The organism is Bradyrhizobium sp. 613_E4_N2_2 (genome assembly GCF_052075995.1).
Lineage (GTDB): Bacteria > Pseudomonadota > Alphaproteobacteria > Rhizobiales > Xanthobacteraceae > Bradyrhizobium > Bradyrhizobium barranii.
The window spans coordinates 5,305,119-5,362,084 of sequence record NZ_CP197234.1 but is presented as its reverse complement, the minus strand read 5'-3'; the positions used below and the strand labels follow the sequence as shown (position 1 = coordinate 5,362,084).

Sequence of the window (56,966 nt, the reverse complement as noted above, 5' to 3'; positions counted from 1 at the left end):
GACAACTGGCGGCCGCCTTCAATCGGATGGTTGTGCAATTGCGCAACAACCAACGCATCAAGGAAACATTCGGCAAGTATATCGACCCGCGCGTCGTTGAAGGACTGATCGATCGCCCTAATTTGACGGCCGCCGAAGGCCAGCGCCGAGTGATGACTGTGTTGTTCTGCGACTTGAAGGGCTTCACCAGCCTGAGCGAAGGCATGACCCCGCAAGGTCTCGTCAAGGTTATGAACCACTATCTTTCGGTTATGTCCGAACCAATTCGGAACAACCGAGGGATCATCGACAAGTATATCGGCGACGGCATCATGGCGTATTGGGGCCCTCCTTTCGTCGATGAGGCCGATCATGCCCGGCTTGCATGCCTCGCCGCGCTGGAAATGATCGAACGTATCGACAAATTGCGCGAGGAGATTCCTGAACTGCTTGGCGTTCGCGCAACCCCAATGGAGAAATGCGATCTAAGGATCGGGATCGCGACCGGCGAGGCGCTGGTCGGCAGCATCGGCTCCGACGTGATGATGAGCTACACCGTCATGGGCGACGTGGTGAACCTGGCCTCGCGGCTGGAAGGCGCAAACAAGGTGTATGGCACCCGCAATCTCGTTTCCGAAAGAACAATTGCTGCTGTGGGCACCTCACTTGAGGTGCGGGAGATCGATCACATCGTGGTAGCGGGCCAGACTCGTTTCGAGGCCGTGTTCGAAATCGTAGGAAACAAAGGTAATCTTACGCCGCAGCAGCTTGCATCACGTGACAAGTACCTCAAGGGGCTCGAGGCCTACCGGGACCGGCGATGGGATGAAGCGCTTGCCGCGTTCAATGTGTCGCTCGAAGCGATGCCCGGCGACGGGCCTGCAAGGGCTCTAATCCAGCGCATCGAAAGCTTCAAAGCAAAACCACCTCCATGCGACTGGGACGGGTCGTGGCACATCGAAAAATAAGCGCCGGGCTGACACGGCGGACGTCTCCTATGGGTCATTCGCGACTGGGCCGGGCCAGCAGGAAGCCCGGCGATATCCGTTATGCCGCCGGAAGCGGAAAGAAATTCAGAGCTTAGCAGGACCGCGACCGGCCATCGCGGGTTGATGGCGCTGTCCTAGCTGTGATCCTTCACGGCTTTTTTTGTGGCTGATCGATGCCGAGCGACTTCCGGAGCGGCGCCGGCATGGGCCTCTGAACCGGCGGCGCTTGGCGCGGATCCATGGGTTCAACGATGCGGAAATCCGCGGCATCGGGTTTCTTAGTCATGAAATGATCCTCCCTAGTTACGCGGCGAGCGCCGTTTCGCGCTCGACGTCGGCCTGAATGTGCCGCTGATCCGGCACAGACTGATTCAGAAAGTCGTCGAGCGCGTGCGCATTCGGCAGCTCGGCGAAATCGCGCATAGCTTCGGCTGTCGCGGCCGTTGCGTTGTTCAAGAGAAGCACGGCGGCGCGTTCACGCTCCAACTCTTCCAGAGCGCCCGGATGGACAATGTCGATCGCCCTGGTGCGCGCAGCCTCCACGGTCTCGCGATCAGCGCCGACGAGTTCGGGCGCTTCGAGAAGCGTCTGCAAGTAGAGCAATGACATCGTCGAAACGGACGCTTTGAGTTCCTTGGGCGACTTCGGCATGCGGTCGCGAACCTGGCTGCGAAGCACCGCGCCGGCTGCATCGGTCTTGTCGATGGGCGGCAATTCGATCTTGGCGCGCTTCTCCTCGATCCGCTCATTGAGCCGCGACGCGAACGCTTTGGCGCGGATCATTTTCCAGGCGTTCTTTTTCATCTCGTCGCGAGCCTTCTTGGTCCGGCCCTGCGCGCTCAGATCGGTGTCGCCGCGAACGCTGACGGTGATCGAATCGATGTCCCGATGCAGTTCGATGAGGCGGTCGAACGTGGTGCGCACCGTTGCGTTGGGGATGACTGCTGCCTGATCTTTCAGAAGGGAGTAATAGCGCTCGTTCATTTTGGATGTCCTGATGTTGGCAATTAGCGCCCGATGTTGATTGTCAACATCAAGCCGCGACAGTTGCGCGCGGCGCTATGGCGGGTTGGAAGCTGGCGAGGAAGGTGGGTACGTGCATGCCCCATCGACCGGCGACCTTCTTGGCGCCGGGCACGCGATCCTGTTCGAGCATGAACCAGGTCGCTTCTTTTGATCGTCCGAGGTACTTGCCGATATCGGCAGCGCCCCAAACAAACTCGTCGGGATTCGCGATCAGTGATGTTTTGGTTTTCACAGCGAGACTCCGCGGAGGCTCGCATGCGGGCACATAGCCGAAAGCGAGCCACAGTGTGGCATCAAGCTCCCGGCAGCATCCCGCTGTCGTAAAGGACCGCTACGGCGTCTCGCCGCTGGTCCCGTAGAGAGTACGTGTGTCCAGTAATGCGCGCTAAAGCTTAATCAAACGTTACCTAGCCAAACTTGCCCTCAGCCGCGGCCAATTCTTCGGAGTCGTCAGCGCGAGGAAATAGATGGCCGTACAGGTCGGCCGTGATTGCGATGTTCGAATGTCCGAGCCGCTCGCTCACGATCTTAAGCGGAAGTTCCAGACCGCCATCGACCTTGCGATTGATGCACCAGCTCGCGAAGAAATGCCGGAGCGCGTGCAAGCCGGTATACTTCGCAGTGAGCGTAGGTTTGCCATCCTCACCGCGAACGGCCTTTCCTTCATTGTCCAAGACCGGCGCCGTCACGCCCGCATCAATCATCGTTGGGATCAGCCCGCGGGTGATGATGTTGGCGTGCGATTCAACCTTGCCGGAGCCGTTCGGGAATACGTAGTGCTGCGCACCGTCAGCACGTCGCGGGCACTTCAATTTCCATTCCTTGAGCACTTTTAGCGTGGTCGGAGGAATCGGAACTGTGCGTTCGCCGGCTTCCGATTTGGGCCGGCCTATTTCGTTGTAAGCATCGGCGCGCTGATGCACGTGCAGTTCGCTCTTTTTCAAATCGACGTCTTGCCAGCGTAAGCCCCGCAGTTCAGAAGCACGCAGACCGCACCGGATCGCGACGAGCAGGAAGGGCCGCCACCGACCGTCAGCAACGCCAAGCAAAGTTTCGACTTCCACTGGGGTAGGGATGTCGACGCCAATTTTCAGCTTTCCCTTTGCCCGGCGCTCGGCCTTTCGCTCCTTGCCCCGCTTTCGGCTCGCCTTGAGGCTACGGACGATATTTTGGCCGACGTGGCCGCGTTCTTGAGCATCGGCGAGCAGGGAGCCGAGCGAACCCGTTACCCTTTTGACCATGTCTGCCGACCGCGGCGAAGCTTCGGCCTGGCCCGGGCCAGGCGTTCCCTTCCGGAGCTTGTCCTGCCAGTCGCGCACCACACCGATGGTCAATGCAGAGAGCTTCAAGCCGCCGAGGTAAGGATTAATGTGATCGCGGAGGTGCTGCTCGTAGCCGTCACGGGTCGTGCGTTCCAGATCCGCACAGGCGTCGATCCAGTTACGGCCGGCCTCGACGAGGGTGGGACTTTTCGACGCCGGAACATGGGTGCCTTTCCCAAGGTCGACCCGAACTTGGGCGTGGAAGGCGTCGGCGTCCTTCTTGCGGTCGAACGTCTTGATGACCCGCTTGCGCTTGCCGCGCGCGTCCAGCTCGGGAATGGAATATTGCACCACGTAGGCTTCGCGCGCCTCGCCGGACGACGTTGTCCATGTGCGCTTCCTGACTGACATCGGCCCCCGCTCCATCGCTCGATTGGGCTCGACTATACATGAGGCGCGACAAGGGCGCAACACAACGCGAATTTAATGAATAAAAACAACGCTTGGCATAAGACTCTGACTCTGTTTGTCTTGGTTCGAATCCAGGTTCCCCAGCCAGTTCCGGGCGATTTACCCAGATCATAACCTGCTCTGAATCGGGCCCGCGTCGCGAGCCTGACATGCCGTCGGCAGTCCGCGCCTTTCGTCGGTCCGGCCTAGGCGCCTTGGCCCGACTCATCGCGCCCGCGATGCGCCGGGCGGCGATGCAAGGCGAAACGACTAGCGGCGCTTCTTCCGACCTGTCTTGGCGGCACGCTTTTTCGGCGTCCGCCGCTGGCCGCGACCTGCATCTGCCGCGCCCCATGGAATTTTCGCGCTGACGCGGGTCTTGGCGCCGACGAGATTGGGCGTCTGGTTGTATTTGAGGCGACGGAGTTTGGCCGTGACGAGCTCGCTCAGCTCCTGGAACGACGGATTGGCGCTGCGGTCTCGTTGTTCGCGCAGCACCTTCGCCATGCAGAACGTGTAGGCGCCATACGACGTGACGCCGTCACGATATTCATAGGACAGCTCCTGCTCCTGGCAGGCCTCGAGGAGAATCGGCAGATAAGGACCGTGATGCCCGAGCTCGGCCCGCGTCTTGTTGTATTCCTTGTCGGGCTGGGTGCGGAGCGCCATGCTGCGCCCGAGCCGCTGCGTGGCGCCGTTGTCGCCGAGATAGTCGGCGCCGTTCTTGCTCTTGCTCAGACTCTCGTTGAGGGGAGGGAACTCGCGCGGCACCCACATGCCTTCGCTTGCCTCCCACCGCAGCGCCCGGTGGCGGATATCGTCGGGCGGCGTCAGGCCGCGGATGCGTGGACCGCCGTCACGTGTCATGCCGCCGGAATGGCAGCAGTCGAGCATGGCGACGAAATAGCAGTCGTACGGAAGCTGTGAGTAGAGCTGGCTGAACTGGCGGTCGAGAATCGCGTGCTCGGGCGTCCAGTCGAAATCATAGGGAACGAGGCACTCGTCGACGCTGTCCGGTGCGCCGCTCGGGCTGTATCTGGGAATCTGGGCGCCATGGCCCGAGTAGAACAGCATACGCTCGTCGCCGTCGCGGACGCCCTCGAGCAGCCAGTGAAGCCTTTCCATGATGCCCTGCGCCGTCGCCCGCTCATTGAGCACGACGCGTATTTCGTCCGGCTTGAAGCCGCTTTCCTGCAGCACCGAGCTCATGAGGAATACGTCGTTGACGCATCCTTCGAGCCTGTCCGCGGGTTTGGGATAGTCGTTGATGCCGACCAGCAGGGCGCGGCGGGTCGGCCGGGTGTCAATGCGGGCAATCCCCCGCGCGGCGCTGACGATGGAGCGTGACGCCGGCACCGGGACCACGTCGTGCCAGACGGTGGCGACGGTCTCGGGGCGGGACAGGTACCAGGTCGCGTTGTGATTCAGGAGATCGTTGGGGACATCGAACGGTGTCAGCACCTGCTGAAAATTGTCTGCGGCGATCTCGAGCGGATAGGTGAGAACGTGATCTTCCCGGTTGAACAGATGGTACCATTTCCGGCAGGGAAGGTCCTGAATGCGGCCTGCGAAGACGTCGCGTACCGCGGGATTGCCGATCTGCGAGCCGAACGTGACGAAGACTTTGTCCTTGATCGCAGCGGGGTTGCGCACGAACGTGTCGTAGCAGATCAGCGAGCCGAGGCTGTGAGCCAGGACAACGTCGTAATTGCCGCTCTTCAGCTTGTCGAGGACTGCGCTGCGTAGCGCGGTCTGTAATTGCTCATCCACCGACCACTGGGCGACCATGCCCGCGGTCCATCTGATCAGGGTTGGTACATCTTCGAGGCTGCGTGTGCCCGCGAGCAGATCACCGACCCCGTGGACGGTCGCGCTCGCCAGCAGTTTCGCCAGCGCGATGCCGTAGGTGACGAGGTTGGGCGGGCTCTTGTCGAACAGGTCGTCATACGAGAGGAAGTCGATGGCCGGATTGAGGCTCTGATCGACGGACTGGACGGCGCGTATGATCGCCTCGGACCATGACTTTCGAAACTCGGCGTCGATCTCCGCGTGACCGACGCCGTGGACACAAAGCAATGACAGGCGGGTGCTCATGAAAGCTGCCTTCTCAACTGCAATCTGAAGTAGCCGATGTGCGAGCGCAAACGTCCGGGATGATGTCACGGCGCGGCGAGCTTCAAATGTGAAGTAGCGCACGAAATCCTCGCGACAGTTTGCCTCACCTTGCGGGTGTGATGACGTGTCGGATCGCCGTGCGCCGCTACGTCCTTGGGGCAGGCAACCCAAAGGAGATCCCGTGATGCCCTATGTCGATGGTTTCGTGCTGGCCGTGCCGAAGGACAAGATCGAGGCCTACAAGGCGCTGGCGCGAAACGCCTGCACCATATGGATGGAGCACGGCGCGCTCGACTAGGTCGAGTGCATCGGCGACGACGTGCCCTATGGCGAATTGACCTCGTTTCCGCGCGCGGTGATCGCGACGGAGGACGAGGTCGTGGTGTTCTCCTGGATCGTCTACCGTGACCGGGAGACCCGCGATGCCGTCAACAAGAAGGTGATGGCCGATGAGCGGCTCAAGGGCGCCGACATGCCCTTCGACGGCAAGCGCATGATCTATGGCGGCTTCACGACGCTGCTGCGGGCGAGCAACATCGTCGGCTGACGGCGTCTCGCAGGGTGGGTTGGCGACAGCGTCACCCACCGCCTCTGCGTTCGCGGAAACACACGGGGGCCGGGTTACGCCAGCGGACCGCGCTTGGCACAGTCGCAGTGTTAACCCACCCCTGCAGATGGCAATGACGTCCACCGTTCGGGTTACCGCGTTCGCGCCGGGCGACGCCGGATTTGAACGCCGCCCGCGCCGGCGCGTTCGCTGCCTCCCATGCAGCATTGCGCAAGTCCGTTTCGTCTTGCCGGTGTCCGGCTGGCATGCCATCCTAGATCCACCAGGCATAAACAAACGGAAGCGGGCGCTTAGCCTGAAGCTTCCAAAATAGCTTGGTTGGGGAAACCCTTTGGGAGGTCTGATTTGATGAATTTCAAGCACGTCACCGGGCTGTTTTGCGCAGCCGCGATGTTCCTTGCGCTCGGCTCCGGCGCGCAGGCCCAGGACAAGGTCATCAAGATCGGCGTCATCATGCCGATGTCCGGCGGCACCGCCTCGATCGGTGCGCACGCCAAAGCGGCGCTCGAAGTCGCCATGGACATCATCAACAACGCCCATCCTGAGCTTGGCAATCTGCCGCTGGCGAAGAACGCCGGCCTTGCCGGCCTCGGCGGCGCCAAGATCGAGGCTGTGTTCGCCGACAACCAGGGCAACCCGGCGACGGGCCAGAATCAGGCGCTACGCCTGATCACGGAAGAGAAGGTGGCGGCCGTGTTCGGCTCCTACCAGTCCGGCGTCACGCTGACTTCGAGCGCGATCGCCGAGAAATACGGCGTTCCTTTCCTGAACTCGGAATCGGTCGCCGCCAATCTCACCGAGCGCGGCTTCAAATGGTTCTTCCGCACCACGCCGATTGCGACCGATTTCGCCAAGATCTATGTCGACTTCCTCGCCGACATCAAGGCGCAGGGTGCCAAGACCGACAGCGTCGCGGTGGTCCATGACAACACCGAATACGGCACCTCGGTCGCCAACACGATCGCCGGCGCCTTCAAGGAAAAGGGCCAACCGATCGCGCTCGACATCGCCTATCCCGTCAATGCGACCGACTTGCAGGGCCAGGTGCTCCAGCTCAAGGACAAGAAGCCCGACGTCGTCATCATGATCAGCTACACGTCGGATGCGATCCTGTTCGCCAAGACCATGCAGTCGCTCGACTACAAGCCGGCCGTGCTGCTGGCCGACGATGCCGGCTACTCCGATCCGTCCTTCACCAAGGCGGTCGGCAAGATCTCGCAAGGCGTCTTCAACCGCTCGTCCTGGGTCGTGGGACCGCCGGGCTCGGCGTCCGCCATCATCGCCGAGATGTACAAGAAGAAGAGCGGCGAGGAGATGGACGACACGGTCGCCCGGCAGATGCAGGGCTTCTTCGTGCTGGCCGATGCCATCGACCGCGCCGGCTCGACCGAGCCTGCAAAGATCCAGGCCGCGCTGAAGGCGACGGACCTAAAGCCCGAGCAGCTCATGATCGGCTACAAGGGCGTGAAGTTCGACGACAAGGGCCAGAACATCCTGGCTTCCGGCGCCATCATCCAGCTCCAGGATGGCGAGAACTACGTCGCGGTATGGCCGAAGGCCAATGCCGAGAAGGCGCCGGTACTGCCCTACAAGGGCTGGTAAGATTGCCTGAAGGCGGGACCGCGCGTCCCGCCTTTCCCAGAATGTTTTGATCAGAGCAACGCAGCTCATGTCCTTCGTACTCGTGCAGGTGATTGTCGGCGGGCTTCTGCTTGGCGCCGTCTACGCCCTGTTTTCCTCGGGCCTCACGCTGGTGTGGGGCATGATGAACATCGTCAATTTCGCGCATGGCGACTTCGTCATGCTTGGCATGTACGTCGCCTATGTCGTCTATACGCTGATGGGGGGAGGGCCCATCCTCGGCGCCCCACTGGCGACACTGGTGCTCGCGACCGTCGGGGTCGTGGTCTATTTCGCCCTGATCCGCGACATCATGAAGGGGCCGATGCTGGCGCAGATCCTCGGCACGTTCGGGCTCGCGCTGCTGCTGCGCTATTCCGTGTTCTGGTGGTTCGGCGCCAACTTCCTGTCGATGCCGTCGAATATCGTCGGCGGCACCTATGCGTTTGCGGGCCTGCGGATCGAAGCCTCGCGGCTGCTTGCCGGTGTCGTCGCGCTGCTGGTGACATTCGGCCTCCACCTGCTTCTGACGCGCACATCGCTTGGTTCAAAAATGCTGGCGGTGGCGGAGGATCAGACCGCGGCTCAGCTTATGGGCATCAGGCCCGATACCATGCAGGCGATTGCCTGGGCCATCGCGGCCGGCGCCACCGGCCTTGCCGGCGCGCTGATCGCGAACTTCTTCTACATCGTGCCGACGGTCGGCGAGACGCTCGGCATCGTCGCCTTCGTCACGGTATCTCTTGGCGGCTTCGGCAGCGTGCCCGGCGCGCTCGTCGCGGGCCTGTTGATCGGCGTGATCGAGTCGCTCTCCGGCTATCTGATCGGTGCGGTCTACAAGGACATCGTCGTCTATGTCCTGTTCCTGTTCTTCCTCTGGTTCCGGCCGCAAGGCCTGATGGGCAAGCTCTGATGAGAAAGCTGCAATGCGGCGCTTGATCTGGCTCTCAATCGTCGCAGCACTGGCGATTGCCTATCCGTTGCTGCTGTCCTCGCCGTTCCAGCAGCGCTTGGGCGCACTGGTGCTGCTCTATGCCATCGCCGCGTCGGCCTGGAACATCGTCGGCGGCTATGCCGGCCAGGTCTCGGTCGGCCATGTCGTGTTCTTCGGCTGCGGCGCCTATGCCGCGATGGGGTCTTACGCCAAGTTCGGGCTGTCGCCACTGTTCGGCATCCCCGGCGGCATCGTGCTGGCGGTGGGGCTTGCCGCGATCATCGGCGTGCCGACGCTGCGGCTGTCGGGTCACTATTTCAGCATGGCGACGATCGCGGTCGCCGAGACCATGCGGCTGATCGTCACCAACACCGACTGGCTCGGCGCGGCCGTGGGTCTTTCCGGTCCAACGGTCCCCCGCAACATCTTCGATCTCTCGTTCCTGTCGTCGCTGCCGTACTACTACCTCTTCCTGGTCGTCCTCGTGATCACGCTGCTCGTCACCTGGTGGATGACCAACAGCCGCATGGGATTCTACCTGCGCGCGATTAAGGATTCCGAGCGCGCTGCGCGCTCGCTCGGCGCGCCTGCGAGCCGGACCAAGCTCTACGCCTACATGCTGAGCGCGGCGCTGACGAGCGTTGCCGGCGCGCTCTATGCGATGATGTTCGGCTTCGTCGATCCCGAGTCCGGGCTCGGCATCCTGATCTCGGTCAAGATCCTGATCATGGCGGCGCTGGGCGGGGCGGGGTTGCTGTTCGGTCCGCTGGTGGGAGCCGCGATCCTCGTGCCGCTGGAGGAGATCTCCAACAGCTGGCTTGGCGGCAAGGGGGCCGGCCTCACCTTCGTCCTGTATGGCGCGATCATCGTGCTGATCGCGCGCTTCCAGCCCGGCGGCCTGCTCAGCCTGTTCATGGGACGACGCAAGCCCGGCGCAGATAAGGGAGCCGGCCATGCTCCTTGAGGCGCGCGGGATCACAAAGGCGTTCGGCAGCTTCAAGGCGGTGGACGATGCGTCCGTCACGCTGGAGCAGGGCGATATTCTCGGCCTGATCGGCCCGAACGGCGCCGGCAAATCCACCTTCTTCAATTGCCTCACCGGCGACCTCAAGACCACCTCGGGCCGCGTGCTGTTCGAGGGGACCGACATCACCGACTTCGCGCCGGAGCAGCGCGCCGGGCTCGGGCTTGCCCGCACCTTCCAGGTGCCGCAGACCTTTGAAGGCATGACGGTGCTCGAGAACGTCATGATCGGCGCCTTCCTGCGCACCTCGCATCGCCACGAGGCCGAGACCAGGGCGCGCGCGGTGCTGGAGCGCGTCGGCATGAGCAGGCTTGCGGATGCGCCGGCGCGCTCGCTGGGCACGCCCGGCCGCAAGCGGCTGGAGATCGCCCGTGCACTGGCGACCGAGCCGAAGGTGCTGCTGCTCGACGAGGCCATGGCCGGGCTCAACGCCCACGAGGTGAGGCTCGCCATCGATCTCGTGCGCGACATCCACCGCTCCGGCATCACGCTCGTCATCGTCGAGCACATCATGGAAGTGATCATGTCGCTCGCGAGCCGAGTGATGGTGTTTCACCAGGGCAAGGAGATCGCCCGCGGCTCGCCGCGCGAGGTCACCTCGAACCCGGCGGTGATCGAAGCCTATCTCGGCAAACGCGCGGCGAAGGCCGCGGCCGGCCATACGCCGGTCGAGCTGATGGGCGGGCGGGACCTATGAGTGGCGCGCTTCTTCGGATCGAGCACCTCGAGGTGCGCTATGGCGACCTCATAGGTGTCTCCGACGTCTCGCTTGAGGTGCCGGAGGGCAGCGTCGTCGCGCTGCTCGGCTCCAATGGCGGCGGCAAGACCACGACGCTGAACGCGATCGCGGGTCTCATTCCCGTGCATTCCGGATCGATCAGCTTTCGCGGCGAGGACATCGCCGGCCAGAAGGCCTTTGCGATCGTGCGCAAGGGGCTGGCGCTGTCGCCGGAAGGCTGGCGCCTGTTCGTGCAGCAGAGCGTCGAGAACAACCTCATGCTCGGCGCGACGCCACTGCACGACAAGTCACGCCAGGCCAATTTGCTTGAGCGCGTCTACGAGATCTTCCCGCGCCTGAAGGAGCGCCGCAACCAGCGCGCCGGCACGATGTCCGGCGGCGAGCGGCAGATGCTCGCGGTCGGCCGCGCGCTGATGAGCGATCCGAAGCTACTGATGCTGGACGAACCGTCGCTCGGCCTCGCGCCGGCGGTGGTCGAATCCATGTACGAGACCTTCGGCCGCCTGCATCGCGAGGGCCTGACCATCCTGCTCGCCGAGCAGTCGATCGAGCTCGCGCTGGAAGTCTCGGACTTCGCGACCGTGCTCCAGGTCGGCAAGAGCGTGCTGTCCGGCACGGCCGCGGCGCTCGCACAGGACCCGCAGGTGCAGAAGGCCTATCTCGGCGTCGACTGATTGATCTCCGCCTGGAGCAACAGCAACAGGCAACCGGCCAGCCGCGTCTCCATCTCTTTTGATCCAAGCGACAGCGGCCCGGGATCGTTGAGGATCGCGTTCACCAGCGTGCCCAGCACGACCTGGAAGCCGAAGGCGATCGTGCGGGTCTTGGCGGCGTTGCGTCCCTTACCCATGGCCGGGAGCAGGAGAGGGGTGGCGCTCATCGTGGTGGCCTTCGCGAGGGCCTTAAACGGCGTCCATTTGTCCGGACGGGTGTCGTCATGCTGAAGCGCGGCGCGCAGCACGCCCTCGTGGTTGCGCATCCAGGCGATGATCCCGCTGACGATGATGTGGCAGAGCTTGTCGAGGTCCGTATCCGGTGACGGTCGCCTCATGTCGCCGAGCCGTTGCTCGCCGTCGCGCGCGGCCAGCGCCATCAGTGCGTTGAAATAGGCCTCCTTGCTCTCGAAGCGGCTGTAGAAGGCGCCGACGGTGGCGCCGACCTCGGTGCAGAGCGCCTCGATCGACAGCTCGGCCAGGCTGCGCGTGCGCAGCATGTCCGCGCCGGCGCGCAGCAGTGCCAGTGTCGTCTTGCGGCTGCGCTTCTGCCGCGACGGGGCAACGCCGGGCAGGTCGAAATCGGGTTCGTCCGAGCTTGGCCGCATCCGCGCTTGCATCCGGCAAAAATCATAATCATAATTCGGATTATAATTTAGACGTGGCCGAGCCGCGGGTCAACCGCAGCCGCCGGGCAACCAGCAGGGAGAAGCAGATGAGCGCAAACAGCGGCACGCCGTTCCGCGGCACCGTCGGCAAGACGGTCGCGGAGTCGAAACCCTGGTGGCCGGAGGCGCCAAGGCCGCCCGAGGGCGCGCCGAACATCCTGGTCGTGCTGTTCGACGACGTCGGCTTCTCCGATTTCGGCTGCTATGGCTCGACAATCAAGACGCCGACCATCGACCGGCTCGCCGCGGAGGGGCTGCGCTACTCCGGATTCCACACCACGGCAATGTGCTCGACGACGCGCGCCGCGCTGCTGACAGGACGCAATCATCACTCGGTCGGCGTCGGCTGCCTTGCCAATTTCGATTCCGGCTATCCCGGGTACCGCGGTAAGATCGCGCGCGAGGCGGGGACGCTGGCCGAGATGCTGCGCCTACATGGCTATCGCAACTACATGGTCGGCAAATGGCACGTCACGCCGCTGACCGAAAGCGGAGCCACCGGCCCGTTCGACGGCTGGCCGCTCGGCCGCGGCTTCGACCGCTTCTACGGCTTCCTCGATGCCGAGACCGACCAGTACGCGCCGGAGCTCGTCTCCGACAACACGCATATCGATCCACCGGGCACGTATGCGGACGGCTATCATCTGACCGAGGACCTGATCGACCAGTCGATCCGCTTCATCGGCGACCATGTCGCCGACCGTCCTGACGTTCCCTGGCTCACCTGGGTCGCACTTGGCGCCTGCCACGCGCCGCATCAGGCGCCGGCCGATATCATCATGAGCTATGACGCCGAATTCGCGCACGGCTGGGACGTCGAGCGCGAACGGCGTCTGGCACGCCAGAAGGCGATGGGGCTGGTGCCGCCGGACACGCGGATGCCGGCGCGCAACGACGGCGTCAAGGCCTGGGAGGAGCACTCGGCCGATGAGCGCCGCGTCTTCACCCGCCTGCAGGCGGCTTTCGCCGGCATGCTCGATCATTCCGATCGGCATCTTGCACGGCTTGTCTCGTTCCTGGAAACGGCCGGCATTCGCGACAACACCGTGATCATCGTGATGTCCGACAACGGCGCGAGCCAGGAGGGCGGGCCGCTCGGCTTCGTCAACGCGATGGGGCCGTTCAACTTCAAGCCGGAGCCGATCGCCGAGAAGCTCAGCCGTATCGACGACATCGGCGGGCCCGACACCCACAGCAATTTCCCGCATGGCTGGGCGATGGCGTCGAACACGCCGCTGCGGCGCTACAAGCAGAACACCCATGGCGGCGGCATCCGCGATCCCTTCGTCATCAACTGGCCGAAGAAGATCGCAGGCAAAGGCGAGCTGCGGCACCAGTTCGTCCACGCCTGCGACCTCACGCCGACGCTGCTCGAGCTGATCGGGATCGAGGCGCCGAACAAGATCGCGGGCTGCCCGCAGATGCCGCTGGAAGGCGAGAGCTTTGCGCGCTCGATCATGGATGCGTCCGTGTCCTCAAAAAGCTCGCCGCAATATTTCGAGATGTTCGGCCATCGCGGCCTCTGGCAGGGCGGCTGGAAGGCGGTCGCCTTCCATCCCTCGGGCACGCCGTTCGAGAACGACAAATGGGAGCTGTTTCATCTCGACAGGGATTTCTCCGAGACCGACGATCTCGCCGCAAAGGAGCCGGAGCGTCTGGCCGCAATGATCGCGACCTGGTGGGCGGAGGCCGAGAGGCACAAGGTGCTGCCGCTCGACGACCGCTTCGGTCCGCGCTTCGCGGAGAACGCCGCACGCTTCCACGGTGCGCGCCACCATTTCGTCTTCCACGCCGGCATGGGCCACGTGCCGACCGACGTCGCGCCGGATGTGCGCAGCCGCAGCTACACGATCGAGGCGCATGTCGAGATCGACGGGCAGGGCGCCGATGGCGTGCTGATCTCGCATGGCGACGCGACGTCGGGCTACAGCCTCTACGTCAGGGACGGTCATCTCGTGCACGACCTCAACATCGGCGGCAGCCACCAGATCGTGCGGTCGGACCGCAAGGTGCCGTCAGGCGCGCGGCGGCTCAGCGTGTATGTCGAGCGGCTCGTGCGCAAGGAGCCGCCGGCCAAGGGGGCGCGCACCGGCGTCACCAAATATACGCTGCTGATCGACGGCGAGCCGGCGGGGTCGCTCCAGACCCAGCTCGGCTTCCACACGCTGATCTCGTGGTCCGGTCTCGACATCGGCCGTGACCGCGGCAGCCCCGTGTCGCATTACGAGGCGCCGTTCGAGTTCGAGGGGCGATTGCTGCGCGTCACCGTCACCATGCACAACGACCAGAAGCTCGACGGCGATGCCGTCGGCAATGCCCAGATGGCGCGACAGTGATAGGGAAGAGACGGCGCAGCATCCGCGCCGTCATTGCGAGCGCAGCGAAGCAATCCAGACTGCCTCCGCGGATTGCTTCGCTACGCTCGCAATGACGAGGTGAGAGAGCGTCCACTCCAACAGGAAACGGGAGCGGTCCTTACTTGATCTTGTCGTAGGCCGCCGCGAAATCGCCCAGCGGCATCGGGATCGCGATCGCCTCCTTGGCCATGTTCTGGAAGGAGACCTTCAGCTGCTTGCCCGACCGCAAGGCGGCGAGCAGGTCCGCCGCGATCGGCGTCGAGGCGTAGCAGCCGCGGTTCTCGCAGGTCTGGATCTGGAGGTCGAATGTCTTGCCCTCGTCGACCTGGAGCTTGGCCCCGACGGGCAGGTTGAGGCCGAGCGGCAATTGCAGCAGCGCCACCGGCGTGCGGGTGTCGGGCGCGATGCGGATGTTGATCAGGACGATGGTCTGGCCGGTCTTGGTCAGCACCGCGTTCTGCTCCATCGCGCATTCGAGCGGCGCATCGCGGCTGACGCTGGTGCAGCGCACGACCCATCCGGCTTGCTGCGCACCGTCAGCCTGCGGCTGGGTCGGAGCTGGCGCGGGCTGTGCGGCCGGTGCAGGGGAAGCGGCGTTCTTTTTGGCGCTCTGCTGGGCATACGCGCCGCCTGTCGACAGCAGAAGGGCGGCGGCGAGGGCGACAAGTCTGGATTGCATGGACATGGCGAAACCGCGTTGGCGTGAACCGAGGGCCTCGCTGTAGCGTCGCGGAAGCCGCGGTGCAAGCTTACTCGGCGGCCTGCTTGACGGTGCTGTGCTCGGGCGCCTCGTGACCTTTGCCGTCACCCGAACGGCCCCAGCCCGAGAACCAGTTGTTGAGCTCGTCGAGATAGAGATAGACCACCGGGGTGGTGAACAGCGTCAGCGCCTGGCTGACGATCAGGCCGCCGACCATGGCGTAGCCGAGCGGCTGGCGGATCTCGGCGCCGGTACCGTGGCCGAGCATCAGCGGCACGCCGCCGAGCAGGGCGGCCATCGTCGTCATCATGATCGGCCGGAAGCGCAGCAGCGCAGCCTGACGGATCGATTCCTCCGGCGTCTTGTGCTCGTCGCGCTCGGCCGCGATGGCAAAGTCGACCATCATGATGCCGTTCTTCTTCACGATGCCGATCAGGAGAATGATTCCGATCAATGCAATGAGGCTGAAGTCGAAGCCGGCCGCCATCAGGATCAGGAGCGCGCCGACGCCGGCCGAGGGCAGGGTCGACAGAATCGTAATCGGGTGGATGTAGCTCTCGTACAGGATGCCGAGGATCAGATAGACCACGACGAGGGCTGCGAGGATCAGCAGCGGCACGGTGCCGAGCGACTGCTGGAACGCCTGCGCGGTGCCCTGGAAGCTCGAATTCAGGGTCGGTGGTGCGCCGAGATCGGCCATCGCCTTCTGAACGGCCTCCGTGGCCTGGCCGAGCGCGACGCCCTGGGCGAGGTTGAAGCTGATCGTGATCGCCGGGAACTGGCCCTGGTGGCTGATCGAGAGCGGGCGGACCGGATCGGTGGTCCAGGTCGCAAAGGTCGACAACGGCACCTGGTCGCCGGTCAGCGGCGATTTCAGATAGAGCTTGTTCAGGCTGTCGAGACTGCCCTGCATCTCCGGCAGGATCTCGAGGATCACCTTGTAGGTGTTGAGCTGGGTGAAATACTGCGTGACCTGCCGCTGTCCGAAGGCGTCATACAGCGTGTCGTCGATCAGCTGCGGCTGGATGCCGTAGCGCGATGCGGTGTCGCGGTTGATCTTGAGCTGGACCGTGGTGCCCTGCGTCTGCTGGTCGGTCGCGACGTCGCGCAGTTGCGGCAGCGTCTGCATCTTGGCGAGGATTTTCGGCGCCCAGTCGTTGAGCTCGGTGAGATCGGCATCCTGTAGCGTGAACTCGAACTGCGTGCGCGTCGGCCGGCCGCCGAGCCGGACGTCCTGGGCCGCCTGCATGTAGAGGCGGGCGCCCGACACCTTCTCGAGCTTGGGACGCAGCCGGGCAATGATCTCCTGCGCCGACGCATTGCGCTCGTTACGCGGCTTCAGCGTGATGAACAAATTGCCGTTGTTGCCGGCGCGGCCGCTGCCGCCGATGTTCATCGCGATCGTGGCGACGTCGGGATCTTCCATCACGATCTTGCCGAGCTCGACCTGGCGGCGCTGCATCTCGGCGAAGGAGATGTCCTGGGACGCTTCCGAGGTCGCGGTGATCAGGCCGACGTCCTGCTGCGGGAAGAAGCCCTTCGGGATCAGGATGAACAAATAGATCGACAGGCCGAGCGTGGCGAAGAAGATCAGGAGCGTGGTGCGGCGCCAGGCCAGAGCATGATCGAGAACGTACTCGTAGCCGCGCAGCATGCCGTCGAAGGCGCGTTCGCTCCACTGGTAGAACTTGCCGTGGGTCACCTCGCCATGGGCGCGCAGGAAGCGCGAGGCCATCATCGGCGTCAGCGTCAGCGACACGAACATCGAGACGAAGATGGTCATTGCCAGCACGACGGCGAACTCGCGGAACAGGCGTCCGATGATGCCGCCCATCAGCAGCAGCGGAATCAGCACCGCGACCAGCGAGATGCTGATCGAGACGATGGTGAAGCCGATTTCCTTGGAGCCCTTGAAGGCGGCCGCCATGGGCGATTCGCCTTCCTCGATGTAGCGGGTGATGTTCTCGAGCATCACGATGGCGTCGTCGACGACGAATCCGACCGCGATGGTGAGCGCCATCAGCGACAGATTGTCGAGCGAATAGCCAACCACCCACATCAGGGCGCACGCGCCCAGTAGCGCCAGCGGAACCGTGATGGTGGGAATGACCGTCGCCCAGAAGCTGCGCAGGAAGACGAAGATGACCATGACCACGAGGGCAATGGTTAGCAGCAGCGTGAACTGGACGTCCTCGACCGCGGCGCGGATGGTCGTGGTGCGGTCGCTGATCAACTCGATCTTGATCGCGGGCGGAATCGCCGCGACGAGGCGGGGCAGGGTGGCCTTGATCCGGTCGACGGTCTCGATGACGTTGGCGCCCGGCTGCTTGAACACCACCAGGAACACGCCACGCTTGCCGTTGGCCCAGGCTGCCTGCTTGGCGTCCTCGGCGCCGCTCACCGCCTGTCCGATGTCGCGGATTCGAAGCGGACCGCCATTGCGATAGGCGATGACGACGTCGTTCCAGTCCTTGGACTGGGTGAGCTGGTCGTTGGCGTAGATCGTGTAGGCGCGCTTCGGCCCGTCGATATTGCCCTTGGGGCTGTCGACCGTGGTGATCGCGATCTGGCTGCGCACGTCCTCCAGCGACAGGCCCTTGGCGACGAGTTTCGCCGGGTCGATCTGAATGCGGATGGAGGGCTTCTGCTGGCCGCCGATGAAGACCTGCGCCACGCCCGAGAGCTGGCTGATCTGCTGGGCAAGCTGGGCGTCGACGGCATCGCTGACGGTGGTCAGCGGCAGTGTATCGGATGTCGCCGAGAGCAGCAGGATCGGCGCGTCGGCCGGGTTGACCTTGCGGTAGGTCGGCGGCGAGGGCAGGTTCTTCGGCAGCTGGCCGCTTGCGGCGTTGATGGCGCCCTGCACGTCGTTGGCGGCGCCGTCGATGCTGCGGTTGAGGTCGAACTGGATGGTGATCGAGGCGGTGCCGAGATAACTCGTCGAGGTCATCTGGGCGATGCCGGGGATCTGGGCGAATTGCCGCTCGAGCGGCTGGGCCACCGACGAGGCCATCGTCTCGGGGCTGCCGCCCGGCAAATTGGCCGTGATCTGGATGGTCGGGAAGTCCACCTGCGGCAGCGGTGCGACCGGCAGCAGGGGATAGGCGACGAGACCGACGAACAGAATGCCGGCCATCAGCAGCGAGGTGCCGATGGGATAACGGATGAAAGGTGCCGAAATCCCGCCCTCGGTCATTCCTGTCGTACCTTGTTCTGGCTCGGATCCGAGCTTGCTACGGCCGTCGAGACCAGGCTCCCAGGCTGGACCTTGAACTGGCCGCCGGTGATCACCTGTTGACCCGGGCTCAAGCCTTCGTCGACGACCGAACGGCCGTCGATGGCGTAGCTGACCTTGATCTTGTGCACTTCCGCCTTGTTGTCCTGATTGACGGTATAGGCGTAGAGGCCGTTGGTCGAATGCTGAACCGCGTCATCCGGAACCACGGTCGCGTCCTTTAGGGTGCGTACCAGAAGGCGCGTCGAAACCGACTGGCCCGGCCACAGCGTGTGTTCCTTGTTGTCGAACACCGCCTTGAGCCGAATAGTCCCGCTGGTCGTGTCGACCTGGTTGTTGATGACCGCAAGCTTGCCTTCGGCAAGCGTCTTTTTCCCGTCGGTGGTGAACGCGATCACCTTGAGCGCACCTGCCTTCTGGCCTTCGCTGATATAGGGCAGCTGGTCTTCCGGCGCGGTGAAGATCACCGAGATCGGCTCGACCTGCGAGATCGTCACGATTCCCGTCTGCGTGGAGGCGTTGACGATGTTGCCAACGTCGACCAGGCGCAGCCCGGCCACGCCGGTGAACGGCGCCTTGATCTGGGTGTAGTCGAGCTGGGTCTGGGCGTTGGAGATGGCGGCTTCGTCGGCGGCGATCTGGGCGGTCAGCTGCGCGACGGTGGAACGCTGGGTGTCGACCCGCTGCGCAGTCGCGAACTCGCCAAGCTTCATGGCGCGCTGGAGCTCGAGGTTGGCGTTGGCGAGATTCGCCTCGTCCTGCGCCTTCTTGGCCTTGGCCTGGTCGAGCGTGGCTTGATAGGGCCGGGGATCGATCGAGACCAGAAGCTCGTCCTGCTTGACCATCTGGCCTTCGCTGAAGGCGATCTTGTCGATCTGGCCGTCAACCCGGCTCCGGACCTGTACCGTATTGAAGCCCTGAACCGTGCCGAGACCGGTCAGGTAAACCGGGAAGTCGGCCTTCTGGACCGGCGAAACGCTGACGGGGATGGCGGGCGGGCGCGGCGGACCCTTCTGAGCCGTCTGGGTTTTTCCGGCCTCGGGCGAGCCGAATTTCTGCCAGCCATAGTAACCCGCGGAGGCCACGGCCGCGATGATCAGTATCCAGAGGATCGGCCGTGTTTTTTTCATGTCGGCTCGTTGGTCTTACGCCCAAAACTACGAATTGTGGAGCAATCATAGGGTTCCAGCGCGCTTGTATAATACACGCCAAGTTCCAGTGTAAACAGCACTATCGGTTCGGAATCCTAAACAATTGGAAAGCTTTGCACTGTCTAGGCAGCTCCGTGACACTACGGTGTGCAGTGCTGCATTTTCCCGGCGCGAACGATCCGCGCGCAAATCTTGGGCAATGCCCGGAGCCGGTGTGGGCGGCTTGCAGAGCTGTCCGCAAGGGCGCCCCGGCTGCGCCGCGAAGTGCGCCGGAATCAACCCACGTGAGAACGGTTCTAATTCGCCTGCACGGCGTTTCGGTTGTCAGGAAATCCGGCATCGGTCATATCGGCCCCGCCACAACGGGAGCGCAGGATGGACGAACTGAACGGCAAGCTGATCGCGTGCCAGATTCTGATCACGGGACTGATCGCGCGCGTCGCCAACGAGCAGCGCGATCCCTTGCGATTTCTGACCGACTTCCGCGACGAGATCAAAGCCGTCGTTAGCGGCGTCAACATCGCCGGCATGGACAACTCCGATCGTGTGCGCGCCGTCGCGCAGAAAACCGTCGACGAATTGTTCTCGCTGATGAAGCCGCCGGGCAGCGATTGAGAGCGGCGGCGCTGCTCGCGCCGGCACTGCCTGCGCAGCTTTCGCATGCATCCATGTTTCCAGATTGAAATCTGCACCGAGTCCGATCTGGATGAATTCAAATGTGCAGGCAGATCAATCGCATTGACCTGCTTTTCTCCGACCGATAGCACCGCCCCATCGTTCGCGTTTCTGCATCGACGAAGCGCATCAGCTCGAAGGTTGATGCGGTACGACGAGATCGCAGCGATCAATGTCCAGATTAGAACGGTTCAAGTTTAGAACCATTTAAAACTGCGGCGCACTCAACCGAGTTTAGAATTGCTTTGAAATGGTCGGATTCAAACGGAGTGTGGCCGAGATCGCGTTGACCCCCATGAACACGCCCGATAGCACCAATGCGTCGCGTTGTCGCAACGCGACCAATGGAAGCATAAGCACTGTGGGGCGTGTGATGGGCATGATGAAGACACCGCGATCGTTGCGTTCGGTTGCGGATCGGAAATCCTTCGGCAACAATTTCGACACTGCGACCGGCAAGACTGTGTCCACGGTCGCAAGTCTGATCGCGGTCGCGACGGTCTCGACCGGCGCACAGGCGCAGCAGACCAATCTGCCCCCCGTGAACGTCGATGCGCCTCAGCAGCGTCCGCGTCCGACCGCTTCGAAGCCCACCGCCGATCAGATTCGTGCGCGCAACGCCCTGCGGCGCGCGGCGCAGCGGCAGCAGGCCGCACAAGCGCCTGTCGCCAATCCGAGCCCTGGTCCTGCCGATCGTGATCCGTACGCAAATCCCGCCGCGCCTTATATGGCCACCCGAGTGCAAGCGTCGGGTAAATTCCCTGAGCCAATCCTCAACACGCCAAAATCGATCACCGTGCTTACAAAGGATGTGCTCGCGGACAAGAACGCCACGACGCTGAAGCAGGCGATCCTGAGCACGGCAGGCGTGACGCTCGGAACGGGTGAGGGCGGCAATGCCTTCGGTGACCGCTTCTTCATTCGCGGCTTCGATGCCCGCAACGACATCTTCATCGACGGCGTGCGCGACGCGGGCGTCAGCGTCCGTGAAAACTTCTTCACCGAGCAGGTCGAAATTCTGCGTGGTCCGGGCTCAACTTTCGCGGGCCGCGGTGTCGCCGGTGGTGCGATCAACATAGTCACCAAGCAGGCGACGACGCAGAACAGTTTCTACAACATGGACACGACGTTTGGCACCGATCAGACCAAGCGTGTGGTGCTCGACGTCAACCAGGTGATCAACCCGACGCTGGCCGTTCGTGCCGGCGGTCTGTTCCAGGACGCCGATGTCGCCGGTCGCGATTTCGTCAAGGATAATCGCAACGGCGCGTTCGTCGCCACGACCTGGAAGCCGACCGACACGATCAGGGTGACCGGGGGTTACATCCACACCGAGTTGACCGGCGTGCCGGACTTCGGCGTGCCCTACTACCGGCCGAGCACGGCAACGACCGCCGGTGGGCCGTTCCCGGACTTCGGCTCCAACCGCAACAACTGGTATGGCCAGATCAACCGCGACTTCTACCGGACCGGCCAGGACATCGGCTCGTTAAACGCGGAAGTGCAGATCACGCCCGACTTGATGGTCAGCAACAAGTTCCGCGTATCTCGTTCGACCCAGAACTATGTCGGAACGCTGCCTGAGCAGCCGGTGATCGCCAACCCGCTTTCGAATTCGACGCTCACGATGAATCCGCAGAGCCGTCTCCAGATCACTGACGTGCTCGCCAACCAGACGGAAGCGACCTACAAGTTCCAGGACTGGGCCGGCTTCAAGCACACCGCGCTGGCCGGGATCGAAGTCGATCGCGAGCGGTCGTCGATCGACAAGTATCTCGGGCTCACCTCGGAAGGGAACGGAGTTCCGATCACTCCAGGCGGCTCGCCGACAGGTGTCAGCGTCTTCTTCCCTCAGGACACGTTCTTGCCCGGGAAGGCGCTCGCACTGGCCGGTCTGCCGGCCAAGATCGGCATCGACACTGTCAGCGGCTACGTCATGGACAGTGCGAACTATCGTGACCTCCTGATCCTCAATGGCGGCTTCCGCTACGACAACTACAACCTCGATACGTCTGCATACGGGGCGGGCAACGCTCTCAAGCAGCAATCGGCAAACTTCCTGATTCCCAACTTCAATCTCGGTTTGACCTTGAAGCCGGCGCCAAACGGCAGCGTGTACGTGGCCTACGCGACCTCAGCGAACCCGGTGGGCGCCGAGTTCGACGGCACCAGCACCGCGTATGGCGGCGTCAATCCCGCTCTGGCCGGCGGCAACAATCAGATCTTCGGGCCGGAGAAGAACACGGCCATCGAACTCGGCACCAAGTGGGAGCTGTTCGACCGCCACCTGCTCCTGACGGCTGCGCTGTTTCAGACCACCAAGGACAATGCGCGCGAGGCACAGAACGTCAATAGTGTGGCCACGGCGTCCGCGTTGGGATGCGTCTATCCCGCCGGCACGACCGGCAACATATCGTGTATCACCGCAGGTTCCGCTTATCGTATTCGCGGCATCGATCTCGGCGTGAGCGGCAAGATCACCGACAAATGGAGTGTGTTCGGCGGTCTCGTCCTGATGCAGTCGGAGGTTACGGCTTCAAATGTGAGGCCCGCGAACATGCCCGCGCCGCTTCTCTACACCACCAATGTCGGGCTTCCTCTGGCCAACGTTGCCCATCAGTCGTTCAGCATGCTGTCGAAGTACCAGTTCAACGATATCTGGGAACTGGGCGGGCAGGCCGTCTACCGCTCGAAGATCTACGGTGGCTCGTTGCTTGCGGCCAACGCAGGCACGTCGCTTCCGAGCTACTGGCGCTTCGATGTGTTCGCGGAAGCCAAGATCAACAAGAACTGGCAGTTGAAGCTGTTCGTGAACAACATTTTCGACAAACGCTACTATGACGCGCTGTACCAGAGCGCCGCGCCCTTCGTGCTGGAAGCACCGGGACGCGCCGCCTATCTGGTGATCTCGGCGCGCTACTGATGGAGTAACGACGAGGTGCCATGCTGACATGCATAGACGGCGTCCTGAGCAAGGATGATGTGGCGGAATTCCGCCGCATCATGGACGCCAGCGAATGGGAAGACGGCCGTTCCACCGCGGGCGCGCAGTCAGCAATGGTCAAGCGCAATGAGCAGTTGCCGCCTGACAGCGAGGTCGCGCGCAAGCTCGGCAACCGCATCATCTCGGCGTTGACGTCGAACCCGCGTTTCCTGGCAGCGGCGATCCCACTGCAGATCTTCCCGCCGCTGTTCAACCGCTATGCGGCGAACAGCGGCCATCATTTCGGGCTGCATGTCGACAATGCGATCCGCGGCGACCGCCTGACCGGCCTTCGCATCCGCACAGACCTGTCTGTCACGCTGTTCCTGGCCGAGCCGGAAGAGTATGACGGTGGCGAACTTGTGATCGAGGACACCTACGGTTCGCACGAAGTGAAGTTGCAAGCCGGGGACTGCGTGCTCTATCCCTCGACCAGCCTCCATCTCGTCACGCCGGTGACGAGGGGGACGCGGGTTGCGTCTTTCTTCTGGCTTCAGAGCATGATACGGGACGATCAAGCCCGGAGCATGATCTTTGACCTCGACACCGCGATACAGGCGCTGGTGGAACGGCTCGGGCGTGACGATCCCGAAACGGTCAAATTGACGGGTATCTATCACAACCTCATTCGCTACTGGGCCGAAGTATGAAGATCATGTCCTTCCAAGCAAGCCTTGCCGCCGCCTTGATGCTGGCGGCCGCCTGGCTCGTATCCCCTGTTTCTGCCCAGACACAGACCCCGCCGGCGGCACCTGCACCGGCACAGGCGACGGCTCAGCCGGCCACCGCCAGCCCGGCTCCGGCTGCCGCTCCGGCGGTGGTGGCGCCTGCGGCGAAGCCCGACGCGGCCGCCATCGCGCCGGCCATGAAGGAGCTGTCCCCCTGGGTGATGTTCATGTCGGCGGACGTCATCGTGAAGGCGGTGATGATCGGGCTTGCCTTTGCATCGCTGATGACCTGGACCGTCCTGATCGCCAAGTCGATCGAGCTGTCGGTCGCGTCCGGCAAGCTTCGTTCGGCACTGAAGAAGATCTCGGAGGCGCGCTCGCTCGCGGAAGCGCAGATGGCGCTCGGCGCCAAGCAGGGCATTCTGCCGTCCTTCCTGGCGGCAGCGCTGCGTGAGGCGCGGATGTCGGCCGGCCTGTCCAGCGATGCCGGCATCAAGGAGCGCGCGGCCTCGAGCTTTTCCGAAATCGTGCGCGCGGAGGCACGGCGCATCCGCGTCGGCATGGGTGTGCTCGCGACCATCGGCTCCACGTCGCCCTTCGTCGGCCTGTTCGGCACGGTCTGGGGCATCATGAACAGCTTCATCGGCATCTCGAAGTCGCAGACCACGAACCTCGCCGTCGTCGCGCCCGGCATCGCCGAGGCGCTGCTTGCGACCGCGATCGGCCTCGTCGCCGCCATTCCCGCCGTCATCATCTACAACCACTTCTCGCGCATGACGAAAAGCTATCTCGAGCTCGTCAGCCGTGCCTCGGGCGCGGCGGCGCGGCTGCTCTCGCGCGATCTCGACCGCAGCCACGGCAGCGCGCATTCGCGCGCGGCGGAGTGAACCATGGGCGTTTCGCTCGCAGACAATGATGACGACGACGATTTCGGCGAGACGCATGACATCAACGTCACGCCGTTCATCGACGTCATCCTGGTGCTGCTGATCATCTTCATGGTCGCAGCTCCGCTCTCCACGGTCGACCTGCCGATCGATCTGCCGACCTCGAGCGCGACTCCGCAGAAGAAGCCGGACAAGCCGACCTATCTCAGCATCAAGCCCGACCTGACGCTTGCGATCGGCGAGAACCCGGTCCACCGCGCCGAGTTGATCGGGACCCTCGACGGCCTGTCCGACATGAGCAAGGACAAGTATGTCTTCCTGCGCGCCGATCGCTCGGTGCCTTATGGCGAATTGATGAGTGTCATGGAGCTCTTGCGCTCAGGCGGCTATTCCCGGGTGAAGCTGGTTGCGCTGGAGGGCGCTCCCGGAGCGCCCGCGGCAGGCGCCGGTCAGCCTTAGAGGCGCACGATGTCGGACGAAGCCAGACCATCCCGGAAGCTCTGGATTTTGGCAGCGGTGGCGGCGCTCGCGCTCCATCTGGGCGGGGCCGCGCTCGCCCTGGCCCATCTGCGGACCGATGACGACGACGATGGCCTGGGCGCGTCCGGCGCGGAGTTCGCCGTCGAAATGGCCTCGCCCAAGGCGCCTGAGACCGACCTTCCGCCGGGACCGGACAGCGAAGCGATGCAGGAGCAGCAGGCGCTTCCCGAGCAAAAGGCCGAGACCAAGGAAACCGAGCTTCCAAAGGACCAGTCGCAACAGGTCGACGATCCCGATCGGGTCGTCACCGAAAACATCTCGAAGAAGCCGCAGGACGAGGATCCCAAGATCGCGGCGGTCGAGACACCCGCTGCCGAGGCTTCGCCGCAGTCGGTTGCAACGGCGCGGCAGACCCTCGACGAGGACGCGCGCGAGGCCGAGAAGGCCCTGGCGCCGGTGCTTGGCCTCGGCAAGGACATCCTCAGGATTACGACCGACTGGAATCGCAAGATCAGCGCGCACCTCACGGCCCACAAGGTCAACCCGGAGGGCAAGCAGCCCAATAATCAGAAGGTGAAGGTCAGCTTCGCGATCAACCGCAGGGGCAATGTGCTGTCCGTCGACGTCGTGGAGTCATCGGGGGATGTGGCCTACGATGCGGCCGCGCTCTCGATTGTCCGCAAGTCCGATCCCATCCCGCAGCCCCCGGCCGGACTGACCGAAGACCGGTTCGAGCGGACCGTCGACATCATCTTCACGCCGCCGGACGAGAAGAAAAAGAAGAAATCGGCTCAGCGCCAGTAGAGCCGGATCCCGACATAGACCACGACCAGGCAGACGAAGATCAGCGCCACCGGGAGCGGCCGTTTCTGGGCTCCGCTAAACGCCGCCGTAAAGGAGGCCGTCTTCGCCGGTTTCGGAGGCGGGCGGCGGAAAGCGGTAACATTGTCCGCCGCCGGCTCGGGCGGACGGGTCCGGACGTCGGGCGGAGTTCCCGCGCCACCCATCTCGGCATAGTAGGCCTTGTAGATCGCGCCGATCGTGGCCTCGGTGGCCTCGCCCTCGCTCATCTGCGCGAGCAGGTTCTTGTAGCTGGCGAGGAACTCCTGCGCCTCGGCAGGCAGCGCGGAGGCCCCGTTGAGCTTGGCCATCATCTTCCAGGTGGCAAAATCGGCGCGGGCACGGGTGTCCGCGCGTCGCGCGATCAGCATATCGGCAGCTTTGACCAAGTCGGCCTCGAGCCCTTCGGCTTATGTTCGGGTGTTCTGTTGAACTACGCGTTGCCGGTCAGGAAGAGAACAGCCTGAATCACATAACCGGTCAACGTTCGCAGTATTCCTGAAATAACATCAAGATTTAGACCGAACTGCGAGCCCGCGAGCGGCAGCAGGATCAGAAGACCAATCAGGATCAGCATCCCGAATGGCTCGAGCCGGGCCAGCGGCAAAGCGAGCGGCCGGGGCAGCAGCCCGACCGCGACGCGCCCGCCGTCGAGCGGCGGGATCGGCATCATGTTGAACACCGCCAGCACCGCGTTGATGACCAGCGCGTTCTTGAGGTTGTCGAAGATCCACTGGGCCGAGCCGGCCGGTGCAAAGGGCACGGCATGGAGGGCAAGAGCCGCCGCGAGCGCCAGCAGGATGTTGGTGGCGGGCCCGGCAAGGGCCACCCAGACCATGTCGAGCCTGGGATGGTTGAGCTTGCGGAAATTGACGGGAACCGGCTTGGCATAGCCGAATAGGAACGGCGAGTGCGCGAACAGCAGCATCGCCGGCAGGATCAGGGTGCCGAACGGATCGATATGCTTGATAGGGTTGAAGCTGACGCGGCCGAGCTGCCAGGCCGTGTTGTCACCGAGACGGTACGCGACGAAAGCGTGCGCGGCCTCGTGGAAGGTGATGGCGAGCAGCAGCGGTAGCACCCATACAGAAAGCTCATAGAGGGAAATGTTCACGGCTCGTCCGTCCCGGTTTGTGCCTCGTGGCCTTGCAGCCAACCCGGCCGATCCGGTGATGGGGCAACGCGTCAGGTCAGGATATGGGACGCGGGTTCCGAAATCCCAAGCCGTAAATGATCCGCCAGCAGCGCCGCCGGCTGCGACAGGTTGCGCGCGCGGTGCAGGCGGATGTCGGCAGCCGGCAGCGGCGGCAGGCCGTTCGACAGGGCGCGCAGGCGAGGCGGCAGGGTGCCGGCCTTCACAACCGTGATCGCAAGGCCCTCCGCCGCGATCGCTTCCACCGCCGCAAGGGTGCGACTGACGAAGGCAAGGCGCCAGGGCCGGCCTGCGGCATCGAGGGCCTCCGCGGCCCATTGCCGGAACAGGCAGCCCGGCGGGTAGAGCGCGACGGGCAGCGTGTCCTGTGCTTCGGCCCGATACGTCCTGGCCGCAGCCCAGACCGCCTGCTCGCGCCGCAGCAGTTCGCCATCGCCGCGTCCTTCCGGATGCATGGCGATGACGAGGTCATAGGCCTCGCCGAGCCGGGCCGGCATCGTCGCGGTCAGGCCGGTCTCGATCTCGACCCGGATCTCCGGATGGCCTTTTGCAAAATGCGCTAGCAAGGGCGGAATGACGATCGTGCCGTAATCGTCCATCACGCCGAGGCGGACCACGGCGTCGCGCTTGCGTGCGCGGAGCACATCGATCGCCTCTGCATTGAGGTCGAGAAGCCGTCTCGCATAAACGAGGAGTTCATCGCCCGCCGGGGTCAACGCGACACCGGCCCTGGTGCGCTGAAACAACTTGGTGCCGATCCGCTCCTCCAGTCGCCTGATCTGGACGCTGACCGCCGACTGGGTCCGGTTGAGCAATTGGGCTGCGCGCGTGAACGAGCGATGCTCGGCGACGGCGAGAAAGGCCTTCAGCAGATCGGGATCGAGAACAGGCGTGGTCATGACGAAAACTTATCCCAGCATGACGGAAACTCCATTCCCTGTTTCGGCGCGCCTCGTATGCTGCGTTCAGGGCTCGTCAAGGGAGGGAGTGTGGGCGAAATCTCCGGCGTTCTGGCCGCGGTGCTGTCGAGCGGCCTCGGCGGCACCTCGATCGGCGCCACGCGCTATCTGGTGGGCAGCCTCGATCCGCTGGCGATCGGCTCGTTCCGGTTCGGCATCGGCTTCTTGCTGCTGTTACCCCTCACGCTGCTCCGCGGTGACCGCTGGCCGGGGCGAGGGGACTGGGCCGCCGCGACCGGGCTCGGCATCCTGTTCTTTGCGCTGTTTCCGATCCTGTTCAACGCATCGCTGATCTTCACGACCGCCGCGCGCGGCGCGCTCGCCTTGTCGACGCTTCCGCTGCTGTCGCTCGTGATCGGCGCCGCGCTCGGCGCCGAAGCCCTGAGCTGGCGCAAATCGATCGGTGTCGTGATCGCGACATTTGGCGTTGCCGTCGCGCTGCTCTCCGACCTGACCTCGGCACCATCCGGCGCCTGGCGCGGCGATCTCCTGATGATGGCGGCCGCGCTGTGCATGGCGCTGTACGGCATCTGGTCGAAGCCGCTGATCCGGCGCTCCGGCCCGATCGCCTTCACGACCATGAGCATGGCGGCCGGGGCGGCCTGCCTCATCCTGCTCTCGTATGTCCGCGGCAGTTTTGCGCCCGTCGCCGGCTTCGGCGCGCCGCAATGGCTAGCGGCTTTCTATCTCGGCGCCTTTGGCGCAGCGCTGACCTTCTATCTCTGGGCCTTCGCGCTGGAGCGGACCACGCCGACGCGCGTCGCGATCTCGGTGACGGTCAACCCGATCACGGCCTCGCTGGTCGGCGCCTGGCTGCTGAACGAGCCGCTGCACTGGAATCTGGCGGCCGGCATCGTCGCGGTGTTTGCCGGGATCTGGATCGCGACGACGACGGGACGGCGCGCCCAGGCGGCGAGAGTGCCTGCGTCAGGGCAAGCCTGACGTCACGCCGGGATGGTGCCCTGATATTGCGTCAGGCCGTCGTCGAGCTTCAGCCATGCGACCTTCTCCGAGACCCAGATGTGCTCGGTCGGCGCGAAGGCGTTGCGATCGTCGAAGGTCGTGAGCGAAACGCCCGCCAGCGTGCCGTTGCGCCGCCAGGAGAACAGGCGCGTGCCGCAGCGCTTGCAGAACACGCGATCGATGTTCTCGGACGAGGCATAGCGGCCGGTGTCGCCCTCGACGGTCAGCGCGCGTTGATCGAATTGCGCGCGGGCAAAATAGGGCGAGCCCATCGCCTTCTGGCACAGGCGGCAATGGCAGATGCGGACGTTGAGCGGCTCACCCTCCGCCTTGAACCGTACCGCGCCGCACAGGCATCCACCTTCCCGGATCATGGCTCAGGCCACCCGCCATTCGCCGACCTGGCGCGCCATGCTCCAGTTGAGATTGTCGAGATCGCCATCCATGTTGGAATTCCCGCGTCTGGTGTTGGTGAAGGCGGCCCAGCAGAAGCCGCCATGGGTGCGCACGGCAATCGTGCTCGTGCCCGGCAGGCTGCCATTGTGCCACCAATTGTCGAATTTGTTGACACAGAAGCCCTTGGCGTAGTTCGGGCTGTAGCTGGGCGCGGTGGTCATGACCTCGATGGTGCGCGGCCGCAGGATGTTCGCCGGTCTCGTGTAGCCGTCGACATGCATCAGGAACTGGACGAGATCCGCCGGCGTCGCGATCCAGCCGCCATGGGAATCCATCCGCCTCACCTTCATCTCATACGGACTTTCGCCCTGACCGTAGTAGGCGACTTCGCCGGCCTGGCGCTGCTCGCGCGTGTTGCCGGCGACGCTCATGTCGGTGACGCCGCAGCGCGCCAGCACCTCGGTGCGGACGTGCTCGGCATAGGCATGGCCGGTGAGCTTCTCGATCACGCGGCCCAGCACGCAATAGCCGAAATTGGAATAAGCGTAGTGCTGGCCCGGCGGCCGGTCCAGCGGTCGGTTGGCGAGCGTCCAGGCGATCAGCTCGGCATGATCCATCCGCGGATGCGTGAACATGGGATCGCGGTTGTCGTTGCTCCAGCCGCCGGCAGCGTGCGTCAGCAGATGCTCGAGCGTGATCTGGTCGATGCCGGCGGAGTAGGGCGGTGACCCGTAATCGGTGCCGAGCAGTGCACCGGGGCCGAACACGCGATCCGTGAGCTTGAGGCGGTTCTCCTCGATCAGGCGGAAGATCGTGACCGAGGTGATCATCTTGCTGACGCTAGCGATCCGGAACAGATGCCGCGGCGTCACGGCCTCGTTCCGCTCGCGATCGGCAAGACCGAAGGCGTCCTCGTGGACAACAGTGCCGGCATAGCCGATCGCAAAGGACAGCGCCGGCACGTCGTATTTGTCCATGAAGCTGCGCGCGAGCCGCGCCATGGCGCCGCGCTCGGCCGTCGAGGGCGGGCGGATGCTCGGCGGGTTGGGCGCCAGTTGCGCGGGTGCAACGCGCGACAGCAGCGGCAGCGCGCCTGCGCCCGCTGCGAGCTTCACGAAATCCCGACGCCCAAAATCCCGACGTCCAAGCCGCATGGTCCGCCCCTTCCAGGGGCGGCCAAAGCTTCAGTAGGTCGCCCGTCCGCCGGAAATATCAAACACCGCGCCGGTGGAGAAGGCACAATCTTGGGATGCGAGCCAGCTCACCATCGCGGCGAGCTCTTCCACCAGCACGAAGCGTGCCTTGGGGATTTTCGACAGCATGAAGTCGATATGCTGCTGCGTCATCTGGTCGAAGATCGCGGTCTTCGCCGCGGCCGGCGTCACCGCATTCACGAGGATGTCATGTGCCGCCAATTCCTTGCCGAGCGATTTCGTCAGCGCGATCAGTCCGGCCTTGGAGGCCGAATAATGCGAGGCGTTGGGATTGCCTTCCTTGCCGGCGATCGAGGCGATGTTCACGATCCGCCCGTACTTCTGCTTGAGCATCGTCGGCACGATCGCCTTGCAGACGATGAAAGGGCCGTCGAGATTGATGCGCAGGACCTTGCGCCACTCCTCGAGATCGGTCTCCCAGACCGGCTTGTTGACGCCGGCGATGCCGGCATTGTTGACGAGGATGTCGATCTTGCCGAAGGCGGCAAGCGTCGCATCGCGCGCCTGCTCGACGGCGGCGGGGTCGGTGACGTCGACCTTGAAGACTTTTGTCTCGCCGCCGACTTCATTCGCGGTCTTCTCGGCGAGAGCCGAGTCGAAATCCCAGATCGCGACCTTGGCGCCGGAGTCGATGAAACGCCGGGTGATGGCACGGCCAAAGCCCTGCGCGCCGCCGGTGACGACGGCAATGCGGCCGTTGAGATCGATCTTGTTCATCGAAAACTCCCTTGTCTATCCCTCATGGTGAGGAGCGCGCACTTGCGCGCGTCTCGAACCATAAGCCCGTGGCCCATCCTCGAGACGGCGCTGTCGCGCCTCCTCGGGATGAGGAGCGATCAGAGCATGTAGCCGCCGTCGACGACAAGGTCGACGCCGGTGGTGAATGCGCTTTCGTCGCTGCCGAGATAGACCGCCATGGATGCGATTTCGTCGGCGGTGCCGAGCCGGCCCATCTTCTGGCGGGAGACGAACATCTCCTTGCCCTGCGGACCCTGCGCGGCGGCGCGGTCGAGCATCGAGGGCGTCTCGACGGTGCCGGGGCAGATGCTGTTGCAGCGGATGCCCTTGGTGATGAAGTCGAGCGCGACCGCGCGCGTCAGCAGCGACACCGCGGCCTTCGACGCGCTGTAGACGTAGCGGTTGGCCGGCGGCCGCAGCGCCGCGCAGGACGAGATGTTGACGATGCTGCCGCCGCCGCCCGCCAGCATCTCGGGCAGGAACGCCCGGATGGTCCGGTGCATCGACTTGACGTTGAGGTCGAACGAGAAGTCAAAATCCTCTTCCGAGCACTCCAGGATGGTGCCGTGATGCACGAAGCCCGCCGCGTTGAGCAGGATGTCGATCTTGCCGACGCGCTTGGCGAAGGCGTTGACGTCGGCGGTGTTGCGGACGTCGAGCTTGGCGACCTCGGCGATGCCTTCCTTGGTCAGGCCCGCGATGCCGGCCTCGTTGATGTCGGTGGCGATGACGGTTGCGCCTTCACGCGCGAATGCGATGGCGCATGCGCGCCCGATGCCTGCCGCTGCAGCCGTGACGACGGCGCGCTTTCCCTTGAGGCGGTCTGCCATGTTGTTTTTCTCCTTGGCTTGAATTTGTCTATCGGCTCGTCATTGCGAGGAACTCGTGACAAAATTGCGCAGCAATTTTGCACTGTTGCGACGAAGCAATCCAGACTGTCTCCTTGGAGATATCTCTGGATTGCTTCGCTTCGCTCGCAATGACGACGTGGCTGTTAGTGATTGTCTCTGGCGACACCAAACGTGCCGGCGACGTTCTGATACCTTGTGGCGAGCTCCATGCAGGCGCCGGTCGATTGCTGGCCGACCGTGTTGCGGTAGATCTCCTGCCACGGCGTCTGGTTCGCCGGATGCTTGAAGCCGCCATTGGCCATCAGCTCGGCGTGGCGCTTCTTCACCTCGTCGTCCGAAATGAGAATATTGGCGCTGCCCTTGTTGAGGTCGATGCGTACCTTGTCGCCGGTCTTGAGGATCGCGAGCCCGCCATTGGCGGCAGCTTCCGGCGAGGCGTTCAGGATCGACGGCGAGCCCGAGGTGCCGGACTGGCGGCCGTCGCCGATGCAGGGCAGGGCGAGAATGCCGCGTTTGATCAGCGCAGCCGGCGGCTGCATGTTCACGACCTCGGCGCCACCGGGGTAGCCGATCGGGCCGGTGCCGCGGACGAACAGCATGCAATTCTCGTCGATGTCGAGTGAAGGATCGTCGATCCGCTCGTGATAATCCTCCGGGCCCTCGAACACGATGGCGCGGCCCTCGAAGGCGTTGAGGTCCTTCGGGTTGCTGAGATAGCGGTCGCGGAATTCCTTGGAGATCACGCTGGTCTTCATGATCGCGGAATCGAACAGATTGCCCTTCAGCACCAGGAAGCCGGCGTCCTTCACCAGCGGCTTGTCGTAGGCCCGGATCACGTCATTGTCGGGCGCGGGCGCATTGGCGCAGTTCTCGCCGATGCCGCGGCCGTTCACGGTGACTGCGTCCTCGTGGATGCGCTTGTGCTTCATCAGCTCGCGCACCACGGCCGGCACGCCGCCGGCGCGGTGGAATTCCTCGCCGAGATAGAAGCCGGCCGGCTGCATGTTGACCAGCAGCGGCACGTCGTGGCCGAATTTCTGCCAGTCGTCGATCGACAGCTCGACGCCGATGTGGCGCGCCAGCGCGTTGATGTGGATCGGCGCGTTGGTCGAGCCGCCGATCGCCGAGTTGATCACGATGCAGTTCTCGAACGCCTTGCGGGTCAGGATGTCCGACGGCTTGAGGTCTTCCCAGACCATCTCGACGGCGCGCTTGCCGGTCTCGTAGGCGATCTGGCCGCGCTCGCGATAGGGGGCGGGGATCGCCGCGCAGCCCGGCAGCGAGAAGCCGAGCGCTTCGGCAAGCCCGTTCATGGTCGAGGCGGTGCCCATGGTGTTGCAATGGCCGACCGACGGCGCCGAGGACGCCACGATCTCCATGAATTCCTCATAGTCGATCTCGCCGGCGGCGAGCCGCTCGCGCGACTTCCAGACGATGGTGCCGGAGCCGGTGCGCTCGCCGGCATGCCAGCCGTTCAGCATCGGCCCGCCCGACAGCACGATCGCGGGCAGGTTCACGGTTGCCGCAGCCATCATGCAGGCGGGCGTGGTCTTGTCGCAGCCGGTGGTCAGCACCACGCCGTCGAGCGGATAGCCGTAGAGGATCTCGACGAGGCCGAGATAGGCGAGGTTGCGGTCGAGCGCCGCGGTCGGGCGCTTGCCGGTCTCCTGGATCGGATGGGTCGGGAATTCCATCGCAATGCCGCCGGCCTCGCGGATGCCTTCGCGGACGCGGTGCGCCAGCTCGATATGGTGGCGGTTGCAGGGGGAAAGGTCGTTGCCGGTCTGGGCGATGCCGATGATCGGCTTGCCGGACTGAAGCTCGGCCCGGGTGAGGCCGTAATTCAGGTAGCGCTCCATATAGAGCGCGGTCATGCCCGGATTATGCGGATTGTTGAACCATTCCTGCGAGCGGAGGTGGCGGCGAGCGCCGTTGCTGGCGGGCGCATGCCCATTGGTTGGTTTTTTTGTCATTGGTTTCTCCTGCAATGCAAACGCACTGGCGTCGGGAGCTCAGCTTCGGCTGGTGCGATGCCCAACGGCGCGATCCATGGTTCAAAGGCCCGTTGGCGGGTCATTCCCTCACAAGTGCGATACTAGTCTTGGCCACTTGGTAACGCTATCATTTTGTTCGCGGCGCCCGCGCCTGATGCGGCAGGCCTGTCGTCCGAACGCCGCGCCGACGAGCTTTGCCGCTCGATCACCTTGAAGCCGAGATCGAGCACCGGCTGCTCGGGGCGGCGTCCGTCGATCGCTTCGATCAGCATGGTGGCGGCCGTGTTGCCCATCTCGTAGCGGTTGGTGCGCACGCTGGTGAGGGTGGGCACCGCGGAGGCCATGAATTCGAGGTCGTTGAATCCGACGATCGCGATCTGCTCGGGGACCGCGATCTCCCGGCGCCGGCATTCGAACAGCACGCCGAGCGCGAGGTCGTCATTGGCGCAGAACACCGAGTCGATATCGGGCTCGCGCGCCAGCAGATCGGTGAACAGGGTGCCGCCGAGCGTCACCGAGGTCGGTGTCGCCGTCGTGACGACGAGGCGCTGCTCGAACAGCGCGGCGTCCTTCATGGCCGAGACATATCCGTCCAGCCGCCGCTGCACCCGCGGATCCATGCGCGCGCCGACGAAGCCGATCTTGCGATGGCCTTGCGCAAACAGGTGGGCAATCGCCGCGCGGGCCGCATCATAGTGCGAAAAGCCGATCATCATGTCGACCGGATTGGGCCCGATCTCCATGATCTGCACGATCGGGCAGTCGGCGGCCTCCAGCATCGCGCGCGATTCCGCGGTCTGGTCGATGCCGGTGACGATCAGTCCGGCCGGCTTCTGCGCGAGAAACAGGCGCAGCAGCTTCTCCTCCTGGAGAATACTGTAGCGTGTGTTGGACAGCTGGATCGAGTACCGGCTGCCTTCGGAGGCGTCATAGATGCCGCGCAGCACGTCGGAAAACACGTTGTTGGTCAGTGACGGGATCAAGACGCCGATCACTTCGGTGCGCTGCGAGGCCAGCGCTCGCGCCGCCAGGTTCGGCACATAGCCGAGCTCGTTGGCCGCGCTCTCGACCCGCGTCCGCTTGGCGACCGACAGGGCCTCCGGATTGCGGAAGAACCGGGACGCCGTGATCGGGCTGACGCCGGCAAGCTCGGCAACTTCCGCCAGCCGGATTTTACCTGACTTGGTGCGTTTTCGACCCATTTGCTGCTCTTATCACAGTCGGTCCGGCAAACAAAGGAACGTTGACAGCGCTACCAGCAACGACTAACCAAAGACAAATTGCCAAAACCGCACAAACTGCCGACAATGTCGCTCGCTAAGATCGGGCTTCGTTCGGTGAAGTCTGAAAAACAAGACGGTCGCGGCGCGTGAGGCGTCGTGGACTTTCGAGGAGGGAGCTAGATGTCGTCTGTGCAAATCCGCGACGTGCGGAAATCGTTCGGCAATTTTGAAGTCCTGCACGGCGTTTCGATTCCGATCGAGGACGGCCAGTTCGTCGTCCTGGTTGGCCCCTCCGGCTGCGGCAAGTCGACGCTTCTGCGCATGCTTGCAGGCCTCGAGAACATCACCTCCGGCACGATTTCGATCGGCGACCGCGTCGTCAACAATATCCAGCCCAAGGAGCGGGATATTGCGATGGTGTTCCAGAACTATGCGCTCTATCCGCACATGACCGTCGGCGAGAACATGGGCTTCTCGCTGAAGCTGCGGAACGCGAGCTCCGACGAGATCAACAAGCGCGTCAAGCGCGCCGCCGAAATTCTCGCGCTGTCGCCGCTGCTCGAGCGCTATCCGCGCCAGCTCTCCGGCGGTCAGCGCCAGCGCGTCGCGATGGGTCGCGCCATCGTGCGCGATCCGCAGGTGTTCCTGTTCGACGAGCCCTTGTCGAACCTCGACGCCAAGCTGCGCGTCGCCATGCGCACCGAGATCAAGGAGCTGCACCAGCGGCTGAAGACGACGACCGTCTACGTCACCCACGACCAGATCGAGGCCATGACCATGGCCGACAAGATCGTCGTCATGCATGACGGCATCGTCGAGCAGATGGGCACCCCGTTGGAGCTCTACGATAAGCCCGACAACCAGTTCGTCGCCGGCTTCATCGGCTCGCCGGCCATGAACTTCCTGAAAGGCCATGTGCGCGTCAACGGCGTTGCGACCTTCGAGGGGCCGAACGGCGTCAAGCTGCCGCTCAAGAACGCGCCGGCGGCGTCCGACGGTCGTCCTGTCGTCTACGGTGTGCGACCCGAGCATTTCACCATCGCGGACGACGGCGCCGATGCCGAGATCATCGTGGTCGAGCCGACCGGCTCGGAGACGCAGGTGTTCGCGAAGGTGGGTGGCGAGCAGGTCGTCGCGGTCTTCCGCGAGCGTCACCAGTTCAATCCGGGCGACAAGGTCAAGCTGAAGCCTGACCCGTCACTGGTTCATCTGTTCGACGAGGCGACGGGCAAACGCATGTAGCCGCGCCGAAGGATTGCCCAACGACTGTTCAAGAACGACCCAATACAAATATAAAATTCAGGGAGAGAACGATGAGCAATTTCGACAGGCGAAGTGTGCTTAAGGCCGGCCTGGGCGGCGCAGCGTTGCTGGCCGGCCCGGGCATCGTGCCGGTGCGCGCCGCGGAGTGGACCAACACGCCCGAACCGAACGCGTCCATCCGCGTCTTGCGCTGGAAGCAGTTCATCCAGGCCGAGTTCGACAAGTTCGCCGAGCAGACCAAGAAGTTCTCCGAGAAGACCGGCGTCAAGATCAAGCTCGAGGCCGAGAGCTGGGAAGACATCCGCCCCAAGGCCGCGGTGGCCGCCAATGTCGGCGCCGGCCCCGACCTCATCATCGGCACGCTCGACGATCCCCACAAATTCCCGGAAAAGCTGATCGACATGACCGATGTCGCCGACTATCTCGGCGCGCAGTATGGCGGCTGGTATCCGGTTGCCGAACGTTACGGCAAGAAGGGCAACAGCTGGATCGCCATTCCACAGGGCGCGACCGGCGGCTGCCTGAACTACCGCATCAGCCACGTGAAGGCTGCGGGCTTCGAGGAATTCCCCAAGGACACCGCCGGCTTCCTCAAGCTCTGCCAGGCGTTGAAGAAGAACAGCACGCCGGCCGGCTTCGCGCTCGGCCATGCCACGGGCGATGCCAATGGCTGGTGCCAGTGGGCGCTCTGGGCGTTCGGCGGCAAGGTCGTCAACGACAAGAACGAGGTCGTGATCGACTCCCCGGAGACGGTCGCCGCGCTCGAATACGTCAAGCAGCTCTACGAGACCTTCATCCCGGGCGTGCTGTCGTGGAATGACTCGAACAACAACAAGGCGTTCCTGAACGGCGAACTCAGCCTGACGCTGAACGGCATCTCGATCTGGACCGTCGGCAAGAACTCCACCGATGCGAAGCAGCAGGAGATCGCCAAGGACATGAACCACGCGCCGATGCCGATCGGCCCCGTGGGCGTGTCGACCGAGCAGCAGAACGTGCTGGTCTACTACGGCTACAAGCACTCGAAGTATCCCAAGGCGGTCAAGGAATTCATCAAGTTCATGATGGACAAGGAGAACTACGACGCCTGGGAGGTCGCTTCCAACGGCTACGTGTCGCCGCCGCTGCCGGCCTACAACGACAACCCGGTGTGGACGTCGGATCCGAAGATCACCCCGTATCGCGACTGCCTGAAGCGCTGCCGCGACAACGGCTTTGCCGGCGATCTCGGCTATGCCTCCGCCGCGGTGATGGGCGACTTCGTCGTCGTCGACATGTTCGCGGAAGCAGCCTCCGGCTCGGCGACGCCGAAGCAGGCGGCGGCGCGCGCCGCCGAGCGCGCCAAGCGCTACTATCAGGTCTGATCAACGCCAATCTGCGCGGCGTCCGGTTCGCCGGACGCCGTGACTCTTCTTCCGAGGGGAATCCGACATGGCAGTCATGGCCGAGTCCGCTGTCGCGCAGGTCAAGCGCAGCAGCCTATGGAGCAGAGCATTCGAGAGCCGGAATTGGCTCGGCGCGATGTTCATGGTGCCGGCGATCGCGATCCTCATCCTGTTTCTGGCTTATCCGCTGGCGCTGGGCTTCTGGCTCGGCATGACCGACACCAAGATCGGCGGGGCCGGGCGCTATATCGGCTTTGCGAACTTCGTCTCGCTCTCCAAGGATTCGGTGTTCTGGCTCTCGGTCTTCAACACCATCTTCTATACGTTCACCGCGAGCATCGTGAAATTCGCCATCGGCCTTTACCTCGCGCTGCTGCTCAACGAGCGGCTGCCGTTCAAGTCGATGATTCGCGCCATCGTGCTGCTGCCCTTCGTGGTGCCGACAGTGCTGTCCGCGATCGCGTTCTGGTGGATCTATGACAGCCAGTTCTCGATCATCTCCTGGGTGCTGATCAAGGCCGGCCTGATCACGCGCTACATCGACTTCCTCGGCGATCCCTGGAATGCGCGCTTGTCGGTCGTCGCCGCCAACATCTGGCGCGGCGTGCCTTTCGTGGCGATCACGCTGCTGGCGGGATTGCAGACGATTTCGCCCTCGCTCTACGAGGCGGCCAATCTCGATGGCGCCACCAACATGCAGCGCTTCCGCCACATCACGCTGCCGATGCTGTCGCCGATCATCGCGGTCGTAATGACATTCTCGGTGCTGATGACGTTCACCGACTTCCAGCTGATCTACACCATCACGCGGGGCGGGCCGATCAATGCCACGCATCTGATGGCGACGCTGTCGTTCCAGCGCGCCATCACCGGCGGCAATCTCGGGGAGGGCGCAGCGATCTCGAACGCAATGATCCCGTTCCTGGTCGCAGCGATCCTGCTCAGCTTCTTCGGGCTTCAGCGCTCCCGCTGGCAGCAGGGCGGGAGGGACTGACCATGAGCACCGCAGACGACCAAAGCGTCGGAATGGACTATCTCGAGAGCTTCCCGCGGAAGTTCTTGCGGGTCTACTTTCCGCTCGGCCTGATCATCTTCTTCCTGCTGTTCCCGTTCTATTGGATGGCGGTCGCGACGTTCAAGCCGGACGCGGAGATGTACGATTACGAGAAGTACAATCCGTTCTGGATCGTGAATCCGACCATCGAGCACATCAAGAAGCTGTTGGTCGAAACCGACTATCCGCTCTGGATGTGGAACACCGTGATCGTCTCGGTGTCCTCCACCTTCATCTCGCTGTTCGCTAGCGTCTGCGCCGCCTACGCGATCGAACGTCTGCGCTACAAGGGCTCGCGCTATGTGGGGCTAGCGATCTTCCTCGGCTATCTCGTGCCGCCCTCGATCCTGTTCATTCCGTTGGCGGCGATCGTGTTCCAGCTCGGCCTGTTCGATGGCAATCTGGCGCTGATCCTGACCTATCCGACCTTCCTGATCCCGTTCTGCACCTGGCTCCTGATGGGCTATTTCCGCACCATTCCCTACGAGCTCGAGGAATGCGCGCTGATCGACGGGGCGACGCGGCTCCAGATCCTGGTCAAGATCACGCTGCCGCTGTCGCTCCCGGGGGTGATCTCGGCCGGCATCTTCGCCTTCACGTTGTCCTGGAACGAGTTCATCTACGCGCTGACCTTCATCTCCTCGTCGGAGAACAAGACGATTCCCGTCGGCGCCATCACCGAGCTCGTCAGCGGCGACGTCTACCATTGGGGCGCGCTGATGGCGGCGGCCCTGATCGGCTCGGTCCCCGTAGTTATCCTTTATTCCTTCTTCGTGGAGTACTATGTGTCGGCGATGACCGGCGCCGTGAAGGAATGATCGCGGGGCCTGCCTTGAGAGCGTGCCAGGAGAACGTGTCAGGAGCGGCGCGCTCCGGCCAATAAGAAGGAGTAGGCTCTTGCACATTCTGGTTCTGGGCGCTGCCGGCATGGTCGGCCGTAAATTGTGTGAACGGCTGTTGCGCGACGGCCGGCTCGGCAAGAGCGACATCACCAAACTGACCATGCACGACGTGGTCGAGCCCAAGAAGCCGGAAAAGGCCGGTTTCGCCGTCGAGACCGTGTCAGGCGATTTCGCCGTGCCGGGCGCAGCCGAAAAGCTGATCGCCGGCCGCCCCGACGTGATCTTCCATCTCGCCGCGATCGTCTCCGGCGAAGCCGAACTTGATTTCGACAAGGGCTACCGCATCAATCTCGACGGCACGCGGATGCTGCTTGATGCCGTCAGGCTCGTCGGCGGCGGCTACAAGCCGCGCGTGGTCTTCACCTCGTCAATCGCGGTGTTCGGCGCCCCGTTCCCGGACGCGATCGGCGACGAGTTCTTCCACACCCCGTTGCTCAGCTACGGCACCCAGAAGGCGATCGGTGAATTGCTGCTCGCCGACTATTCGCGCCGCGGCTTCCTCGACGGCATCGGCATCCGTCTGCCGACCATCTGCATCCGGCCCGGCCTGCCCAACAAGGCGGCATCGGGCTTCTTCTCCAACATCCTGCGCGAGCCGCTGGCCGGCAAGGAAGCGGTGCTCCCGGTCTCCGAGGATGTCCGCCACTGGCACGCCACGCCGCGCTCGGCTGTCGGCTTCCTGCTCCATGCCGGCACCATGGATCTCGCCAAGGTCGGCCCACGCCGCAACCTGACGATGCCCGGCTTCTCGGCCACGGTCGGCGAACAGATCGCTGCGCTCAAGCGGGTGGCCGGCGACAAGGTCGCCGCGCGCATCAAGCACGAGCTGGATTCGTTCATCGTCGGCATCGTCGGCGGCTGGCCGCGCAATTTCGAGGCGAAGCGGGCGCGCGAGCTCGGCTTCACCACCGAAGAAAAGACTTTTGACGACATCATCCGCATTCACATCGAAGACGAGCTCGGCGGCAACTTCGTCGCCTGATCGAACTGATGAACAGCGTGGATATGACGATGGCGAGCGTTGCTTGCATCGGTGAATGCATGGTCGAGCTCCGGCAGGCCCAGGGTGGACAGTCCGCTGGACAGTCCAGCGGGCATGGCCAGGGCGGCGGCCTGTATTCGCGCGGCTTCGGTGGCGACACCCTCAACACGGCGGTGTATCTGGCGCGGCTCGAGGTCAAGGTCGACTATCTCACCGCGCTCGGCGATGATGCCCTGAGCGACGAGATGATCGCGGCCTGGAATGCGGAGGGCGTCGGGACCCGCCGTGTCTCCCGGCTGCCGGGCAAGCTGCCCGGCCTCTACATGATCCAGACGGATGCGAAGGGCGAGCGCCAGTTCTTCCACTGGCGCGACAGTGCGGCGGCGCGCCAATTGATGAGCCTGCCGGAGACGGATGAGCTGCTCAACTCGCTGATGAGCTACGACATCGTCTATCTCTCCGCGATCACGCTCTCGATCTACGATGCGGCCGGGCGCGAGCGCCTGTTCGCGGCGATCAAGCGGGCGCGCCTGCTCGGCACCCGCTTCGTGTTCGACACCAATTTCCGCGCGCGGGGATGGCCGGACCGCGACGTCGCCCGCGAGGTCTTTGCCACGGCGTTTGCGACCGCCGACATCGTGCTGACCTCGACCGAGGATCTGCTCGCGCTCTATCCCGGCGAAAGCCACGAGCAGTTGATGGCGCGCATTCCCACGCCCGAGCTGGTGTTCCGTCTCGCCGAGCCCGTCAGCCTGTTGCGCTTTCCCGGCGGCACCAGCGAAGTCCGCGCCGAGCCCATGACAAACCCGGTCGTCGACACCACCGCGGCGGGCGACAGCTTTGCCGCGGCCTATATCGCGGCCCGGCTCGGCGGCTCCGATCCGGTCGAGGCGGCCCAGGCCGGGCACCGCCTCGCCAGTCTCGTGATCTGCTATGCCGGCGCCATCATTCCGGGCTATGCCATGCCGCCGAAGAAGCGGCACCGGCCGGCGACCACGCGTCAAGCGACCAAGTGAAACGAAAGCCAAGATGACCACGACTGCCCAACAGAACCACCTCGTCGCGCTGTTCAAGGCCGCGACCGTCATTCCTGTCCTCACCATCGAGCGGATCCAGGATGCCGTGCCGCTGGCGAAAGCGCTGGTTGCCGGCGGCGTCCGCACGCTGGAGGTGACCATGCGCACCCCCGTTGCGATCGAGGCGGCGAGGGCGATGATGGCCGAGGTGCCCGAGGCGGTCGTCGGCATCGGCACGATCCTCAATCCGGCCGATTTCGTCCGCGTCGAGAAGCTCGGCGTCGCGTTCGGCATCAGCCCGGGCCTGACCCCCGATCTCCTGAAGGTCGCTGCCGACAGCTCCTTGCCGTTCGCGCCGGGCATTGCCACCGCGTCCGAGCTGATGCTGGCACTGTCCTACGGCCTCGACGTCGCAAAATTCTTCCCGGCCGAGCAGGCCGGCGGCATCAAGGGCCTGCGCGCGCTGGGCGGGCCGTTCCCGAATGTGCGGTTCTGCCCGACCGGCGGTGTGGGCGAGGCCAATGCGGCGACCTGGCTCGCCGAGCCCAACGTGGTCGCGGTCGGCGGTTCCTGGCTATGCCCGACGGCGGAGATCAAGGCCGGGAACTGGGCCGGCATAACTGCCATCTGCCAGCGCACCCTCAAGGCCCTGAAAGCCACGTGAAGTCTTGCGGTTGGTGGGCTAAGACTTAGGTCAGTAAGAGACCCCAGGGAGATGACCATGACCGCCAGCATCGTCGGATGGGCGCATACGCCGTTCGGCAAGTTCGACACCGAGACCGTCGAAAGCCTCGTCACCCGCGTGGCCAACGAGGCGATGGCCGATGCCGGCATTTCCGCCTCCGACGTCGACGAGATCGTGCTCGGCCATTTCAACGCCGGTTTCTCGCCGCAGGATTTTACCGCCTCGCTGGTGCTCCAGGCCGACCCGAAGCTGCGCTTCAAGCCGACGACCCGCGTCGAGAACGCCTGCGCCACCGGCTCCGCCGCGGTCCATCAGGGCCTGCGTGCGATCGACGCAGGCGCGGCCAGGATCGTGCTCGTCGTCGGCGTCGAGCAGATGACCCGCACCCCGGGGCCCGAGATCGGCAAGAACCTGCTCAAGGCGTCCTATCTGCCGGAAGACGGCGACACCGTCGGCGGCTTCGCCGGCGTGTTCGGCAAGATCGCCAGCTCCTATTTCCAGAAATACGGCGACCAGTCCGATGCGCTGGCGCTGATCGCGGCCAAGAACCACAAGAACGGCGTCGCCAACCCCTTCGCCCAGATGCGCAAGGACTTTGGCTTCGAGTTCTGCCGCGCCGAGAGCGAGAAGAACCCCTATGTCGCGGGTCCCCTGAAGCGTACCGACTGCTCGCTGGTCTCCGACGGCGCCGCGGCGCTGGTGCTGGCCGACGCCGAGACAGCCAAGGGCATGAGCAAGTCGATCGGCTTCCGCGCCACCGCGCACGCCCAGGACTTCCTGCCGATGTCCAAGCGCGACATCCTCCAGTTCGAGGGCTGCACGGTCGCCTGGCAGCGCGCGCTGGAGAAGGCGGGCGTTGCGCTCACCGATCTCTCCTTCGTCGAGACCCATGACTGCTTCACCGTCGCCGAGCTGATCGAGTACGAAGCGATGGGCCTGACGCCGAAGGGGCAGGGCGCCCGCGCCATCAAGGAAGGCTGGACGCTCAAGGACGGCAAGCTGCCGGTCAATCCGTCCGGCGGCCTAAAGGCCAAGGGCCACCCGATCGGCGCCACCGGCGTCTCCATGCACGTGATGACCGCGATGCAGCTCGCCGGCCAGGCGCCCGAGGGCATGCAGCTGAAAAATGCCAAGCTTGGCGGCATCTTCAACATGGGCGGCGCAGCGGTCGCGAATTACGTTTCCGTGCTGGAGCCGCTGAAGTAAGTTCTCGTAGGGTGGGCAAAGGCGCGTTTGCGCCGTGCCCACCTTTTTGTTGCGCTAGATCATGGTGGGCACGCTACGCTTTGCCCATCCTGCGGCTCTTCATTGATTGGCAGGGAATGCATCATGGGCAATGACTACGAAGACTCGCTGTCGATAGACGCACTCAACGATCGCATCGCGATCCTCGAGGACAATATCCGGCAGCTCATCGAGCAGGCCGCGGCCGCCTCCGGCGAGCAGAACGAGTCGCGGATCGCCGACCGGATCAACCAGCAGAACGATGAGCTCGACCGTCTCATCAAGATCCGGGAATCCCGCCAGAAGAAATAGCGGCCGCGGCACCGCGCATGCGGCCATACCCCGGCCGCCCTTGCGCGCGCGGCGTCGCTGCCCTTAGCTGGACCGAAATCGCAGGGCCAGGTTGAGCCCGCGCAATCGGGAGCGAACGGATGGGGCCGCTGAAGGGCATCAAGGTCGTGGATATGACCACCGTGCTGATGGGTCCCTATGCGACCCAGATGCTCGGCGACTACGGTGCCGACGTGATCAAGGTGGAATCGCTCGACGGCGACGTCACCCGCCTGATCGGCCCGATGCGCCATGCCGGCATGGGCCCGGTGTTCCTCAATACCAACCGCAGCAAGCGCTCGATCTGTCTCGACCTGAAGAAGCCCGCTGGCCGCGATGCCGTGCTGCGGCTGCTGAAGGACGCCGACGTTCTCGTCTACAATGTCCGCCCGCAGGCGATGGCGCGGCTTCAGCTCGGCTACGACGTCGTCTCCGCAATCAACCCGCGCCTCGTCTATGCCGGGGTGTTCGGCTTCGGCCAGGACGGGCCTTATGCCGCCAAGCCCGCCTACGACGATTTGATCCAGGGCGCGACCGCGCTCCCCGCCTTGATGGCGCAGACCGGTGACGGCGTGCCGCGCTATGTGCCCAATGCGCTGGTCGACCGCATCGTCGGTCTTACCGCGGTCGGCGCGATCTGCGCCAGCCTCGTGCATCGGGATCGCACCGGCCGCGGCCAGCGCGTCGACATCCCGATGTTCGAGACCATGGCCGGCTTCGTCATGGGCGACCACATGGGCGGCCTCACCTACGAGCCGCCGCTCGACAAGGGCGGCTATGCCCGCCACCTCTCGCGCGACCGCCGGCCCTACAAGACCTCGGACGGCTATCTCAGCGTCATCGTCTACAACGACAAGCAGTGGGAAAACTTCTTCAAGGCAACGAGCCGCGACGATCTGCGCGCCGATCCCAAATTCGCGACCTTCGCCGGCCGTGCCGCCAATATCGACGTCGTCTATGCCGAGCTCGCGCGCATTTTCGAGACCCGCACCACGGCCGAGTGGATCGATTTGCTGACCAAGGCCGATGTGCCTGTGATGCCGATGCACGACCTCGCGTCCATCTTGCACGACGAGCATCTGGAAGCCACCGGCTTCTTCCCGGTCGTGAACCATCCGACCGAAGGCCCGATCCGCAGCATGAAGGTGACGGCCAGTTGGTCGGAGACCGAGGCCGAGCCGGCAAGGCTGGCGCCGCGGCTCAACGAGCATGGCGCGGAGATCCTGCGTGAGATCGGCTATTCTGCGGACGAGATCGACGCGATGGTCCGCGATGGCGTCACGCGTTCGCCGCCGGAGCAGGGAGGGGCATCATGAGCTTCATCACCGGCGTCGGCCTCACACCCTACGGCAAGCACGAAGGCTCGTCCTCGCTCGACCTGATGAGCCGGGCCGCGCAAGCCGCGCTCGACGATGCCGGGCTGAAGCGTTCGGACATCGACGGCATCCTCTGCGGCTACTCCACCGTGTCGCCGCACATCATGCTGGCGACCGTCTTCGCCGAGCATTTTGGCATCCGCCCGTCTTACGCGCATGCCGTGCAGGTCGGCGGCGCGACGGGCCTTGCTATGACCATGCTGGCCCATCACCTCGTCGATGCGGGCGTCGCGCGCAACGTCCTCGTCGTCGCCGGCGAGAACCGGCTCACCGGGCAGAGCCGCGATGCCTCGATCCAGGCGCTGGCGCAGGTCGGCCACCCCGACTACGAGGTGCCGCTCGGCCCGACCATTCCCGCAATTTACGGCCTGGTCGCCACCCGCTACATGCACGAATACGGCGTGACGGAAGAGGACCTCGCCGAATTCGCCGTGCTGATGCGTGCGCATGCCTGCACCCATCCCGGCGCACAATTCCACGATCCCATCACGGTCGCCGATGTCATGGCCTCGAAGCCGGTGGCAATGCCGCTCAAGCTGCTGGACTGCTGCCCGGTGTCGGACGGCGGCGCGGCCTTCGTCATCAGCGGTGAGCGGACCGGCGAGGCGGGTGTGCGCATCCGCGGCTGCGCCCAGGCGCATACCCATCAGCACGTGACGGCCGCGCCCGCGCTCAGCGAGCTCGGTGCTGAAATCTCCATCGCGCGCGCCAAGGAGGCCACAGGCCTTGCGATCTCCGACGTGCGCTACGCCGCGATCTACGACAGCTTTACGATCACGCTCGCCATGCTGCTGGAAGACCTCGGCCTTGCCGGCCGCGGCGAGGCGGCTGCGCGCGTGCGATCAGGTCATTTCAGCCGCGACGGCGCGATGCCGCTCAACACCCATGGCGGCCTGCTCAGCTATGGCCATTGCGGCGTCGGCGGCGCCATGGCGCATCTGGTCGAGGCGCATTTGCAGATGACGGGGCGGGCGGCTCACCGCCAGGTGCGCGATGCCTCGATCGCGCTGCTGCACGGCGACGGCGGCGTGCTGTCGTCCCACGTGAGCATGTTTCTGGAGCGCGTGCGATGAGCGAGCGAATCGCGGACTGGACCAAGGGTGAGCAGGCCATCACCTTTCAGACCTGCGGCCCATGCGGCCATGTGCAGTATTTCCATCGCGCCTTCTGCGCGGCCTGCGGCGCGCCCGATCCGCGCGATGCGCGCGCCAGCGGCAAGGGCAGGGTCTATGCGACCTCGCTGGTCTGCCGCGCCGCCACGCCCGAGACCCGTGCGCACGTGCCTTACAACATCCTGCTGGTCGATTGCGCCGAGGGCTTTCGCATGATGGCGCACGGCGAGACGAATCTAGCTGTCGGCGATGAGGTCACCGCGAGCTTCCCGACGTTCGCCGGCAAGCTCGTGCCGTTTTTCAGCAAAAGGAAATAGTAGGATCCGTCATTCGGGGGCGGTCCAAGGGACCGAGCCTGGAACGGGATTCTGAGCCTGGCTTGTGCGAGAGCCACCCCGGAATGACGAAAACACTCTACGCAACTCTTGCTAACGCCCGTAGAACAATATGCTGGCGATGACGAGCATCGCCGTCACCGCCAGCATATGCGCGAGCGCTCCCGAGGCCGCCCCCTTGGTGGCTTCCTTCATGCCTATTCTCCCTAGACTTGGGCGTGACTCATCGTTGCGCGCACTGCGCACCCGACGGTCAATTGTTTTTACTCGGAACACCCCTTGCGAGTATTCACCATGATTTGTCCCCACACGGCGAATATCGACTGTGCCAAGGTCGATCAGCAATGCGGCGGCATTTTGACTCGATAATGTTGCTGTTGCGGTCGAGCAGCGCAGGGTTTGCGGCAACTTTTTTCAACCGCGACAAATCATCGGATTTTCCCGCGAGAGTTCGCGGGCTTCGTTGTGGCCATCGATTTGGCTTTCGAAGCCTCCATCAGCGCATCCCTGATGTTGGTGAGGTGACGCGTCATGGCGTGGCTCGCCTTGCGCGGGTTCCTCGCTTGAACGGCTTCGAAGATGGCCTCGTGATCCCTGCGCCACATGGGCCGGTAGTCCTCCATCTGCATGTGGTTGTGAATCTCCTGCCAGATGCCGGACTCGGTCTGTGCGCGCCACAGCGAGTCGCTGATCGACACCAGCGCGCCGTTCCCGGTCGCCTCGGCCAGCACCATGTGGAAGCGGTGGTCCGACGTGTCGGCCTCGCGTCCCTGCGCATGTTCCCAGCGCATCATCGCAAGCGCTTCGGCGAGCTGCGCGAAGGCGGCCTCGGAGCCGCGCTGCGCCGCGATCGCCGCGATCTGTGGTTCGATCAGCTGGCGCGCCTCCAGGTTCTCGAATGGCCCAAAACCTTCGAGCACGTGCACGTCAGGTGCCTCCTGACGACTGATCACATAGACGCCGCTGTTACTGCGCACCTTCAGCATGCCGGCCATTGCCAGCGACAGGATGGCCTCGCGCACCGTCGGCCTCGACACGCCAAACGTCTTCGCGAGATCGCGCTCTGCCGGCAGGCGCTGGCCGATCCGGTAACTCGCTTGGATCATCCCAGCAATGCGCCGGGCAACGATCTCGAAGCTGCGTTCAGGCTTGGACGGGGGATCGTGCAACATCTTCGTGCTCATCAGTCCTTTTTTTGAGTTTGACAAGCTGCCGCTCGAAAGCCAAGCTGGTCAGACCAATTTGGACTGACCAGTTTCGCGCGACCGGGGTTGGGAATACTCTGTCGGTGGGACGATGGAGGCTGCGCGCGTGTTCGACAGCAAGCCGAATTCAGCCGAGGCGCGTGACATCGCGTTCCATCTGCACTCGCAGACCAACCCCCAGCGACATGCAGAAATCGGACCGCTGATCATGGCGCGCGGCGAGGGCGTCCATGTCTTTGACGCGAACGGCAAGCGTTATCTGGAAGCGATGGCCGGGCTCTGGTGTACCTCGCTCGGCTTTTCCGAGACGCGCCTGAAAGCGGCAGCAGCGGCGGCCTACGACAAATTCGGCTTCTATCACAGCTTCAATCACAAGACGCCGGACAACACGATCGACCTGGCCGAGAAGCTGGTCGAGATCTCGCCGATCCCGGATGCTCAAGCATATTTCGCAACGTCAGGCTCGGAAGCCACCGAGACGATGGTGAAGCTCGCCTGGGTGTATCACGCGGTTCACGGCAAGCCCGGAAAGCGCAAGATCATCGCCCGCGATCGCGGGTTCCACGGCTCGACGATCGTTGCTGCTTCGATGTGCGGTCTGCCCCGCATGCACCGCGAATTCGGTCTTCCGCTCGACGGCTTCCTGCACACGCATTGCCCGGATGCCTATCGCGGCACGAGGCCCGGTGAGAGCGAGGCGGCGTTTGTCGGCCGGCTCGCAGCCGATCTCGAAGCAATGATCATGGCCGAGGGACCCGATACGATCGCAGCTTTCATCGCCGAGCCGATCAACGCCGGCGGCGGCATCGTCGTGCCGCCGAAGGGATATTTCGCTGAGATCGAGGCGGTGCTGCGCCGTCACGACATCCTGGTGCTTGGCGACGAGGTGGTCTGCGGCTTCGGCCGCACCGGCAACTGGTTCGGCTGCCAGACGGTCGGCATGAAGCCGGACATGGTGGCGCTCGCCAAGGGCATCACCTCGTCCTATTTCCCGATGTCGGCCGTGTTGCTGGGCCGTCCGATCCGCGACGCGCTCAGCGAGATGAACAAGGGCGGCGAGCTGTTCGGCCACGGCTTTACCAATTCCGGACATCCGGTCGGCGCGGCGATCGCGCTCGAAACGCTGAGGATCTATCACGAGATGGACGTGGTGCCGCACGTCCGCCGCATGGGCTCGAGGCTCCGCGCCGGACTGGAGCGGATCGCGCGGGATTCGCGCATCGTCGGCCAGGTGAGGGGCGAGGGACTGATGATCGGGGTCGAGTTGGTCGCGGACCCCGCGACGCGGCAGTCGTTCGATCCCGCGCTGAAGGTCGGCGCGATGTTCGATGCGCTCGCAATCGAGAATGGCCTGATCATCCGCGCGATGGGCGACACGATCGGGTTCTGCCCGCCACTGATCATCGACGAAGCCGGAGTTGACGAGGCGCTCGACCTGTTCGCGCGGACCTTGCTCAGCGCCGAAGCCAAGCTTGCCGAGACACGTCCATCTGCGTAACCCCTTGAGGAGACCATTGCATGCGCCGTCGAGACCTGCTCCGATCCACACTGGGCGCCGGTCTCGGCGTCGCCCTGGGCTCTAGTCTTGCGATGCCGCGGCTGGCCCGCGCGCAAGGTTCGCGCGTGCTGCGCTTCGTGCCGCAGGCCGATGCGGCTATCCTCGATCCGATGATCACGACCGGCCTCGTCAACCGCAACCATGGCTTCCTGATCTGGGACACGCTCTACGGCGTCGATGAGAAATTCCAGGTTCAGCCGCAGATGGTCGCCGGCCATACGGTCGAGAACGACGGCAAGCTCTGGACGATGACGTTGCGCGACGGCTTGAAATTCCACGACGGAGAGCCCGTACGCGGGCGCGATGTCGTGGCGAGCCTGAAACGTTGGGCCGCGCGCGATGCCTTCGGCAATTCGCTCCTCAATTTGGTGGACGAACTCTCGGCGCCTGATGACAAGACCGTGCGCTGGCGTCTGAAGTCACCGTTTCCGCTGTTGCCGGAAGCGCTCGGCAAGGTCGGTGCCATCATCGCCTTCATCATGCCGGAACGTCTTGCGCAGACCGACAGCGTCACGCCGGTCAAGGAGCTGATCGGTTCCGGTCCGTTCAAATTCCAGGCCGATCAGCACGTGCCCGGCGCGCGGCTGGTCTACACGCGTTTCGATGGCTACGTGCCGCGCCCCGAGGGGACGCCGAGCCTGCTGGCCGGTCCGAAGATCGCGCATTTCGACCGGGTCGAGTGGCAGGTCATCCCGGACCCCGCGACGGCCGCGGCTGCGCTTCAGCAGGGCGAGATCGACTGGTGGGATCAGCCCATCGTCGACCTGTTGCCGAAGCTGAAGGGCAACAAGACGCTGACCGTCGAACTGCTCGACCCCATCGGTAATGTCGGCGTGCTGCGCTTCAACCATACGCAGCCGCCGTTCGACAACCCGGCCATCCGCCGCGCGGTGCTCTCCGCCATCAGCCAGAAGGAATTCATGTCCGCGGTTGCGGGCGACGACACCAGTCTCTGGCGCGACAGGGTCGGTTTCTTCGCGCCCGGCGGCATCATGGCGAACGATGCCGGCATGGACGCGCTGAACGGCCCCCGGGATATCGCCGCCGCGTCCAAAGCCATCAAGGACGCCGGCTACAAAGGCGAGAAAGTGCTGCTGATGGCGCCGGGCGATTTCCCTGTCATCGGGCAGATGAGCGAAGTCGCAGCCGATCTTTTCCGCAAGCTCGGTTTCAATGTCGACTACGCGGCGATGGACTGGGGCTCGATGCTGCGGCGCATGGGCAACCGCGAGACACCGGACAAGGGCGGATATGGCGCCTTCTGCACTTATTCTGCGGGCGTCACGCAGCTGAACCCCTCGGCGCATAACTTCATCCGCGGCAGCGGTGACAAGGCGACCTTCGGCTGGGCAAAGAGCGAGAGGCTGGAGCAGCTCCGGGATGCCTGGTTCGCCGCGCCCGATGCCGCCACGCAAACGAAGATTGGCGTCGAGATGCAGAAGCAGTGCTTCATCGATGTTCCCTATGTTCCGCTTGGTGTCTTCTATCAGCCGACGGCTTACAAGAAGAGCCTGACGGGCATGCTCAAGGGCCTGCCGTTGTTCTGGAACGTGCGCGGCGCCTGAAGAGGGATTTTCGATGCTTCCGATCACCGGTTATGCGGACCGCTGGAGCGTGCGCTCCGGCGACGACATCAACTTCATGATTGCGGTCAAGGGCGGCGGCCGCTATTCGGCGCGGATCGCCCGCATCATCTGTGGCGACCCGAATCCCAGGGGACCAGGCTATCGCGAGATTCCGGTCAAGTGGGACCTGGAAGGCCAGCACGATGGCATCGAGCAGACCATCGCCAAGGGCTCATGGGTCGATGTATCAGCACTGACGCTGCCGGCGGGCCCGATCGCCTTTGCCGCCACTGTCTGGCCGACCTTGCTGGCCGCGGGCCAGCAGGCCGTGCTGAATTGGGCCGGCGCAGGCGGCTCGCTGACGCTCGGCGTCGGCAAGGCGGGCGCTTTCGTCCGGCTCGTGATCGGCGGGGGCACCATCGAGGTCGAGACCGGCGTCGGGCTCACCGAGCGGGCGTGGCACGACATCGCGTGCGTGTTCGACCCGGCAACCGGATCGCTGGCGATCGCACAGGCACCGCGCAAGATCAGGCTCGACCGCGACGAGCGCGCGACGAAATCGCTGGGCGCGCCAAAGGCCGCGTTGGCCGGCACGGGGGCGGCGGCGATTGCAGCGGAGCGCGCAGGCCGGGGCGTAGTCCACCATTTCAACGGCAAGATCGAGCGGCCGCGTATCACCGATGGCAGCACCGGCCTTGACGGCATCATCGCCGTGCAGGCTTCTGGAACGGCGGCTCCGTCCATCGCCGAATGGGATTTTTCCATCGGCATTCCGACCGACTCCGCGACCGATATCGGCGCTGCCAAGGCGCACGGCACCTGCATCAATTTGCCGACGCGCGCGATGACGGGGTCGCGCTGGACCGGCGGCGTGACGCATCGCTGGACAGAAGACCCCAAGCTCTGGGGTGCGATCCATTTCCACGACGACGATATCGGCGATTCCGGCTGGCAACCGTCGCTGACCTTCACCGTGCCGGAGGACTGGAAGAGTGGCGTCTACGCACTGCATCTCGAAAAGGATGGCACGCGCGACAACATCGTCTTCTATGTCCGCGCCCGGATACCGGGATCGCAGGCCAAGGTGGCTTTTCTCGCGCCGACCTTCAGTTACACGGTCTACAGCCAGTATCAGAAGAAGGGCAGGCAAGCCCTGATCACGGAGCGCTCGCTGGCCTGGGGCGCGCTGGCGCAGGCGCCGGACGGCCATCCCGAGTACGGCGTCTCGCCCTACAACTTCCACTCTGACGGCAGCGGCGTGGTGATGTCGACGATGCGCCGGCCGCTGATCGACAAGCGTGTGAACCAGATCCATCTGGTCGATCCCAGCGACTACGGTTCCGGCCTCTACTGGATCTCCGCCGACAGCGCCATCACCGATCTGCTGACCCGCAAGGGTATCGACTTCGAAGTTATCACCGATCACGACGTCCATGCCGAAGGCGTCGATCTGCTGTCGAAATATTCTGTGGTTCTGACCGGGCAGCATCCGGAATATCACACCCATGAGACGCTCGACGCGCTCGGCGCCTATCTCGGCAATGGCGGCCGCTTCATGTATCTCGGCGGCAACGGCTTCTACTGGAAAGTGGTGCCGCATGCGACAGGCACCTGGGCTTTCGAGCTGCGCCGCGCCGAGGGCGGCATCCGGCTCTGGGAAACGCTGCCCGGCGAGAGCTATCACGCGTTCGACGGGTCCTATGGCGGCCTCTGGCGGCGGCTCGGCCGCCCGCCGCAGGCGCTGGTCGGCGTCGGCTTCAGCACGCAAGGGGAGTATATGGGTTTCCCCTACACCTTCCTCGACGGCATTCTCGATTCCCGCGTCGCCTTCATGCGCGAGGGGATCGAGGATCTGGCGAAGCCCGGTGCCAAGCTTGGCGAGCGCGGCTTCATGGGCGGCGGCGCGGCGGGTCACGAGCTGGATCGGGCGGACATGCGCCTTGGCACCCCGCATCATGCGATCATCGTCGGCCGCGCAGTCCTCACTGATCCGACCTATCAGCCCGTCAACGAAGAGCGCTACGACCATACCTGGCCGGCATCGCGCGAGGACATCATCCGCTCCGACCTGACCTTTTTCGAGACGCCGAATGGCGGCGCGGTGTTCTCCGTCGGCTCGATGAATTTCATCGGCGCGTTGCCGGTCGACGGCTACAACAACGTGGCGGCCCTGCTGGTGACCAACATCGTCAGGCGCTTCGCCGATTCGACGCCATTCCCGGTGCCGAAGGCCCCCGCACAAGGGGGATGACCTCACGCGACGATGTTGCTCTTGGGCCGGTGCGAGAATACTCTTGGGACCTCTGCTCGAAAAAACGACAACAAGACCAAGACCCAAGGTGACTGATGGCCCGTATCAACTACAGCGACCCGATCAAGGCGTCCGACCGCACCCGCGAAATTCTCGACAAGAACCGCAACGCCAACATCTTCCGCATGATGGCGCACTCGCCGAGCTATTTTGAGCAGTATTGCCGGCTCGGCGGAGCCATCCGCCACAAGGGCGAGCTCGATCCCATCGTCCGCGAGCTCGCGATCACCCGCACCGGCATTTTGTGCGAGGCGCCGTATGAGATCGTCGCGCACAAGCGCATCGGCAAGAATGTCGGCGTCACCGACGAGCAGAACGAAGCGCTGGAGAATTGGCAGGCCGCGACCTGCTTCAATGAGGTGCAGCGCGCCGCACTCGCCTTCACCGACGAGATCGTGAAGCTGAAGAAGCCGACGGATGCGACGTTCAAGGCGATCGCATCGAAGCTGACACCGGCCGCGCTGGTCGAGCTCCAGCTTTCGGTCGGCTTCTACATCATGACCTCGAAATTTCTGGAGACTTTTGAAATCGACCTCCAGCCCGTCACGGAAGTGGTGGGCTGATCCAAAAACTATGGCGAGGTTTGCCGATGACGATCGATGAATACGCGGTCTGGGCCGCGAGCATTGCGAAAGTCGATGAGCATCCGTCCAACGAGCGGCTGTCCTATCTCGGGCTCGGCCTCGCCGGCGAATCCGGCGAGGTGGCCGACCACATCAAGAAGCTGCTGCGCGATGACTGGCTCGACAAGGCGGGCCTCGTCGATGAGCTCGGCGACGTCATCTATTACTGGGCGTGCCTGTGCGCCGCGACCGGCCAGCAGCCGTCCGAATTGCTCAAGGCGAGCGCGGCCAAGATCAAGCGACGGCTGAGCGAAGCGGCGAGCCGCTGACCCGGATCAGCGCGCTCACGTCGACGTCAGAATGTCGACCTTGGCATTGGCGACGATCAGGCGGTCGGCGAGGAGCTGCGCCAGATTGCGCATGATGCGCTCGGAGGCCCTCGGGTGCTGCTTGCGGAAGCGCTCGAAATCCTTCAGCGGCACCTCGAATGCGGTCGCCGCCATGTCAGCGAACACGTCAGCCGAACGCGTCGGCTCCAGCAGCGCCATCTCGCCGAAGGCCATGCCGGCGGTCAGCGTCGCCAGCCGCACGCCGTCGGGCAGGGTGACATGCACGGCGCCGCTGCGCAGGAAGAACAGGAAATCGGCGGGGTCGCCTGTCGTGATGATCTTTGCCCCGGATGGAAAGGTCCGGATCGTGCAGATCGAGGCGAGGTCGGTCAGCTCTTCCTCGCTCATGCCCGATAGCAGCGGCTGTTCGGCAAGCTCGGTGGTCTCGTGGAAATCGATCGAGCCGCCATAGCGGTAGACGATCTGGTCTTCGGCCCATTCGATCGCGGTGTCGAGCAGATAGAAGTCGCGGACGTTCTTCAGCTCCGCCGTCCATTCCCGCAGGCTGTCCCATTCCTTCGACGCACGCCTGACCCCTGACAGTACGACGGTCACGTTCAGCGCCGCCAGCTCCTCGAACGCCTCGGCCACGAGCCGCGCGCCGGCGCGCGTGGTGGAGGTGACGCGGTGGAGATCGAAGATCACGATTTGCGGCCGGGGCTGTCCGGCCAGCCGGCGTGAGACATAGTCCACGGCCGACAGCGACAGCGTGCCGACCAGCTCGATGACCCGCACCTCCTGCTCATGCCCGGCCAGAATCTCGCGCTCCTGCGGCCGGCGCACGCGCCGCGACGGGCTCTTGCCGATGTCGTAGTCGGCGATGACGGCGTTGCGCGCGTCGTCGCTGCGGTTGAGCATGTGCAGGTCGTAATGCGAGGACAGCGCCTCGCAGACCTTGATGCCGCGCACGCTGTTGCCGTGCTTGTCGAGCTTCGGCGAATAGCTGCCGAGGCCGAGGCGGGCAGGGAGTGCGGCCAGAATGCCGCCGCCGACGCCGCTCTTGGCGGGAATGCCGATCCGGTAGATCCATTCGCCGGCGTAGTCGTACATCCCCGACGACGTCATCACCGAGAGCGTGCGCGAGATCGCGTAGGGCGTCAGCACCTGTTCGCCCGTCACGGGATTGACGCCGCGATTGGCGAGCGTTGCCGCCATCACCGCGATGTCGCGCGCCGTGACCAGCACCGCGCATTGCCGGAAATAGACGTCGAGCACGCCGGCGACATTGTCCGAGATCACCGCATTGGTCTTGAGGAGGTAGCCGATGGCGCGGTTGCGGTCGCCGGTCTGGCTCTCCGAGCTGTAAACGGCCTCGTCCACCGCGAGATCGCGCCCCGCAAAGCGGCTGAGCGCAAGCCGGATCTGCTCGAAGGCTTCCGGGCCCTTGCTGTCGTAGATCAGCCCGGTGCAGGCGATGGCACCGGCATTGACCATCGGGTTGAACGGATGGTTCTCGGAATTGAGCCGGATCGAGTTGAAGGGATCGCCCGAGGGCTCGACGCCGATCGCGCTCTCGACGCGGCCGGCGCCCAGGAGGTCCAGCGCCAGCGCGAACACGAACGGCTTTGACATCGACTGGATGGTGAAAGGCACCCGGCTGTCGCCGACCTCGTAGACATGGCCGTCCAGGGTCGCGAGGCTGATGCCAAAATGGGCAGGGTCGGCCTTGCTCAGCTCGGGGATGTAGTCGGCAACGGCGCCGGAGGTCTCGGCCGAGAATTCGTTGAGACAATTGCCCAGAAACCGCAGCAAGGGCGGCTTCGAGCGGGTCCAGGCGGAGGCGAGAGGCGAAAGCGTTGTCATCGCCTGTCTTTGTGCAACGCAATCAGGGCACGCGCAACCCGTCCGGCACCACGGCCTGCCGCCGGACCAGCAGCAGGGCGATCAAAACCGTGGGCACGAGGATCGCGAGGCCCAGCAGCGTGACCTGCATCTGCGACAGCGGCATGATCCCGCCGCCCGGGGTGGCCACGACAAAACCGCCGATCACCAGCAGCACCCGCAAAGGCCACTCCATCAGGCCCGCGCCGCGAAGGTCGCCGACAAAAGCCTGGTAGCCCTGGATGCCGCCGCAGATGAAGACGATGCCGAAGCAGGCAAGTCCGGTCAGCCCGAATGCCTCCAGATACGGGTTGCTGCCCTGAAGCAGCAGCGCCG

The 56,966-nt window shown here is 64.2% G+C and carries 51 protein-coding genes and 1 pseudogene (2 of these 52 cut by a window edge); 32 read left to right on the top strand and 20 right to left on the bottom strand.

The window, feature by feature from the left end; genetic code table 11:
* Positions 1–947 carry the 3' portion of an adenylate/guanylate cyclase domain-containing protein gene (locus AB7290_RS25975; RefSeq protein ID WP_063983876.1) on the top strand. 784 nt of this gene lie to the left of the window's left edge, so 947 of the gene's 1,731 nt are visible here — the last part of the coding sequence; its start codon lies beyond the left edge, outside the window; its stop codon occupies positions 945–947.
* A 324-nt stretch (positions 948–1,271) separates the two neighbouring features.
* Here the strand turns inward: AB7290_RS25975 and AB7290_RS25970 are convergent, their stop codons facing one another.
* From AB7290_RS25970 to AB7290_RS25955, 4 genes are all read right to left on the bottom strand, one after another.
* On the bottom strand, positions 1,272–1,952 hold the full coding sequence (locus tag AB7290_RS25970) for a hypothetical protein (protein WP_063983875.1): 681 nt from the start codon (positions 1,950–1,952) through the stop codon (positions 1,272–1,274).
* Positions 1,953–2,001: 49 nt separating this feature from the next.
* Positions 2,002–2,226, bottom strand: coding sequence for a hypothetical protein (locus AB7290_RS25965; RefSeq protein WP_063983874.1), 225 nt, complete (start codon positions 2,224–2,226; stop codon positions 2,002–2,004).
* A 175-nt stretch (positions 2,227–2,401) separates the two neighbouring features.
* Positions 2,402–3,667: a site-specific integrase gene (locus tag AB7290_RS25960; protein ID WP_063983873.1), complete on the bottom strand. Its 1,266-nt coding sequence runs from the start codon at positions 3,665–3,667 to the stop codon at positions 2,402–2,404.
* Between the two features lie 309 nt (positions 3,668–3,976).
* Positions 3,977–5,800, bottom strand: coding sequence for a caspase family protein (locus AB7290_RS25955; protein ID WP_085402002.1), 1,824 nt, complete (start codon positions 5,798–5,800; stop codon positions 3,977–3,979).
* A 205-nt stretch (positions 5,801–6,005) separates the two neighbouring features.
* Here AB7290_RS25955 and AB7290_RS25950 point away from each other — a divergent pair.
* The 6 genes and pseudogenes from AB7290_RS25950 (at position 6,006) to AB7290_RS25925 (ending at position 11,380) form a co-directional block, all read left to right on the top strand.
* Positions 6,006–6,368: pseudogene (locus tag AB7290_RS25950) on the top strand (DUF1428 domain-containing protein).
* Between the two features lie 369 nt (positions 6,369–6,737).
* Entirely contained in the window at positions 6,738–7,991 is a 1,254-nt protein-coding gene (locus AB7290_RS25945) for an ABC transporter substrate-binding protein (RefSeq protein ID WP_085402001.1), read from the top strand.
* A gap of 67 nt (positions 7,992–8,058) precedes the next feature.
* Entirely contained in the window at positions 8,059–8,922 is an 864-nt protein-coding gene (locus tag AB7290_RS25940; RefSeq protein ID WP_071914968.1) for a branched-chain amino acid ABC transporter permease, read from the top strand.
* 13 nt (positions 8,923–8,935) lie between these two features.
* Positions 8,936–9,907, top strand: a complete 972-nt coding sequence (locus AB7290_RS25935) for a branched-chain amino acid ABC transporter permease (RefSeq protein WP_071914966.1) — start codon at positions 8,936–8,938, stop codon at positions 9,905–9,907.
* The gene (locus AB7290_RS25930) at positions 9,897–10,664 is read left to right on the top strand and encodes an ABC transporter ATP-binding protein (protein WP_071914964.1); all 768 of its coding nucleotides are present in this window, start codon (positions 9,897–9,899) and stop codon (positions 10,662–10,664) included. Before AB7290_RS25935 ends, AB7290_RS25930 begins: the two co-directional genes overlap by 11 nt.
* Complete coding sequence (locus AB7290_RS25925) at positions 10,661–11,380, top strand: ABC transporter ATP-binding protein (RefSeq protein ID WP_014496007.1); 720 nt, start codon at positions 10,661–10,663, stop codon at positions 11,378–11,380. The genes AB7290_RS25930 and AB7290_RS25925 overlap by 4 nt, the downstream gene beginning before the upstream one ends.
* On the opposite strand, the gene AB7290_RS25920 is transcribed toward AB7290_RS25925, so the two are convergent.
* A complete protein-coding gene (locus AB7290_RS25920; RefSeq protein ID WP_085402022.1) occupies positions 11,362–12,027 on the bottom strand; it encodes a TetR/AcrR family transcriptional regulator in 666 nt (221 codons plus the stop codon). The genes AB7290_RS25925 and AB7290_RS25920 overlap by 19 nt on opposite strands.
* 107 nt (positions 12,028–12,134) lie before the next feature.
* Between AB7290_RS25920 and AB7290_RS25915 the strand changes: the two genes are divergently transcribed.
* The gene (locus AB7290_RS25915; RefSeq protein WP_085402021.1) at positions 12,135–14,423 is read left to right on the top strand and encodes an arylsulfatase; all 2,289 of its coding nucleotides are present in this window, start codon (positions 12,135–12,137) and stop codon (positions 14,421–14,423) included.
* 139 nt (positions 14,424–14,562) lie between these two features.
* Here the strand turns inward: AB7290_RS25915 and AB7290_RS25910 are convergent, their stop codons facing one another.
* From AB7290_RS25910 to AB7290_RS25900, 3 genes are all read right to left on the bottom strand, one after another.
* A complete protein-coding gene (locus tag AB7290_RS25910) occupies positions 14,563–15,129 on the bottom strand; it encodes an invasion associated locus B family protein (protein ID WP_063983864.1) in 567 nt (188 codons plus the stop codon).
* Positions 15,130–15,193: 64 nt separating this feature from the next.
* Positions 15,194–18,340 (bottom strand): multidrug efflux RND transporter permease subunit, encoded by a 3,147-nt coding sequence (locus tag AB7290_RS25905; protein ID WP_085402000.1) that lies wholly within the window; start codon positions 18,338–18,340, stop codon positions 15,194–15,196.
* Positions 18,337–19,509, bottom strand: coding sequence for an efflux RND transporter periplasmic adaptor subunit (locus AB7290_RS25900; protein ID WP_085401999.1), 1,173 nt, complete (start codon positions 19,507–19,509; stop codon positions 18,337–18,339). The genes AB7290_RS25905 and AB7290_RS25900 overlap by 4 nt, the downstream gene beginning before the upstream one ends.
* A 396-nt stretch (positions 19,510–19,905) precedes the next feature.
* Between AB7290_RS25900 and AB7290_RS25895 the strand changes: the two genes are divergently transcribed.
* From AB7290_RS25895 to AB7290_RS25870, 6 genes are all read left to right on the top strand, one after another.
* On the top strand, positions 19,906–20,145 hold the full coding sequence (locus AB7290_RS25895) for a hypothetical protein (RefSeq protein WP_085401998.1): 240 nt from the start codon (positions 19,906–19,908) through the stop codon (positions 20,143–20,145).
* Between the two features lie 433 nt (positions 20,146–20,578).
* A complete protein-coding gene (locus AB7290_RS25890) occupies positions 20,579–23,128 on the top strand; it encodes a TonB-dependent receptor (RefSeq protein ID WP_085401997.1) in 2,550 nt (849 codons plus the stop codon).
* Positions 23,129–23,148: 20 nt separating this feature from the next.
* Positions 23,149–23,838 (top strand): Fe2+-dependent dioxygenase, encoded by a 690-nt coding sequence (locus tag AB7290_RS25885; RefSeq protein ID WP_028146578.1) that lies wholly within the window; start codon positions 23,149–23,151, stop codon positions 23,836–23,838.
* Positions 23,835–24,743, top strand: coding sequence for a tonB-system energizer ExbB (exbB, locus tag AB7290_RS25880; protein WP_085401996.1), 909 nt, complete (start codon positions 23,835–23,837; stop codon positions 24,741–24,743). The genes AB7290_RS25885 and exbB overlap by 4 nt, the downstream gene beginning before the upstream one ends.
* A 3-nt stretch (positions 24,744–24,746) precedes the next feature.
* Positions 24,747–25,202: a TonB system transport protein ExbD gene (gene exbD, locus AB7290_RS25875; protein WP_014495997.1), complete on the top strand. Its 456-nt coding sequence runs from the start codon at positions 24,747–24,749 to the stop codon at positions 25,200–25,202.
* A 9-nt stretch (positions 25,203–25,211) separates the two neighbouring features.
* Positions 25,212–26,027 carry an energy transducer TonB family protein gene (locus AB7290_RS25870; RefSeq protein WP_071914947.1) on the top strand — a complete coding sequence of 272 codons (816 nt, stop codon included), beginning with the start codon at positions 25,212–25,214 and terminating at the stop codon, positions 26,025–26,027.
* Here AB7290_RS25870 and AB7290_RS25865 read toward each other — a convergent pair.
* The 3 genes from AB7290_RS25865 to AB7290_RS25855 form a co-directional block, all read right to left on the bottom strand.
* Entirely contained in the window at positions 26,015–26,434 is a 420-nt protein-coding gene (locus tag AB7290_RS25865) for a hypothetical protein (protein WP_071917525.1), read from the bottom strand. The genes AB7290_RS25870 and AB7290_RS25865 overlap by 13 nt on opposite strands.
* Positions 26,435–26,496: 62 nt before the next feature.
* Positions 26,497–27,177 carry a site-2 protease family protein gene (locus tag AB7290_RS25860; protein WP_085401995.1) on the bottom strand — a complete coding sequence of 227 codons (681 nt, stop codon included), beginning with the start codon at positions 27,175–27,177 and terminating at the stop codon, positions 26,497–26,499.
* Positions 27,178–27,248: 71 nt separating this feature from the next.
* Positions 27,249–28,115, bottom strand: a complete 867-nt coding sequence (locus tag AB7290_RS25855) for a LysR family transcriptional regulator (protein ID WP_085401994.1) — start codon at positions 28,113–28,115, stop codon at positions 27,249–27,251.
* 90 nt (positions 28,116–28,205) lie between these two features.
* Here AB7290_RS25855 and AB7290_RS25850 point away from each other — a divergent pair, with 90 nt between their 5' ends.
* Entirely contained in the window at positions 28,206–29,117 is a 912-nt protein-coding gene (locus AB7290_RS25850; protein ID WP_085401993.1) for a DMT family transporter, read from the top strand.
* A 2-nt stretch (positions 29,118–29,119) separates the two neighbouring features.
* On the opposite strand, the gene AB7290_RS25845 is transcribed toward AB7290_RS25850, so the two are convergent.
* The 6 genes from AB7290_RS25845 to AB7290_RS25820 all read right to left on the bottom strand — a co-directional run bounded on the left by AB7290_RS25845 (position 29,120) and on the right by AB7290_RS25820 (position 35,533).
* Entirely contained in the window at positions 29,120–29,512 is a 393-nt protein-coding gene (locus AB7290_RS25845; protein WP_014495990.1) for a GFA family protein, read from the bottom strand.
* A 3-nt stretch (positions 29,513–29,515) separates the two neighbouring features.
* Positions 29,516–30,649: a serine hydrolase domain-containing protein gene (locus AB7290_RS25840; RefSeq protein WP_245344115.1), complete on the bottom strand. Its 1,134-nt coding sequence runs from the start codon at positions 30,647–30,649 to the stop codon at positions 29,516–29,518.
* A 69-nt stretch (positions 30,650–30,718) separates the two neighbouring features.
* Positions 30,719–31,465 carry an SDR family NAD(P)-dependent oxidoreductase gene (locus AB7290_RS25835; RefSeq protein WP_014495989.1) on the bottom strand — a complete coding sequence of 249 codons (747 nt, stop codon included), beginning with the start codon at positions 31,463–31,465 and terminating at the stop codon, positions 30,719–30,721.
* 119 nt (positions 31,466–31,584) lie between these two features.
* Positions 31,585–32,316: an SDR family oxidoreductase gene (locus AB7290_RS25830; RefSeq protein ID WP_063983852.1), complete on the bottom strand. Its 732-nt coding sequence runs from the start codon at positions 32,314–32,316 to the stop codon at positions 31,585–31,587.
* Between the two features lie 164 nt (positions 32,317–32,480).
* Positions 32,481–34,310, bottom strand: a complete 1,830-nt coding sequence (locus AB7290_RS25825) for an IlvD/Edd family dehydratase (RefSeq protein ID WP_085401991.1) — start codon at positions 34,308–34,310, stop codon at positions 32,481–32,483.
* A 122-nt stretch (positions 34,311–34,432) separates the two neighbouring features.
* Positions 34,433–35,533 (bottom strand): LacI family DNA-binding transcriptional regulator, encoded by a 1,101-nt coding sequence (locus AB7290_RS25820; protein ID WP_085401990.1) that lies wholly within the window; start codon positions 35,531–35,533, stop codon positions 34,433–34,435.
* 201 nt (positions 35,534–35,734) lie between these two features.
* On the opposite strand from AB7290_RS25820, the gene AB7290_RS25815 reads away from it, so the two are divergent.
* The 12 genes from AB7290_RS25815 (at position 35,735) to AB7290_RS25760 (ending at position 47,200) form a co-directional block, all read left to right on the top strand.
* Entirely contained in the window at positions 35,735–36,796 is a 1,062-nt protein-coding gene (locus AB7290_RS25815; RefSeq protein ID WP_063983849.1) for an ABC transporter ATP-binding protein, read from the top strand.
* 71 nt (positions 36,797–36,867) lie between these two features.
* On the top strand, positions 36,868–38,181 hold the full coding sequence (locus tag AB7290_RS25810) for an ABC transporter substrate-binding protein (protein ID WP_085401989.1): 1,314 nt from the start codon (positions 36,868–36,870) through the stop codon (positions 38,179–38,181).
* 67 nt (positions 38,182–38,248) lie between these two features.
* On the top strand, positions 38,249–39,196 hold the full coding sequence (locus AB7290_RS25805; protein WP_085401988.1) for a carbohydrate ABC transporter permease: 948 nt from the start codon (positions 38,249–38,251) through the stop codon (positions 39,194–39,196).
* Positions 39,197–39,198: 2 nt separating this feature from the next.
* Positions 39,199–40,074: a carbohydrate ABC transporter permease gene (locus AB7290_RS25800; RefSeq protein WP_014495982.1), complete on the top strand. Its 876-nt coding sequence runs from the start codon at positions 39,199–39,201 to the stop codon at positions 40,072–40,074.
* A gap of 79 nt (positions 40,075–40,153) precedes the next feature.
* Positions 40,154–41,140 (top strand): D-erythronate dehydrogenase, encoded by a 987-nt coding sequence (gene denD / locus AB7290_RS25795; RefSeq protein ID WP_085401987.1) that lies wholly within the window; start codon positions 40,154–40,156, stop codon positions 41,138–41,140.
* A 29-nt stretch (positions 41,141–41,169) separates the two neighbouring features.
* Positions 41,170–42,156, top strand: a complete 987-nt coding sequence (locus AB7290_RS25790; protein WP_085402020.1) for a sugar kinase — start codon at positions 41,170–41,172, stop codon at positions 42,154–42,156.
* A gap of 13 nt (positions 42,157–42,169) precedes the next feature.
* The gene (gene eda, locus AB7290_RS25785) at positions 42,170–42,820 is read left to right on the top strand and encodes a bifunctional 4-hydroxy-2-oxoglutarate aldolase/2-dehydro-3-deoxy-phosphogluconate aldolase (RefSeq protein WP_085401986.1); all 651 of its coding nucleotides are present in this window, start codon (positions 42,170–42,172) and stop codon (positions 42,818–42,820) included.
* Positions 42,821–42,877: 57 nt separating this feature from the next.
* Complete coding sequence (locus AB7290_RS25780) at positions 42,878–44,047, top strand: acetyl-CoA acetyltransferase (RefSeq protein ID WP_063983845.1); 1,170 nt, start codon at positions 42,878–42,880, stop codon at positions 44,045–44,047.
* Positions 44,048–44,170: 123 nt separating this feature from the next.
* On the top strand, positions 44,171–44,377 hold the full coding sequence (locus AB7290_RS25775; protein ID WP_014495977.1) for a hypothetical protein: 207 nt from the start codon (positions 44,171–44,173) through the stop codon (positions 44,375–44,377).
* A 119-nt stretch (positions 44,378–44,496) separates the two neighbouring features.
* Positions 44,497–45,711 (top strand): CaiB/BaiF CoA transferase family protein, encoded by a 1,215-nt coding sequence (locus AB7290_RS25770; protein WP_085401985.1) that lies wholly within the window; start codon positions 44,497–44,499, stop codon positions 45,709–45,711.
* Positions 45,708–46,844: a thiolase family protein gene (locus AB7290_RS25765; protein ID WP_085401984.1), complete on the top strand. Its 1,137-nt coding sequence runs from the start codon at positions 45,708–45,710 to the stop codon at positions 46,842–46,844. Before AB7290_RS25770 ends, AB7290_RS25765 begins: the two co-directional genes overlap by 4 nt.
* Positions 46,841–47,200, top strand: coding sequence for a Zn-ribbon domain-containing OB-fold protein (locus AB7290_RS25760; RefSeq protein WP_085401983.1), 360 nt, complete (start codon positions 46,841–46,843; stop codon positions 47,198–47,200). The genes AB7290_RS25765 and AB7290_RS25760 overlap by 4 nt, the downstream gene beginning before the upstream one ends.
* A 446-nt stretch (positions 47,201–47,646) precedes the next feature.
* Here the strand turns inward: AB7290_RS25760 and AB7290_RS25755 are convergent, their stop codons facing one another.
* Positions 47,647–48,402 (bottom strand): FadR/GntR family transcriptional regulator, encoded by a 756-nt coding sequence (locus AB7290_RS25755; protein WP_085401982.1) that lies wholly within the window; start codon positions 48,400–48,402, stop codon positions 47,647–47,649.
* A 112-nt stretch (positions 48,403–48,514) separates the two neighbouring features.
* On the opposite strand from AB7290_RS25755, the gene AB7290_RS25750 reads away from it, so the two are divergent.
* The 5 genes from AB7290_RS25750 (at position 48,515) to AB7290_RS25730 (ending at position 54,749) form a co-directional block, all read left to right on the top strand.
* On the top strand, positions 48,515–49,921 hold the full coding sequence (locus AB7290_RS25750) for an aspartate aminotransferase family protein (RefSeq protein ID WP_085401981.1): 1,407 nt from the start codon (positions 48,515–48,517) through the stop codon (positions 49,919–49,921).
* 20 nt (positions 49,922–49,941) lie between these two features.
* Positions 49,942–51,546, top strand: coding sequence for an ABC transporter substrate-binding protein (locus tag AB7290_RS25745; RefSeq protein WP_085401980.1), 1,605 nt, complete (start codon positions 49,942–49,944; stop codon positions 51,544–51,546).
* A 13-nt stretch (positions 51,547–51,559) separates the two neighbouring features.
* Complete coding sequence (locus AB7290_RS25740; RefSeq protein WP_085401979.1) at positions 51,560–53,797, top strand: N,N-dimethylformamidase beta subunit family domain-containing protein; 2,238 nt, start codon at positions 51,560–51,562, stop codon at positions 53,795–53,797.
* Between the two features lie 95 nt (positions 53,798–53,892).
* Entirely contained in the window at positions 53,893–54,420 is a 528-nt protein-coding gene (locus AB7290_RS25735; protein WP_028157706.1) for a carboxymuconolactone decarboxylase family protein, read from the top strand.
* A gap of 26 nt (positions 54,421–54,446) precedes the next feature.
* Entirely contained in the window at positions 54,447–54,749 is a 303-nt protein-coding gene (locus AB7290_RS25730; protein ID WP_014495972.1) for a nucleoside triphosphate pyrophosphohydrolase family protein, read from the top strand.
* Positions 54,750–54,764: 15 nt separating this feature from the next.
* Here the strand turns inward: AB7290_RS25730 and glsA are convergent, their stop codons facing one another.
* Together glsA and AB7290_RS25720 are read right to left on the bottom strand one after the other, a co-directional pair.
* Positions 54,765–56,612: a glutaminase A gene (gene glsA, locus AB7290_RS25725; protein WP_085401978.1), complete on the bottom strand. Its 1,848-nt coding sequence runs from the start codon at positions 56,610–56,612 to the stop codon at positions 54,765–54,767.
* Positions 56,613–56,634: 22 nt separating this feature from the next.
* Positions 56,635–56,966, bottom strand: the 3' portion of a protein-coding gene (locus AB7290_RS25720; RefSeq protein ID WP_063983840.1) for a TRAP transporter permease. 1,867 nt of this gene lie beyond the right edge of the window; 332 of the gene's 2,199 nt are visible here — the last part of the coding sequence; its start codon lies off the right edge, out of view; its stop codon occupies positions 56,635–56,637.

Coding starts and splice junctions, on each gene's coding strand:
- AB7290_RS25855 (WP_085401994.1), bottom strand. CDS start 28,115: ATGACCACGCCTGTTCTCGATCCCGATCTGCTGAAGGCCTTTCTCGCC.
- AB7290_RS25820 (WP_085401990.1), bottom strand. CDS start 35,533: ATGGGTCGAAAACGCACCAAGTCAGGTAAAATCCGGCTGGCGGAAGTT.
- AB7290_RS25750 (WP_085401981.1), top strand. CDS start 48,515: ATGGAGGCTGCGCGCGTGTTCGACAGCAAGCCGAATTCAGCCGAGGCG.
- AB7290_RS25845 (WP_014495990.1), bottom strand. CDS start 29,512: ATGATCCGGGAAGGTGGATGCCTGTGCGGCGCGGTACGGTTCAAGGCG.
- AB7290_RS25740 (WP_085401979.1), top strand. CDS start 51,560: ATGCTTCCGATCACCGGTTATGCGGACCGCTGGAGCGTGCGCTCCGGC.
- AB7290_RS25885 (WP_028146578.1), top strand. CDS start 23,149: ATGCTGACATGCATAGACGGCGTCCTGAGCAAGGATGATGTGGCGGAA.
- exbD (WP_014495997.1), top strand. CDS start 24,747: ATGGGCGTTTCGCTCGCAGACAATGATGACGACGACGATTTCGGCGAG.
- AB7290_RS25730 (WP_014495972.1), top strand. CDS start 54,447: ATGACGATCGATGAATACGCGGTCTGGGCCGCGAGCATTGCGAAAGTC.
- AB7290_RS25920 (WP_085402022.1), bottom strand. CDS start 12,027: ATGCGGCCAAGCTCGGACGAACCCGATTTCGACCTGCCCGGCGTTGCC.
- AB7290_RS25945 (WP_085402001.1), top strand. CDS start 6,738: ATGAATTTCAAGCACGTCACCGGGCTGTTTTGCGCAGCCGCGATGTTC.
- AB7290_RS25805 (WP_085401988.1), top strand. CDS start 38,249: ATGGCAGTCATGGCCGAGTCCGCTGTCGCGCAGGTCAAGCGCAGCAGC.
- AB7290_RS25765 (WP_085401984.1), top strand. CDS start 45,708: ATGAGCTTCATCACCGGCGTCGGCCTCACACCCTACGGCAAGCACGAA.
- AB7290_RS25970 (WP_063983875.1), bottom strand. CDS start 1,952: ATGAACGAGCGCTATTACTCCCTTCTGAAAGATCAGGCAGCAGTCATC.
- AB7290_RS25960 (WP_063983873.1), bottom strand. CDS start 3,667: ATGTCAGTCAGGAAGCGCACATGGACAACGTCGTCCGGCGAGGCGCGC.
- AB7290_RS25835 (WP_014495989.1), bottom strand. CDS start 31,465: ATGAACAAGATCGATCTCAACGGCCGCATTGCCGTCGTCACCGGCGGC.
- AB7290_RS25870 (WP_071914947.1), top strand. CDS start 25,212: ATGTCGGACGAAGCCAGACCATCCCGGAAGCTCTGGATTTTGGCAGCG.
- AB7290_RS25745 (WP_085401980.1), top strand. CDS start 49,942: ATGCGCCGTCGAGACCTGCTCCGATCCACACTGGGCGCCGGTCTCGGC.
- AB7290_RS25770 (WP_085401985.1), top strand. CDS start 44,497: ATGGGGCCGCTGAAGGGCATCAAGGTCGTGGATATGACCACCGTGCTG.
- AB7290_RS25890 (WP_085401997.1), top strand. CDS start 20,579: ATGGGCATGATGAAGACACCGCGATCGTTGCGTTCGGTTGCGGATCGG.
- AB7290_RS25755 (WP_085401982.1), bottom strand. CDS start 48,402: ATGAGCACGAAGATGTTGCACGATCCCCCGTCCAAGCCTGAACGCAGC.
- AB7290_RS25925 (WP_014496007.1), top strand. CDS start 10,661: ATGAGTGGCGCGCTTCTTCGGATCGAGCACCTCGAGGTGCGCTATGGC.
- AB7290_RS25905 (WP_085402000.1), bottom strand. CDS start 18,340: ATGACCGAGGGCGGGATTTCGGCACCTTTCATCCGTTATCCCATCGGC.
- AB7290_RS25955 (WP_085402002.1), bottom strand. CDS start 5,800: ATGAGCACCCGCCTGTCATTGCTTTGTGTCCACGGCGTCGGTCACGCG.
- AB7290_RS25830 (WP_063983852.1), bottom strand. CDS start 32,316: ATGGCAGACCGCCTCAAGGGAAAGCGCGCCGTCGTCACGGCTGCAGCG.
- AB7290_RS25910 (WP_063983864.1), bottom strand. CDS start 15,129: ATGTCCATGCAATCCAGACTTGTCGCCCTCGCCGCCGCCCTTCTGCTG.
- AB7290_RS25865 (WP_071917525.1), bottom strand. CDS start 26,434: ATGCTGATCGCGCGACGCGCGGACACCCGTGCCCGCGCCGATTTTGCC.
- AB7290_RS25810 (WP_085401989.1), top strand. CDS start 36,868: ATGAGCAATTTCGACAGGCGAAGTGTGCTTAAGGCCGGCCTGGGCGGC.
- AB7290_RS25825 (WP_085401991.1), bottom strand. CDS start 34,310: ATGACAAAAAAACCAACCAATGGGCATGCGCCCGCCAGCAACGGCGCT.
- AB7290_RS25800 (WP_014495982.1), top strand. CDS start 39,199: ATGAGCACCGCAGACGACCAAAGCGTCGGAATGGACTATCTCGAGAGC.
- eda (WP_085401986.1), top strand. CDS start 42,170: ATGACCACGACTGCCCAACAGAACCACCTCGTCGCGCTGTTCAAGGCC.
- AB7290_RS25915 (WP_085402021.1), top strand. CDS start 12,135: ATGAGCGCAAACAGCGGCACGCCGTTCCGCGGCACCGTCGGCAAGACG.
- AB7290_RS25815 (WP_063983849.1), top strand. CDS start 35,735: ATGTCGTCTGTGCAAATCCGCGACGTGCGGAAATCGTTCGGCAATTTT.
- AB7290_RS25900 (WP_085401999.1), bottom strand. CDS start 19,509: ATGAAAAAAACACGGCCGATCCTCTGGATACTGATCATCGCGGCCGTG.
- AB7290_RS25930 (WP_071914964.1), top strand. CDS start 9,897: ATGCTCCTTGAGGCGCGCGGGATCACAAAGGCGTTCGGCAGCTTCAAG.
- AB7290_RS25935 (WP_071914966.1), top strand. CDS start 8,936: ATGCGGCGCTTGATCTGGCTCTCAATCGTCGCAGCACTGGCGATTGCC.
- AB7290_RS25735 (WP_028157706.1), top strand. CDS start 53,893: ATGGCCCGTATCAACTACAGCGACCCGATCAAGGCGTCCGACCGCACC.
- glsA (WP_085401978.1), bottom strand. CDS start 56,612: ATGACAACGCTTTCGCCTCTCGCCTCCGCCTGGACCCGCTCGAAGCCG.
- AB7290_RS25775 (WP_014495977.1), top strand. CDS start 44,171: ATGGGCAATGACTACGAAGACTCGCTGTCGATAGACGCACTCAACGAT.
- AB7290_RS25895 (WP_085401998.1), top strand. CDS start 19,906: ATGGACGAACTGAACGGCAAGCTGATCGCGTGCCAGATTCTGATCACG.
- AB7290_RS25780 (WP_063983845.1), top strand. CDS start 42,878: ATGACCGCCAGCATCGTCGGATGGGCGCATACGCCGTTCGGCAAGTTC.
- AB7290_RS25760 (WP_085401983.1), top strand. CDS start 46,841: ATGAGCGAGCGAATCGCGGACTGGACCAAGGGTGAGCAGGCCATCACC.
- exbB (WP_085401996.1), top strand. CDS start 23,835: ATGAAGATCATGTCCTTCCAAGCAAGCCTTGCCGCCGCCTTGATGCTG.
- AB7290_RS25940 (WP_071914968.1), top strand. CDS start 8,059: ATGTCCTTCGTACTCGTGCAGGTGATTGTCGGCGGGCTTCTGCTTGGC.
- AB7290_RS25790 (WP_085402020.1), top strand. CDS start 41,170: ATGGCGAGCGTTGCTTGCATCGGTGAATGCATGGTCGAGCTCCGGCAG.